Source organism: Pseudomonas sp. NFACC08-1 (genome assembly GCF_900106735.1).
GTDB classification, from domain to species: Bacteria; Pseudomonadota; Gammaproteobacteria; order Pseudomonadales; family Pseudomonadaceae; genus Aquipseudomonas; species Aquipseudomonas fluorescens_Q.
In genome coordinates this window covers 57,672-108,709 of the sequence record NZ_FNNL01000019.1, presented here as the reverse complement: position 1 = coordinate 108,709, position 51,038 = coordinate 57,672, and the positions used below count along the sequence as shown (strand labels likewise).

Genomic DNA, 51,038 nt, shown 5'->3' with positions numbered 1-51,038 from the left:
CAACTTCAACCACTTGCGCTTCCGATCTCTCGTTAGCGGGAGGCGAATTCTACAGCGTTACTCGCTGCTGTCAACACCTCTTTTTCACCGCTTTCGACCGAGAAGATCGAACCGCCGATAGAGCCAAACAACACCGCTCCACCTGCTCCTTCCGGGCTTCGATGAACTGAAGCCCCGCACCCTCGAAACCTACTTAACTCACTGAATCTCAAGGAGTTTTCCGTTTCGACTGCGCCGGAAGTGGGGCGAATTATAGACTTCCAGAATCTGCCGTCAACCCTTAATTACGCTTTTGTTGCAGAAGAGACTTTCCTACCCCGCAAACGCGGGATCCGGCGCATAACCGGCGGGACTCTTAGCATCAACAGTACAGCCCCTATAAAGGCGTATATCGCCCACTCCTTCAGATCTGCACGTACGATCCACAGCATATGCAGCAACCCAAGCCCCAGGATCAGATAAACCAGGCGATGCAATTTCTTCCAACGCATGCCAAGCCGCCGCTGACTGTAGCGATTGGATGTGACCGCCAACGCCAGCAGGCCGAGAAACCCAAGCGCCCCGACGATAATGTAAGGCCGCTTGCTCAACTCGACGCCCAACTGCGACCAGTCGAACCCCAATATGAACGCCGCATACCCACTCAAATGCAGCACCACATAAGCAAAGCACCACAACCCCAACTGCCGCCTGACCGCAATCCACCCCGCCCATCCCGTCAGCTTTTGCAGCGGCGTCATGCTCAAGGTGATCAACAACAGGATCAACGTGCCCAACCCGAGCCGATCCACCAGCACCTTGCCCGGGTCAGGACCCAGCGAGTTCATCAAGGCCTCGTAAAGCCAGAACAAGGGCCAGATCGCCGCCGCGATGAAGACGCCGACTCGCCAGACTGGAAAACGCATCAGTAGTCCTTCCTCAGGTCCATCCCTGCATATAAAGAAGCGACTTCATCCTGATAGCCGTTGAACATCAACGTATCGCGGACATTGGGACTGAATAGCCCGCTCGGTAAACGACGCTCATGCGCCTGGGTCCACCGCGGGTGATCGACCGTCGGATTGACGTTGGCATAAAAACCGTATTCGTCAGACGCAATGCTCTGCCAAGTCGTCTTCGGCTGCTCACTCACCAGACTGATACGCACGATGGACTTCACACTTTTGAAACCGTATTTCCATGGGACCACCAACCGCAGCGGCGCGCCGTTCTGGTTCGGCAACTCCCGCCCGTACATTCCCACCGCCAGAATGGCCAACGGGTTCATGGCCTCATCCAATCGCAAGCCTTCGACATACGGCCAGTCGATCAAGGCGAAACCTGAACGCTGCCCCGGCATGACCTTAGGATCCTGCAGGGTTTCGAAACGGATGTACTTGGCCTTGGAGGTCGGTTCGACCTGCTTGAGCAAGGCAGAGATGGGGAAGCCAATCCACGGAATGACCATCGACCAAGCCTCGACACAGCGCAATCGATAGATGCGCTCTTCCAGTTGATAAGGCTTCATGAAGTCTTCCAACCCGTAGCGTCCCGGCTTGCCCACCTCCCCGTCCACGACCACGCTCCAGGGCTCGGTCTTCAACGATCCTGCATTGGCTGCCGGGTCTCCCTTGTCAGTTCCGAATTCATAGAAGTTGTTGTAGTGGGTTGCGTCCTTGAACGGCGTGATGGGCTCATTCTTGACGGTGACCACGCCCCATTGGACTGAGGGCAGTTTCTCGGCAAACCAGGACGGCGCCTTGCCGGGCTCGACATCGGCATAACGCGCCGCATCGGCAGCACTGGCCCATTGAGGCAAGCCGCTGACGGCGAGACCAGCCAGGGACGCACCGAGCATTTGCCGACGGGATAGATAGAGGGATTCGGGCGTGACGTCCGATTCACGGCAGTCGGACGACTTGGGGATCTTGATCAGCATGACAACTCCGCAGTATTGGAGGGCAGGTGCACCAATAGACTGCGGAGTATGGGGGAAATTACATTAAGGCAACGTTTAGCGTCGGCGAAGACGCAACAAGTATTGCACCGGTCCGGAGGCGGCATAGCCCAGGAACACCAACAACAGGATACGCGGTGGATCACTGAACACCACTGCGAACACCAGCACCACCGCCAGAATCGCCACGAACGGCACACGGCCCTTCAGGTCGAGCTCCTTGAAGCTGTTGTATTTGATGTTGCTGACCATCAACATCCCGGCCGCCGCAACCAGCAACGCCACCAGGAACGACATTTTCGACCCCTGGATGCCGTAGTCGCTGAATGCCCAGACAACACCTGCCACGACACCCGCCGCGGCCGGACTGGCCAGGCCGATGAAGTAACGTTTGTCAGCCTTGCCAACCTGGGTGTTGAAACGCGCCAGGCGCAACGCCGCCCCCGCCACATAGATAAAGGCAACCATCCAGCCGACCTTGCCCATGTCTCCCAGCGCCCAGCCGAACGCCAGCAAGGCGGGAGCCACGCCAAAGGCGACCATGTCGGACAGTGAATCATACTCAGCGCCAAACGCACTCTGGGTATTGGTCATGCGGGCCACGCGCCCGTCCAGACCATCGAGCACCATGGCGACGAAGATCGCAATGGCGGCGAACGCGAAGTAACGGCTCGCCCCTGCGCCATCCCCAGCGCTCAAGGCAGCCTGGGCACTCATGGAGTTGATGATGGAATAGAAACCGGCGAACAGGTTCGCGGTGGTGAACAGGTTCGGCAATAGATAGATGCCACGATGCCGGACCTTACGGCCTTCAGCGTCATGGCCTTCTTCGACGTGTTCATCGATGGGTAGCAGGCTTTCGGCGTCAGGAGCCTGGTTTGGCTCGTCGGGACGTTCGCTCATGGACAATACCTTGCAACGGTGTGAAAAAATTCGACAGATGTCTGGGACGACGGTTCGGCCGCAAACGATGCAGCTTTATACCAGAAGCCACCGCCCAAACGAAAAAACGCGGCCAAGGCCGCGTTTTTCGACTCAAGTTCGCGACTTAGTTCTTGGCTTTGTCGACGATCTTGTTGGCGCTGATCCACGGCATCATCGAACGCAGTTGCTCGCCGATGATTTCGATACCGTGCGCAGCGTTGTTGCGACGCTTGGCGGTCATCGAAGGATAGCCGGTGGCGCCTTCGCTGATGAACATCTTGGCGTATTCGCCGTCCTGGATACGTTTCAGGGCGTTGCGCATGGCCTGACGGGATTCGGCGTTGATCACTTCCGGACCGGTCACGTACTCGCCGTACTCGGCGTTGTTGGAGATCGAGTAGTTCATGTTGGCGATACCGCCTTCGTACATGAGGTCAACGATCAGCTTCAGTTCGTGCAGGCACTCGAAGTAAGCCATTTCTGGCGCGTAGCCCGCTTCGACCAGGGTTTCGAAACCGGCCTTGACCAGTTCGACGGTACCGCCACACAGAACGGCTTGCTCGCCGAACAGGTCGGTTTCGGTCTCGTCCTTGAACGTGGTTTCGATGATGCCGGTACGACCGCCACCCACGCCAGCGGCGTAGGACAGAGCCACGTTCTTGGCATTGCCCGAAGCGTCCTGGTAGATCGCGATCAGGTCAGGGATACCGCCGCCTTTCACGAACTCGGAACGCACGGTGTGGCCCGGAGCCTTCGGCGCGATCATGATCACGTCGAGGTCGGCACGCGGCACGACCTGGTTGTAATGGATCGAGAAACCGTGGGAGAAGGCCAGGGTCGCGCCTTTCTTGATGTTCGGTTCGATTTCGTCGCGATACAGGGCGCCCTGGAACTCGTCCGGCGTCAGGATCATGACCAGGTCGGCAGCGGCAACGGCGGAAGCCACGTCAGCCACTTTCAGGCCATGGGCTTCTGCCTTGGCTACGGTGGCCGAGCCTTTGCGCAGGCCGACAGTCACGTCAACGCCGGAATCTTTCAGGTTGCACGCCTGGGCGTGACCTTGGGAACCGTAGCCGATGATGGCGACTTTCTTGCCCTGGATGATCGACAGGTCGCAGTCTTTATCGTAGAAAACTTTCATGAATTTCCCCTATATCCGGCCGCTCAGGCCATTCGCTAATTTGGTTTAGATGCTCAGTACTTTGTCGCCACGGGCAATCCCGGTGACGCCACTGCGTACGGTTTCCAGAATCGAGGCAGTGCCGATCGATTGAATGAAGCTGTCGAGCTTGTCGCTGGTACCGGTCAACTGAACGGTATAGACGCTGGCGCTGACATCGACGATCTGCCCACGATAAATATCGGTAGTACGCTTGATCTCGGCGCGCTGGGCGCCGGTGGCCTTGACCTTGACCAGCATCAGTTCACGCTCGATGTGAGCGCTTTCCGACAGGTCCACCAGCTTGACCACCTCGATCAGCTTGTTCAGGTTCTTGGTGATCTGCTCGATGATTTCATCGTGCCCCACGGTGGTCAGCGTCAGACGCGACAGGGTCGGGTCTTCGGTTGGCGCCACGGTCAGGCTTTCAATGTTGTAGTTGCGCTGCGAGAACAGGCCTACAACACGAGACAGCGCACCCGGTTCGTTTTCCAGAAGCAAGGAAATAATGTGTCGCATGATTAGGTACGCTCCGTCTTGCTCAGCCACATATCGCGCATGGAGCCGTCTTTGATCTGCATCGGGTAGACGTGCTCGCTGGTGTCGACCGCAATATCGATCACCACCAGGCGATCCTTCATGGCGAACGCTTCCTCCATCTTCGACTTCAAATCCTTCGATTCGGTGATGCGCACGCCAACGTGACCGTAGGCCTCTGCCAGCTTGACGAAATCAGGCAACGATTCCATGTACGAGTGCGAGTGACGGCTGCCGTAGCTCATGTCCTGCCACTGGCGAACCATCCCCAACACGCCGTTGTTCAGGATCACGATCTTCACCGGCAAACCGTATTGCAGGCAGGTGGACAGTTCCTGGATGTTCATCTGGATGCTGCCCTCGCCGGTGACGCAGGCGACATCAGCCTCTGGAAAGCTCAACTTGATGCCCATGGCCGCCGGGAAACCGAAGCCCATGGTGCCCAGGCCGCCGGAGTTGATCCAGCGATTGGGCTTGTCGAACTTGTAGTACTGCGCAGCGAACATCTGGTGCTGGCCCACGTCGGAGGTCACAAAGGCATCGCCCTTGGTCACTTCGCACAGGGTTTCGATCACGGTCTGCGGCTTGATCACACTGCCGTCACCCTTGTCATAAGGGAACAGGCCACGATCGCCGCGCCATTCATCGACCTGCTTCCACCAGCTGGCCACGGACTCCTTGTTTGGAACCTCGCCGATTTCCTTGAGGATGGCGACCATTTCGGTCAGCACGCTCTCTACAGGACCGACAATCGGCACGTCTGCCTTGATGGTCTTGGAGATGGACGCCGGGTCGATGTCGATGTGGATGATCTTGGCGTTCGGGCAGAATTTCGCCGGCCCATTGATAACGCGGTCGTCGAAACGTGCGCCAACCGCCAGGATGACATCGGCGTGGTGCATCGCCAGGTTGGCGGTGTAGCTGCCGTGCATGCCAAGCATACCGATGAACTGACGGTCGGTGCCAGGGAACGCGCCCAGGCCCATCAGCGTATTGGTGACCGGCAGGTTGAGCATTTTTGCCAGTTCAGTCAGCGGCGCGGAGCCACCGCCGAGGATCACGCCACCACCGGAGTACAGCACCGGGCGCTTGGCCGCCAGGAGCATTTCGGCTGCCTTGCGGATTTGTCCGGAGTGGCCGCGTACGGCCGGGCTGTAGGAACGCAGCTTGGCTTTTTTCGGGAAGATGTATTCGAACTTCTCGGCCGGGTTGGTCATGTCTTTCGGGACATCGACCACAACCGGGCCAGGACGACCGGATTCAGCCAGGTAGAAAGCCTTCTTCATGACTTCCGGGATCTCCGATGCGTGCTTGATCATGAAGCTGTGCTTCACGATCGGCCGGGAGATACCGATCATGTCGGTTTCCTGGAATGCATCGGTCCCCACCATGGTGCTGGGCACCTGGCCGGAAATGATCACCATCGGGATGGAGTCCATGTACGCGGTAGCGATACCGGTGATGGCGTTCGTGGCGCCTGGACCGGAAGTCACCAGTACCACGCCGGCCTTGCCGGTGGCACGGGCATAGCCGTCAGCCATATGGGTGGCCGCCTGCTCGTGACGAACCAGGATGTGGGTCACTTCCGGTTCTTTGAACAGGGCATCATAGACATGAAGAAGAGCACCACCGGGGTACCCGTAGATATATTTGACGCCTTCGTCACGCAAAAAGCGGACGAGCATCTCACCGCCAGATAAAAGCTCCACGTTGTTCACCTCTAAAACGCCAGAATACCGACCCACAAGAAAGGGACGGGTCTTAATAGGTTTACTTCTCGGCAGAGCATGAGCGACGGTGGTCGCCGACTACGTCAGCACTGACTGAGCAAGTATTGGGATCGTCCCAAGTGTTGCGGGCCTTTCCCACCCAGCGCGAGGTAACGCGTTGCGGGTGTAACAGGTCGGCGCGGATGTGCGCCTCATGATCTGCTGAGTGGGTCTGCTTCTGGCAGTCCCTCTACAGCGGACTTTGGATTCTTCTGTTTCGCCTCCTTCAAGTCAAGTCGTCTATGTGTTTTATTCGAAGTAAGCGCATGAGAACGCAAGAAAAAACCTTTAAACGGCAACTGTGTTAGCTTCAATTGCGCAACCCATGACAAGGAAACAGCATGCGAATGATCTTCTTGACGGCCAGCCTGCTGGTTGGCCTGAGCCCGATGTGCATGGCCGGCCAGGTCTACAAATGGGTGGACGCCCAGGGCGTTACCCACTTCGGCGCCCAGCCGCCGGAAGGCATGGAGGCCACGACGGTGATCAAGTCCGCCCCGCCGCCCGCCAAACCGGCGGCACCGCCGTCTGGCGGAGTCATTGGCGACCAAAAGGCCATCGACCAACAGGTCAAGAAACAGATTGCCGAGCAGGAAGCCCAACTAAAGGCGTTCTGCGAACAGGCGCGGACCAACCTGGCGCAATTGCAGAACAATCCCAGGGTACGTGAAGACGTGGAGGGGGAAATGCGCCGCCTCACCGATGAGGAGCGGCGCCTGCGGATCGACGAGACCCGCAAGCAAATCGAGGAGAACTGTCAGTAACGCCGGTCAGCCGGCGTTGCTGATCAACTGATCGAACTGCGCCAGCAGCCGCTGCAACTCGATGCCCTGCCCTGGCCGCTGGGCATAGACCATCTCGGCCATGGCAAGGATGCCCGAGGCGTTGGGCAGCGGCAGGTCGTTTTCCAGGATAGTTTTCATCCTGGGCAGGAAGATCCATTGCAGCCATTGCTCGAAGTCCAGGGTGTCGACCGCGAACGGCTCGACGCTGGCCAGCGCCTGCGCCGAAGGCGACACATCGCTCCACCAGCCCTGGACCCGCAGTTCCCGCTCGATCAACAGCAACTGATCGGCGATCCGAGGAAAACGCGTATCCATCAGAGCGAAACCTTGGCCTTCTGACGGGCCAATGCCGCGCCAGCGGAATCGCCCTGTTTCTCACGGGCCTGGGCGATCAATTCCCACAGGCTGGCCTGAAGTGCCGGACGACCACTGGAGAATGTCAGGCCACGACGGGCCAGCTGTTCGGCTTGCGGTGCGTCGCCCTGGGCCATGCGCACCTGGGCCAGGCGATAAAGCACCTGGGGTTCGCGCGGCGCGACACGCTGGGCGCGCTCCAGGCTGGAGGACGCACCGTTGAGGTCACCGCCGGCCTGTTGCTGTTGCGCGGTGGTCAGCAGGGCCAGGACCGGACCGTCGAGCTGCTCATCGGCGGACAGACCACCGGCTCCTGCCGACGGAATGCTGCTCGGCGTCGAAGGCATGCTGTAGCTGCCCTGATCGATCGGCGAGGTTTCGATTGGCCCGGGGGTGATCGGGCCCGGCGTGATCGGCATGCTGCTGATCGGCGCCGAGGTCGTCGCGCCGCCACCTGGCACCATCACGACGACACCGGTGTCGCCCTGCGGGATTGCCTGGACCTGGCCCTGCACCGGCCGCTTCACTGTCGTCTGACGGAAACCGCCGTTGGCCGAGACCCGCTCACTGTTGGAAACAGCGGTGCCGGAGTCAACGACCGGAATCGAACCACGTTGTACGGTAGAACAACCACTGAGCAAAGCCACGGCTGTTACCGCTGGAATCAACCACTTGTTCACTTGAAACCCTCTTTGCTTAATTCATCCAGTCCTTGACCCAATCCATCACCGATTCGGCGGGATTCGTGCCGCCACAGGCAGCACCAGGTGGCGGTTCGCTGCCGCGAATATACGGCATCTGCACAGCGCCCGGGCAATTGGCATCGGAGCCTTGCCCCGTGCGCGAATCGACCCACGCCTGGACGATGTTGTCCGGTTGCGGCATGTCCAGCGGCAGCGGGTCGGCCTTGCGCATGAAACTGGTCCAGACCTGCAGCGCGCCAGTGGCACCGGTGAATGGGGTCTTGCCGTTGTCATCACGTCCGAGCCAGACCACCGCCAGCAGGTCCTGGCTGAAGCCGGCGAACCAACTGTCGCGCGAGTCGTTACTGGTACCGGTCTTGCCCGCCAGGGTCAGGGTCCGGGGCAGCACGTTATAGACCGAACTGCCGGTGCCTTCACGCATGACCCGCTGCATCGCGCTCTGGATCAGGTAAATGGAGGCCGGATCGAAACGCTGCTGAATCTGGAACGGATAACGCTTGAGCGGCTCGCCATCGGCGGTCAGCACACTGCGGATCCCGCGCATCGGCGTATTGAAACCGCCGTTGGCCAGCGTCTGGTACATGGCCGCCACTTCGATCGGCGTAAGGCCACCGGCTCCCAACAACATCGACGGGAACGCCGGGAATTCGCGACTCACCCCCAGGCGCGCCAAGGTCTTGAGTACGTTCGGGACGCCGACCTCAAGTCCGAGGCGAGCCGTCGACAGGTTGTAGGAATGCGCCAGCCCCTGGTACAGGAACACCGTGCCGTGGGAGCGTCGATCATAGTTCTGCGGTTTCCAGACCTGGCCATCGGCCCCCTTGACCGAGAACGTCTCGTCCGACAGCCAACTGGTCAACGTGTATTGGCTCGGCTTTTCCAGGGCGGTGAGGTACACCGCTGGCTTGATCAGCGAGCCAATCGGGCGCACCGCATCCAGCGCCCGGTTGAAACCGGCGAAACTGGCCTGCCGGCTGCCGATCATGGCCTGGACTTCGCCGGTTTCCGGGTTGGTCACCACCATGGCCGCTTCGACTTCGTCGGCGCCCTTGCGCCCACCCAGTCGCTTGAAGGTGTCCTCGACCGAGGCTTCGGCCTTCATCTGCAGGATCGGGTCGAAACTGGTGAAGATACGCAGGCCTTCTTCGGTCAAGTCTTCGTCGCGGTAGTCTTCCCGCAGCTGACGCTTGACCAGGTCCATGAAACCGGGGAACGAACTGTCTGCCAGGCTGCCACGCTTGGTCACGCCTAACGGCATCTTTTTCGCCGCTTCGACTTGCTCGGCCGTCGCCACACCCTGTTGTTGCAGCAGGTCGAGCACCAGGTTGCGCCGCTCGAGGGCGCGTTCCGGATTACGACGCGGGTTATAGGAAGACGGTCCCTTGACCATGCCCACCAACAACGCCACCTGATGCAACTTGAGCTCGGACAGCGGCTGGCTGAAGAAGAACTGGCTGGCGAGGCCGAAACCGTGCACCGCCCGTTGACCGTCCTGGCCGATAAATACCTCGTTGAGGTACGCCTCCAGGATCTCCTGCTTGTCGTAGTGCAGCTCCAGCAACAACGCCATCATGGCTTCGGTGAGCTTGCGGGTCAGGCTGCGTTCGTTGGTCAGGTAGAAGTTCTTGACCAACTGTTGGGTCAGCGTGCTGCCGCCCTGGCGCATGTGGCCCGAGGAGGTATTGACCCAGACGGCCCGGGCAATCGACTTGGGCGAGACGCCGAAGTGATGGTAGAAGTCGCGGTCTTCGACGGCGATCAGCGTATCGAGCAGGAACGGCGGCACCTGGTCGATCTTGATCAGGATCCGATCTTCGAGGTTCTTGGGGTACAGGCCACCAATGAGCAGCGGCTCAAGACGCACCACCGACAGGCTTGCGTTTTTGGCCCCGGTCAGCGCAGCGACATAATCGCCGGAAAAACGCACCCGCACCGGTTGTGCCTGCTCCATGCCCTCATAGAACTGGAAGCCACGGGTATTGAGGTCGATGGTATTGCCATTGACCGAGGCCGCGCCCGGACCATTGGCCACGCTTTCACGGCGATAACCCAAGGCATCGAGCTCGGTCAGGAAATCATCCTTGCTCAGCTTTTGTCCGACGAACAGCTCCAACGGCCGGGCATAGACCTTGGCCGGAATGGTCCAGCGCTTGCCGGAGAACTTCTCCTGGACCACGGCATCGAGATAGACCGCAAAACCGGCGAGCACGACGAGGCCCACCAGGCTGAGTTTAAGGGCCCAGCCCAGCCAGGGCCGCAGGCGGCTGGCGGGTGGTTTCTTGGGGGTACGGGGGGATCGGGTACGAGTCATGGCGGCGGATTATACGCACTTTGTCGGGGTTCAACATGAGCCCTCCACGCGGTTTGCGTTAGCGCGGCTTGCGGCCATAATGACGGCCTGAATTTTTCCAGTCTATGAAGGACCGCCCGTGAGCCAATCCCTGATCGCTGCCCTGCAAAACCCGGCCCTCTACCCGCATCCCGTCGAAGGGTTCCAGGTCATCGAGACCCACATTTCCTGGGTATTGCTCACTGGGCCATACGCCTACAAATTCAAAAAACCGGTCAACTTCGGCTTCCTCGACTTCACCAGCCTCGAGGCGCGCAAGCACTTCTGTGGTGAGGAGTTGCGCCTCAACCAGCGCCTGACCCAGGACCTGTACCTGGACGTCCTGCCAATTACCGGCAGCGCCGAAGCGCCGCAGCTGGGTGGCGACGGCCCGGCCATCGAGTACGCCCTGAAGATGCGTCAGTTCCCGCAGAGCGAGCTGCTCAGCACGCTGCAAGCCAACGGCGAACTGACCACCGCGCACATCGACGAGATGGCCGCGCAGATCGCCCAATTCCACCTCGCCACGCCCAAGGTGCCCGCCGAAAACGATGCCGGCACCCCGCAAAGCGTAATGGCACCGGTGCTGCAGAACTTTGAACAGATCCGCCCGTTCCTCAACGACAAGGCCGACCTGTTGCAACTCGAAGCCCTGCAAGCCTGGGCCGAAAGCAGTTTCGAACGCCTCAAGCCGCTGTTCACCCAACGCAAGGCCGAAGGCTTCATCCGCGAATGCCACGGTGATATCCACCTGGGCAACGCCACCGTGATCGACGGCAAGGTGGTGATTTTCGACTGCATCGAGTTCAACGAGCCGTTCCGCTTCACCGACGTCTATGCCGACACCGCGTTCCTGGCGATGGACCTGGAGGACCGCGGCCTGAAATCGCTGGCACGGCGCTTCGTCAGCCAGTACCTGGAACTGACCGGTGACTACCAGGGCCTGGAGCTGCTGAACTTCTATAAAGCCTATCGTGCCCTGGTCCGGGCCAAAGTCGCGCTGTTCAGCATGCCGGCCGAAGCCGATCCGGTACAGCGCGCCACCACCCTGCGCCAGTACCGCAACTACGCCAACCTGGCCGAAAGCTACAGCACCATTCCTTCGCCTTTCCTGGCCATCACCCACGGTGTTTCGGCCGTCGGCAAAAGCCATGTCGCGATGCGCCTGGTAGAGGCGCTGGGCGCCATTCGCCTGCGCTCGGACGTGGAGCGCAAGCGGCTGTTCGGCCAGCAACAAGTACCCAACGATCCACAGGCCGGCATTTACAGCAGCGACGCCAGCAGCGCTACCTACGCCCGCCTGCATGAAATCGCCGCGGTGATCCTGCGCGCCGGATTCCCGGTGGTAATCGATGCCACTTACCTCAAGCGCGATCAACGCGACGCAGCAGCGAAAATCGCCGAAGCCACCGGTGCTCCGTTCCTGATCCTCGACTGCAATGCGCCGCAAGCGGTCATCGAAAGTCGCCTGGCACAACGTCAGGCCGACCAGAAAGACCCCTCCGATGCGAATCTGGCGGTCATTGCCGCCCAACAGGCCAGCCGTGAAGCCCTGACCCCGGCGGAAATTCTCTGCAGCAAACGGGTCCAAACCAACGAAAGCGGTACGCTCGACGTCGTGGTCGCGCAGATCCGCCAGCGCCTGCCAGGCCTCTAGATCACTATTTCGGCCGTGAAGCGATGTCCGGCTTCACGGCCGCCAAATAGTGGCACTATACTGGCGTCATAAAACCAACAGGTGATATGAAATGAGCCTTCCCAAACTTCTCACTACCCCGCTTTATGCCTTGCTGCGCAAAGATGATATCGCCGGGTTCAACAGCGAACGCCCACAAGGTCCGGTCGACATGCGCGGCGGCGATTTTCGAGGGCTTGATCTGCGGGAACTGAACGCGGACGACATTGACTTCAGCGACGCCTATTTCCGCTCCGCCGATTTGCGCGGCATCGATTTTCGCAAGTCGTCACTGGAAGGCGCGAGCCTGGCCCATGCGCAGATATCCGGCGCCTACTTCCCGCCAGAGCTGTCTGCGGACGAGATCCTGATGTCGATGAACTTCGGCACCCGGTTGCGCTACCGCACTCGCTGAACCTGTTTGAAGCGGGTCGGCCAGCAGGCGGAACTGCCACAGACTGAAACGGACCTCCAGCGCCCCCGCTTGCGCTGGAGCATGTAGTTTGCAGCCTTTTCCCACCCCATCGTGCGTAATGCATTAGAAGCTTTTGCGTCGAATCCAACCAAACAATCACGCTTTTCCTACTGACCGCTACACTGCTCAGAAGCTTGCCCACTGCACCAATCGGCCATTCGCAAGGAGGCTCGATGAATGATGAACTGCAACATCTGAAAAATCTGGGCAAGACATCAGCCCAGTGGCTGCACGCCGTGGGCATTCACAGTGCCTCGGATCTACGCCGGCTTGGCGCGGTGGACGCCTATCGCGCCGTACGCACTCGGGGCTTCCGGGCCTCCAAGGTGTTGCTGTACGCCATCGAGGGCGCGTTGATGGATGTGCATTGGAATGACATCCCCGCCGAGCGCAAAGAAGCCCTGAATAAACAGCTGGACGCCATTTCAATGCGCCATAAGACCTGACGCCCCTTTCGTTTCCAGCGCGAACCCTGGTCGCGCGGTTATTTCGGTGAATCGTAAAACAATGTTTGACATGGTAATGAGAATCGCTATGATTAGCACATCCGGTCGCGAGACTGGTCGATATTTGAACAGCCCTTGGTTCGGACTCTCAGATATCTCCTCATCAGGCTAATCACGGTTATTTGACCCGGCTTTTGCCGGGTCTTTTTTTGCCTGTAGAAAATCACTTCCCGGCGTGTTCGCGCATCTGCGCGCAGTAATCCTGTGGCGGCACGGCCGGCGTGTACCACACGTAATCCGCCATGGCCGACGTCACCTCGCTGCCCTCCTCGGCCAGCATCAAGACGATGGGTGCCTCACTGGCGCCAAGATCCAACGCATGCATCGGCACACCAACATCCTTGCGCGCATGCCAGGCACCGGCGAACAACAGTGCCGGTGTCGGCGCTTGCAACAAGCGTTCGGCCATGCGCCGGTCACGCTGCTGCTGCACGGCCAGCATCGCCGGCATTTGCGACTCGGGCAGCAAACCGCAGTGGGATTCACGGATTTGCCCCAACAACTCGTCCTTCACAGTGGCTGCATTGGAGCGAGTGCCCATCAAGCTGGGGGCTTGTCGATAGAAACGCTGGATCTCGGCGGCGTCCAGATTGGCGGCCAGCAACGGATAACGTTGCGCCAGGGCAAACTCGACGACGGGGCCATACAAGCTCCAATCCCAGCCCGGCGACCAGTCCAGTGCGCCGGGCAGGTCCTTCGGCAAGGTGGGTAACTGGCGGACCGAATCAACGCGTGGTTGCTGGGCGGGGGTGAGCATTTCCAGCAACAGGCTGCCCTGGGCCCGCTGCCCGGCCAGGGCCTGGAGCAGCCAGACCTGCAGTGCGTGGTGATCGCGATTGTCGTGCCGCTCCCCCACCACCACCCGAGGCGCCATTGCCAAGCGTTTGACCAATGCCTGGGGTGTCACGGCCTGGCCATTGTGCAAATCACGGATTCGTCCGCCGAGTGGAGGCGGTGTGATGCTCTGACACGCCGTCAGTACACTCAATGCCAGAATCAGAAGCAGGCGCACGTCCATATCCTCCAGGGCGCCCTCAGCGGGCAATGATCAATGGATGCCCGCGCTCCGGATGGTCTTGCACCAGCACGTCCAGGCCAAACACCGCCTTGAGCGGTTCCGGGCGCAGCACGTGCCGGGGCGTGTCCAGGGCCACTGGCCGACCGGACGCGAGCAGCAACAGGCGATCACAGTAACGCGCCGCCAGGTTCAGGTCATGCAGGATCACCAACACGGCAACGCCGCGACTGGCGAACTCACGTACCGCCTGGAGGATGGTGTGCTGATGCAGCGGATCGAGCATCGAGGTCGGCTCATCCAGCAACAGGGTTTGCCCTGTTTCACCTGGCCACAACTGCACCAACACCCGCGCCAGATGCACCCGCTGACGTTCGCCGCCGGACAACGCCAGGTAACTGCGGCCGTGCAGATGCGCAGCGTCTGCCACTTGCAGCGCCGAGGCGACGATTTGCTCATCGCGCACTCGACCACTCTGGTGCGGCAGGCGCCCCATGCCGACGACTTCCTCGACACGGAAGGCGAAATCCAGGGTCGAGGACTGCGGCAAGACTGCCAGGCGCCGGGCGCGCTCGGCCCCCTGCCACTGGGCCAGTGGCCGATCATCGAGCCAGACCTGCCCTTGGGCCGGGCGCAGTTCGCCGCACAGGCCCGCCAGCAAAGTACTTTTACCTGCGCCGTTGGGCCCAAGCACTCCGAGTACTTCACCAGGGTTGAGCGCGAGATCGACGTCCGCCAGCACCGTCTTGCGGCCACGTTGAATGTGCAGGTTCTGCGCTCGCAGCATCAGGCGCGCCCTCGCACCAATAGATAAAGGAAGAACGGCGCGCCGATGAAGGCCGTGACAATGCCGATCGGCAATTCCGCAGGGGCCAATGCCAGGCGCGCCACCAGATCGGCGAACAGTAGCAGGCTTGCGCCCGCCAACACCGAAGCAGGCAGCAACACCCGGTGATCGGGGCCGGCCACCAGCCGCACCAGATGCGGCACTACCAGCCCGACGAAGCCGATCATGCCCGCAGCCGCCACCGCCGCGCCAACCCCCAAGGCCGTACAAAACACCAGTTCACGCTTGAGGCTTTCGACGTTAACGCCCAGGTGGGCAGCCTCGGACTCCCCTAGCAACAGCGCATTGAGTGCCCTGGCCCGGTGTGGCAGCCAGAGCGCCACTGCGGCACTGACCAGCAACAGCGGCCACAACCGCGCATAGCTGGCGCCGTTGAGACTGCCCAGGTTCCAGAACGTCAGGGTGCGCAGGGTCGCGTCATCCGCCAGGTAGGTGAACAGACCGACGGCCGAACCGGATAGCGCGGTCAGGGCAATACCGGCCAGGAGCATCGTCGCGACATGGGTCTGGCCGTTGCGTCGCCCGAAACGATAGACCAGCGCCGTAACGCCGAGCCCGCCAAGGAATGCACACAACGACAACACGTAGGGACCAAAGGCTTCGGGCAACCCACCCAGCGCCGAGCCACCGACAATGGCGAACGCGGCACCCAGTGCCGCACCGCTGGACACGCCCACCAACCCCGGGTCCGCCAGTGGGTTGCGAAACAGTCCTTGCATCGCCACACCGGACAACGCCAACACCCCGCCCACCGCCAACCCCAGCAAGGTACGTGGCAAACGGATCTGGCCGAGGATCAGTTCGGCCTGCTCCAGGCCATCGGCCGCCACCGGCAAGCCCAACAGGCGCAGGGCGGCGCGCAAGGTGTCGAGCAACGGCAAGCTCACCGGCCCCAGGGCCAGGGACAGCCAGGTTGCCAGCAGACACAGCAGGCCCAGGCCAATGAACAAGGTGCGTGGCTTGACCAACGAGGTCATGGCGCCGTGGCCGACGCAGCCGGATAGAAGCCCGCCGTCAGTATCACCAGGCTTTGTGGCAACCGCGGGCCCAATCCGCCTACCAACAGCGTCGGATCAAGCTCAATGACGCGCCCATCCCTGGCGGCCTGGGTCGAGGAAAGAATCGGGTTTTCCCTGAACAGCGCCACACGCGCTTCTTCACCGCTCAAGGCACGGTCAGCAAAGACCAGCACTTGCGGATTCAGGCTGGCCAGGGTTTCCACGGAAAAAGACTTGTAGCCGCTGTGGGTCGCCAAGTTATGACCGCCGGCCTGCTGTAACAGCCAATCAGCCGAAGTCCCCTTACCGGCGACCAGTGGCTTGCCGCCGGAACTGCCCACCAACAGCAATACACCAGGGGCCTTTTGCTTGCGCTGGGCCTCGGCCACCCGGGCCTGTTGCTGAATGAGTTGCTTTTGATAAAGGTCGAACAACCGCGCCGCCTCGGCCTCAGCCCCCAGCAACTGTCCCAGGTGCCGCAGATTGCCCTGCAGGGCCGGCAAGTCTGGTGTGGCCGAGAACAGTTCGACCTGCACACCGGCGCTGCGAATTTGCGCCAACACGGGCGGTGGCCCCATTTCCTCGGTGCCCACCAGGATCTGCGGACGCAGGCTCAGCACGCCCTCCGCCGACAGCTGTCGCTGATAGCCAACACTGGGCAAGGCTCGCAAGGATTCAGGATGCTGGCTGGTGGTGTCCACACCCACCAGTTTCGACTCGCCCCCCAGCACACTGACCCACTCCGACACGGCGCCGCCGGCGCTGACCCAACGTTGCGGCGATTCAGCCGCGCTGGTCCCCTGGTTGACCAACAGTGCAACACAGAGCGCAACAACGCGGATGTTCAGGCGCATCGGGCAGCTTCCTCAAAGAAGTTTTTCGCAGGACCGGGCCGGGCCAAGTATCCTCAATCACCTGCGAAGGAGGCGCCATTTGATAATTGTTTTCATTTGACCGTCAAGGGCGGATCTTTTGCTACATGAAGCCCATGCGGGAGCGAGCAAGCTCGCTCCCACAGAGTCTCACTCCGTCAGACATATAGAGACACACATGAAGTTTCTTTGTACCGCCGCCGAACTGCCCGACAACGGCAGTCGCGGTTTCGACCTCGATGGGCGCAAAGTACTGGCCGTGCGGCGCTCCGGCCAGGTCTATGCCTATCTCAACCGCTGCCCGCACCGGGGCGTGCCACTGGAATGGCAACCGGACCAGTTCCTCGACCCCAGCGCCAGCCTGATCCAGTGCGCCACCCACGGCGCGCTGTTCCTGATAGAAAGCGGCGAATGCGTGGCGGGCCCCTGCGCCGGTCAGTTCCTCGCTGCCCTAGACAGCCGGGAGGACGAGCAAGGCATCTGGGTCGAGCTCTAGCAGCACCGGCAACCCGCGATCCACCCACATCTGCTCGGGCGTCAGCGTGACCCCGTAGGCCAGCACCTCCACACCTGCCGCCACCGCATCACGCAGCGCAGCGGCGTATACCGGGTCGATTTCCTGTGCCGGGCGCACCGCTTCGATGCCGCTCAGGTTCACACAATACAACTGCACCGCCCGCACACCGTCCCGGGCCAGGCAGGCGAGCTCCCTCAGGTGCTTGGCCCCGCGCAGGGTCACCGCATCGGGAAACGCCGCCACATTCGTGCCATCGAACCCCAGCGTGACACTTTTGACTTCGACCCAGGCCGAGCCGTGGTCGTAGTCCAGGCGAAAATCGATACGGCTGTTTTCCACCCCATAAGCCACTTCACGCTTGAGCCCGGTAAACCCGTTCAGCTCGCTGATGACCCCGGCGCGCAAGGCTTCTTCGATCAACGCGTTGGCCCGCGCGGTATTGATGCAGGCAAGCCGCCCTTGCGGGGTTTCGCCAATTTCCCAGGTGCCGGGCAACTTGCGCTTGGGATCGCTGGAGCGACTGAACCAGACACGCGCGCCTTCAGCCATGCAATTGAGCATCGAGCCGGTGTTAGGGCAGTGAATAGTGAGCAGTTCGCCATGAACGGTCTCGATATCGGCGAGAAAACGCTTGTAACGTCGAATCAGGCGACCTTCTTCCAACGCAGGGGAAAATTGCATCAGCCTTGCCAGCTCCGTAGTCCACGTTCGATTCGTGCCACCGCTTCCTCCAGCCGCGGCAGGCTCTGGGTGTAGGCGAAGCGCACGTGGTGACCGGCCTGATGGCGACCGAAATCCAGGCCCGGCGTGAAGGCCACGTGTTCGGTTTCCAGGAAGTGCTGGCAGAACGCAAAGGCATCGCCGCCGAACGCACTGATGTCGGCATAGAGGTAAAACGCCCCTTCCGGCTCCACCGCAATACCGAAGCCCAATTCACGCAAGGCCGGCAGTAGAAAGTCACGGCGCCGCGCAAACTCGGCCCGCCGCTGCTCGAAGATCTCGATGGTCGCCGGCTCGAAACAGGCCAGGGCGGCGTACTGGGCCATGCTCGGCGCACTGATGTAGAGGTTCTGCGCGAGCTTTTCCAGCTCGCCGACAGCCGCCGAAGGGGCCACCAGCCAGCCAAGTCGCCAGCCGGTCATGCCGAAATACTTGGAGAAACTGTTAAGGACAAAGGCATCGTCATCGACTTCCAGCACGCTGGCGGCGTCGGTGCCGTAGGTCAGGCCATGATAGATCTCGTCCACCACCAGATGGCCGTTATGGCCCTTGATGACCTTGGACAGCCCAGCCAATTCGTCCCGGGTGAGAATCGTCCCGGTCGGGTTGGCCGGTGAGGCCACCAACGCACCGACGCTGTCCTGGTCCCAATGGCGGTTCACCAGGTCTGGCGTCAATTGGTAACGCACCTCGGGCCCCACCGGCACCAATTGCGCCGCCCCTTCGACCAGGCGCAGGAAATGACGGCTGCACGGATAACCGGGGTCGGCCAGCAGCCAATGCTTGCCTGGGTCCACCAGCAAAGCGCTGGCCAGCAGCAACGCGCCGGACCCGCCCGGGGTCACGAGGATGCGCCGGGGGTCAATCTCCACCCCATAACGCTGGCCGTAGAAACCGGCGATGGCCTCGCGCAGTTCTGGAATGCCACGGGCCGCGGTGTAACGGGTCTTGCCCGCCGCCAGCGCGGCCTGGCCAGCCTGGATGATTGGCTCGGCGGTGGTGAAGTCCGGCTCGCCGATCTCCAGGTGGATGACGTCATGCCCGGCGGCCTGCAGTTCGTTGGCACGGGCCAGCAACGCCATCACATGGAAAGGTTCGATGGCGCGGCTGCGCGCACTGTAGGGCTGAGCCATTGGCCTTCCTTCAGGGGAAAAAAGAACCGATTCTACCCAACTCTCCAGCCAAGTCAGAAACAACTGCGGGAACAGGTGCGAACCACAAATGGTCTGAGCCCGTGGATTGCAGGAAATGACTCCCGCGATTGGCCCAGGCTTGACTAGAATCAAGCATTGAGCAGGTTTAAATCCCCACCGAAGCGAACCCGGCCATGTTTTACAAGCCCCGGCCGCCGCAGGCTCGACAACCGGGAGTAGCGCGGCCCGATTTGATCTGGTAAGTTCGCCCGCTTGCAGCCGCAGGGCCGGCAGGTGTCGGTGATGGAGCAATCCTGCGTAGTGGATTACAAGAGTAGAGGCGGTCCATTCATGCCCACCCAAGCAAAGCAAAATCAAAATCAGTCGCTCAGCGGGTTTGAGCCTTACGTCCCGCAAGCTGGCGAAGAGTACATGGGCGCCCCCATGCGCGCGCACTTCACCAAGATCCTGAACAAGTGGAAACAGGATTTGATGCAGGAAGTCGACCGCACCGTGGATCACATGAAAGACGAAGCGGCCAACTTCCCCGACCCGGCCGACCGTGCCAGCCAGGAAGAAGAGTTCAGCCTCGAGCTGCGTGCCCGTGATCGCGAGCGCAAGCTCATCAAGAAAATCGACAAGACCCTGCAGCTGATCGAAGACGAAGAATACGGTTGGTGCGAGTCCTGCGGCATCGAGATCGGCATTCGCCGCCTGGAAGCCCGCCCGACGGCCGATCTGTGCATCGACTGCAAGACCCTGGCGGAAATCAAGGAAAAACAGGTCGGCAAGTAATCGCCGGCGCTGTCACCGAAACGGAGCGTTCATACGCTCCGTTTTTTGTTTCCGATATTTTCTCCAGGTCTGAAAAACCTGCTCGCTCCCACAGGGGATATGCTTTGTTGTCGAGATTGCATGCCCACCGCCCGGACCCAGTAACATTCGCCCTATGACTGCCTACATCGGACGCTTCGCCCCCACCCCCAGCGGCCACTTGCACTTCGGCTCACTGGTCGCCGCACTGGCGTCGTACCTGGATGCCCGCGCCATGGGCGGGCGTTGGTTGCTGCGCATGGAAGACCTCGATCCGCCCCGGGAAGAACCGGGCGCGCAAGCGGCGATTCTCAAGGCACTGGAAAGCTATGGGTTCGAATGGGACGGCGAGATGGTTCGCCAGAGCGAACGCCATGACGCCTATGATCAGGTCATCAACCGATTGTTCAGCCAAGGCCTGGCCTACGCCTGTACCTGTTCGCGCAAACAACTGGAAGCGTACCAGGGCATTTATCCAGGGCTGTGCCGCAATGCCGGGCACGGCACCGAGGACGCCGCCATCCGTCTGCGCGTCCCCGAGCTTGAGTACCATTTCACCGACCGGGTCCAGGGCGAGTTCCGCCAGCACCTGGGCCGTGAGGTCGGCGACTTCGTGATCCGCCGCCGCGACGGGCTCTACGCCTATCAATTGGCCGTGGTCCTGGACGATGCCTGGCAAGGGGTGACCGATATCGTGCGCGGCGCCGACCTCCTGGACTCCACGCCGCGCCAGCTCTATCTGCAAGAACTGCTCGGGTTGCCGCAACCGCGTTACCTGCACGTGCCGCTGATCACCCAACCCGACGGGCACAAGCTCGGTAAATCCTACCGCTCACCGCCCCTGGCGGCCGATCAGGCCACGCCATTGCTGTTACGGGCGTTGCGCGCACTGGGCCAGCAACCGGGCCTCGAACTGGTCGACGCCAGCCCACGGGAACTGCTGGCTTGGGGCATTCGCCACTGGGATGCAGGCAAGATCCCGCGCACACTGAGCCTGCCCGAAGCGCAAATACGTTGACGGCCCTTGCAGCTTGGCGCCCATCCGTTACCATCGCCGCACGTTTTTTGGGCACGCGCATAAATTAGAGAGGCCGGGATGTATATCTATCGCTTGGTCCTGCTCCTGGTAGTGGGGATTTATCTGTTCTCCCCGGCCATCATGGATTGGTGGATCGATGCCACGGGTGCCTGGTATCGGCCGTATCTGCTCTGGCTGATCCTGATTGTCGTGACCTTCATCCTGCAGAGCCAAAAAGATGCCGATGAGCTTTAGCCTGACCCAGATGGTCCTGATCAGCGCCGCCTACCTGGCAGTGCTGTTCGGCGTAGCCTGGATCAGCGAACGAGGCATGATCCCCCGGGCGATCATCCGCCACCCGCTGACCTACACCCTGTCGCTGGGTGTCTATGCCAGCGCATGGGCGTTCTATGGCACGGTCGGGCTGGCCTACCAGTACGGCTATGGTTTCCTCTCCAGTTACCTGGGGGTGTCAGGGGCGTTCCTGCTGGCGCCGGTGTTGCTCTACCCAATCCTGAAAATCACCCGCACCTACCAACTGTCGTCGCTGGCCGACCTGTTCGCCTTTCGTTTTCGCAGCACCTGGGCCGGCGCGCTGACCACGATCTTCATGCTGGTCGGGGTATTGCCGCTGCTGGCCCTGCAGATCCAGGCCGTGGCCGACTCCATCAGCATCCTGACCCGCGAGCCGGTGCAGCACCGGGTGGCGCTGAGCTTCTGCGTACTGATCATCCTGTTCACGATTTTCTTCGGTTCCCGACACATCGCCACGCGGGAGAAACACGAAGGCCTGGTGTTCGCCATCGCTTTCGAATCGGTGATCAAGCTGATCGCCATCGGTGGTGTCGGTCTCTATGCCCTGTATGGCGTGTTCGATGGCCCGCAACAGCTGGAAATTTGGCTGTTGCAGAACCAGACGGCCCTCGCCGCCCTGCACACACCGTTGCAGGAAGGCCCATGGCGCACGCTGTTGCTGGTGTTCTTCGCATCGGCCATCGTGATGCCGCACATGTACCACATGACGTTTACCGAAAACCTCAACCCGCGCTCGCTGGTCAGCGCCAGTTGGGGCCTGCCGCTGTTCCTGCTGCTGATGAGCCTGGCGGTACCGCTGATCCTCTGGGCCGGCTTGAAGCTGGGCGCCAGTACCAATCCGGAATATTTCACCCTGGGCATCGGCATCGCCGCCAACAGCAAGGCCCTGGCGTTGCTGGCGTATGTCGGCGGCCTGTCGGCGGCCAGCGGCTTGATCATCGTCACCACGCTGGCATTGTCGGGCATGGCCCTCAACCACCTGGTGCTGCCGCTCTACCAGCCACCGGCCGAAGGCAATATCTACCGCTGGCTGAAGTGGACACGGCGGGCGCTGATCGTCGCCATCATCATGGCCGGCTACGGCTTCTACCTGATGCTGGGCGAGGGGCAGGACCTGGCCAACCTGGGCATCGTCGCCTTCGTGGCCACCTTGCAGTTCCTGCCCGGGGTACTGTCGGTGCTGTATTGGCCGACTGCCAACCGCCGCGGCTTCATCGCCGGCCTGCTGGCAGGGATCCTGGTGTGGCTGGTCGCGATGCTGTTGCCGCTGATGGGCAACCTGCAGGGCTTCTATATTCCGCTGCTGAACATGATCTACGTGCTCGACGACACCAGTTGGCATATGGCGGCCATCGCCTCCCTGGCGGCGAACGTGCTGATGTTCACCCTGATCTCGCTGTTCACCAACGCCAGCAGCGAAGAGGCCAGCGCCGCCGAAGCTTGCGCGGTGGACAATGTCCGCCGCCCGCAGCGTCGCGAACTGCACGCCGCCTCGCCCCAGGAATTCGCCACGCAACTGGCCAAGCCCTTAGGCGCCAAGGCCGCGCAAAAGGAAGTCGAACAGGCCCTGCGAGACCTCTACCTGCCTTTCGATGAACGTCGCCCGTATGCCCTGCGTCGACTGCGCGACCGGATCGAAGCCAACCTGTCCGGCCTGATGGGCCCCAGCGTGGCCCAGGACATGGTCGAGACGTTCCTGCCCTACAAGGCCGGCGGCGAAAACTACGTCACCGAAGACATCCACTTCATCGAGAGCCGCCTCGAGGATTACCACTCGCGCCTCACGGGCCTGGCCGCCGAACTGGACGCCTTGCGCCGTTACCATCGCCAGACCCTGCAGGAACTACCAATGGGCGTGTGTTCCCTGGCCAAGGACCAGGAAATCCTGATGTGGAACAAAGCCATGGAAGAACTCACCGGGATCGCCGCCCAGCGCGTGGTCGGTTCACGCCTGAGCACCCTGGGCGAGCCGTGGAAAGGCTTATTGCAAGGTTTCATCGACCTGCCGGACGAGCACTTGCACAAACAGCACCTGGCCCTCGACGGCCAGACCCGTTGGCTGAACCTGCACAAGGCCGCGATCGACGAGCCGTTGGCACCCGGTAACAGCGGCCTGGTGCTGCTGGTCGAAGACCTGACCGATACCCAGATGCTCGAAGACAAACTGGTCCACTCCGAACGACTGGCAAGCATCGGCCGGTTGGCCGCCGGGGTGGCCCACGAAATCGGCAACCCGATCACCGGCATCGCTTGCCTGGCGCAGAACCTGCGCGAAGAACGCGAGGACGACGGCGAACTGACGGAAATCAGCGGCCAGATCCTCGAACAGACCAAGCGTGTGTCGCGGATCGTCCAGTCGCTGATGAGCTTCGCCCATGCCGGCGGCCACCAACATAACGATGAGCCCGTCTGTCTGGCCGAAGTCGCCCAGGATGCCATTGGTCTGCTAGCACTCAACCGACGCAACTTCGAAGTGCAGTTTTTCAACCTGTGCGATCCGGATCACTGGGTCGACGGCGACCCCCAGCGGCTCGCCCAGGTGTTGATCAACCTGCTATCCAACGCGCGGGACGCCTCACCGGCCGGCAGCGCGGTGCGGGTCAAGAGTGAAGCCTTCGAACACACGGTCGACCTGATCGTCGAAGACGAAGGCAGCGGTATCCCACAGAACATCATGGACCGATTGTTCGAACCTTTCTTCACCACCAAGGATCCTGGCGAAGGCACCGGTCTGGGCCTCGCACTGGTCTATTCCATCGTTGAAGAGCATTATGGACAAATCACCATCGACAGCCCGGCCGATGTACAAAGCCAACGCGGCACCCGTATCCGGGTGACCTTGCCGCGTCATGTCGAAGCGACGTCCGCTGTGAACTGAGACCGTCGAGAGAATCGAATCAATGCCGCACATTTTGATCGTCGAAGACGAAACAATTATCCGCTCCGCCTTGCGCCGCCTGCTGGAACGCAACCAGTACCAGGTCAGCGAAGCCGGTTCAGTGCAGGAAGCACAAGAACGTTTCAGCATTCCAACATTTGACCTGATCGTCAGCGACCTGCGCCTGCCTGGCGCCCCGGGTACCGAGCTGATCAAGCTCGGCCAGGGCACACCCGTGCTGATCATGACCAGTTACGCCAGCCTGCGCTCGGCGGTCGACTCCATGAAAATGGGTGCGGTGGACTACATCGCCAAACCGTTCGACCACGATGAGATGCTCCAGGCCGTGGCCCGCATCCTGCGCGACCGACAGGCGGCGACCAGCAACCCGGCGGAACCCGCCGGCAAGGCCAGTGCCTCGACGAAAGCCGGCGCCAGTAACAATAATGGCGAAATTGGCATCATCGGTTCCTGCCCGCCCATGCAGGACCTGTACAGCAAGATCCGCAAAGTGGCCCCGACCGACTCCAATGTCCTGATCCAGGGCGAGTCCGGTACCGGCAAGGAGCTGGTAGCCCGGGCCCTGCACAACCTGTCACGCCGGGCCAAGGCACCGATGATTTCGGTGAACTGCGCGGCGATCCCGGAAAGCCTGATCGAGTCCGAACTGTTCGGCCACGAAAAAGGTGCGTTCACCGGCGCCAGCGCCGGGCGCGCAGGCTTGGTGGAAGCGGCGGACGGCGGCACGCTGTTCCTCGATGAAATCGGCGAACTGCCACTGGAAGCCCAGGCGCGGTTGCTGCGGGTGCTTCAGGAAGGCGAAATCCGCCGCGTCGGCTCGGTGCAGTCGCAAAAGGTCGATGTCCGCCTGATCGCGGCCACCCACCGTGACCTCAAGAGCCTGGCGAAGATCGGCCAGTTCCGCGAAGACTTGTATTACCGCTTGCACGTGATCGCCTTGAAGCTGCCCGCCCTGCGCGAACGTGGCGCGGACGTCAATGAAATCGCCCAGGCATTCCTGGCTCGCCAGAGCGCGCGGGTCAACCGCACCGATCTCAAGTTCGCCCCGGACGCCGAACAGGCCATCCGTCATTACGCCTGGCCGGGTAACGTTCGCGAGCTGGAAAACGCGGTCGAGCGGGCGGTGATCCTGTGCGAGAGCCCGGAAATCTCTGCCGACCTGCTGGGCATCGACATCGAACTGAGCGACCTGGACGACGAAGAGTTCATCGGCCTGGCCCCGCAACAGGGCGGCGCTGCCAACAACACCAGCCACGAGCCCACCGAAGACCTGTCCCTGGAGGACTACTTCCAGCACTTCGTCCTGGAGCACCAGGACCACATGACCGAGACCGAACTGGCACGCAAACTGGGCGTAAGCCGCAAGTGCCTGTGGGAACGGCGCCAGCGCCTGGGGATTCCACGGCGCAAGACCGGAGCGACCAGCGAAAGCTGAGGTGTGGGCGGTAACACCGCCGAATGTGAAAAAACTGTTACCTCAGCTTTTTCACGTAACAGAAGCCGGGGTTTACGGTAACGAAACCCCGGCTTTTTTTCGCCTCGGAAAAATGGTTATAACCCTGGAACCCCCGGTTTCGCTGGGCCTCGCAAAAGTTGGCACGCACCCTGCTATAGCTTTGATACAAGAACAATAACAAGCAATGCAAAAGACAATAAAAATAAGACGAATCGACTCACGCACAATAAAAACAAGACGGCGAGAGGCGCAGCTAACTGATTCTTTTGGAGAGGCGTTGTATTTGGGGCTTGCCCCACAACCAGGCCGAGAACAATAAAAACTGTCTCAAGACAGGTGCCTGAACTGGTTGGATCGATTGATCACTGCAACACAGCGACCAAAGCAATCCGTTTGCTCTTGGCTCCCGATTGGGAGGGTCACGAAGGGAAAACCTCGTGGCGCGGGCACTCAACAAAAACAAGAAGCCCAAAACCAATAATAAAAACAGAGCACGTAACTAATTCTGGGGGAGCTTCGGCTCCCCTTGTGGTTTCTGTCGTTCCGCCTCCCCGCAGCCTACAAAGCTTGTCGCTTGCAGCTTGCAGCTCAAAACTGCTGCGTCCTACACCATCCCTCGACTAAATGCTAGAATCTCGGCCCATCATGCGGCCATTCTTCGTTTTTGGCCGAATATTCCTTCAAACAGTGCATCCCATGCTGAAGAAGCTGTTCCAGTCATTCCGTTCTCCCTTGCGTCGTACGCAACACATTCGCAGCACGCCTGAAGTGCTCAACAGCGGCCAGCATTCACTGCAAAAGGCCCAGTTCAGCCGTTATGCGGTGAACATCGTCGAACGTTTGCAGAACGCCGGTTACCAGGCTTACCTGGTCGGTGGCTGCGTGCGCGACATGCTGCTCAACATCACCCCAAAGGATTTCGACGTCGCCACCAGCGCCACGCCGGAACAGATACGGGCCGAATTTCGCAACGCGCGGATCATTGGCCGGCGCTTCAAACTGGTCCACATCCACTTCGGTCGCGAAATCATCGAAGTGGCGACCTTCCGCGCCAATCACCCGCAAAACGATGAAGAAGAAGACAGCAACCAGTCTTCCCGTAACGAAAGCGGGCGCATCCTGCGCGATAACGTCTACGGCACTCTGGAAGAAGACGCGCAACGCCGCGACTTCACCATCAACGCCCTGTATTACGATCCCGTCAGCGAACGCATCCTCGATTACGCCAACGGCGTACACGACATTCGCAATCGCCTGATCCGCCTGATCGGCGACCCCAAGCAGCGCTATCAGGAAGACCCTGTGCGCATGCTGCGGGCCGTGCGTTTCGCCGCCAAGCTGGATTTCGGCATCGAAAAACACAGCGCCTTGCCGATTCGTGAACTGGCGCCGATGCTGCGGGAAATCCCTTCGGCGCGCCTGTTCGAGGAAGTGCTCAAGCTGTTCCTGTCGGGCAACGCCGCAGACACCTTCGAGATGCTGGTGGACCTGCAGTTGTTCGATCCGCTGTTCCCCGCCAGCGCCGAGGCCCTGGAGCACAACCCGACCTACACCCACACCTTGATCAGCGAAGCACTGATCAACACCGACCTGCGCATCAAGCAGAACAAGCCGGTGACGCCTGCGTTCCTGTTCGCCGCCTTGCTCTGGCCTGCCCTGCCGGCTCGGGTGCTGCGCCTGCAAGAGCGTGGCATGCCGCCGATCCCGGCGATGCAGGAAGCCGCCCACGAGCTGATTGCCGAACAGTGCCAGCGCATCGCCATTCCAAAACGCTTCACGATGCCGATCCGCGAGATCTGGGACATGCAGGAACGCCTGCCACGGCGCAGCGGCAAGCGTGCCGACCTGCTGCTGGACAACCCTCGTTTCCGCGCCGGCTACGACTTCCTGCTGCTGCGTGAAAGCGCGGGCGAGCAGACCGATGGCCTGGGTGAATGGTGGACCGATTACCAGGACGCCAACGACAGCGAGCGCCGCGACATGATTCGCGAGCTCAGCGGCAAGGATGACGGCGCCAGCGGCCCGCGCAAGCGCCGCCGCAGCAGCGGTGCCAAGCGCAAGCGTGCCGGTGTACCGAGCGCATCGGGCGAGTAATCGATGGAACGCATCTACATCGGCATGGGCAGCAACCTGGCCGAACCCGCCGAACAATTGCGCAGTGCCATCCAGGCGCTGGCGCAATTGCCCGATACCCAACTGGTGGGGGTCTCGGCGTTTTATCAAAGCGATTCCCTGCTGCCCGGCCAGCCGCGCTACACCAACGCGGTGGCGGTGCTGGACAGCCGCCTGGCACCGCTGGACCTGCTCGATGCGCTGCAAGCCATCGAAACCGGACAAGGTCGCGAACGCCTGGAACGCTGGGGCCCACGCACCCTGGACCTGGATATCCTGCTGTTTGGCGATCGCCTGATCGACGAGTCTCGCCTCAAGGTCCCTCACTACCACATGCAGGCCCGAGCCTTCGTGCTGTACCCACTGGCCGAGTTGGCACCCGCCGACCTGCGCCTGGCCGATGGGCGCTTGCTCAAGGATCTGCTCGCGGCGTGTCCATTCGTTGGCCTGGAACGCCTGCCTCCTATCTGACAAAGCCCCCCTGTGGGAGCGAGCTTGCTCGCGATAGCGTCGGCACATCCAGCATCCAGGGTGACTGACACACCGCCATCGCGAGCAAGCTCGCTCCCACAGGATCAGGGACCCGCCAGTCAGATCCGAGACACGCCTCTACGCTGAAACGCATCAGTAACCCCGGTAACACCCGGCGGTAACACATCCAATTGACTTCCCGAGAGCTCCTCACGACTATAGGCGTCCCGATGCCGCCAACGCGGCGTTTAAAGGGCGCAATCCAGGCCTTACAAGCACCACACATAGAGGGTGCGCCTGTATAGATGACGATTCATGCGCGTTACTCGCAGTAGCTCAAGAGCGCCTAATGAGGACTTTTTCATGCCAGCTATTACCCTGACCACGCTGCAAGGTCTCAAGCAAAAAGGTGAGAAAATCGCCATGCTGACCTGCTATGACGCAACTTTCGCCCACGCCTGCAATGAGGCCGGTGTCGAAGTGTTGCTGGTGGGCGATTCCCTCGGCATGGTGCTGCAAGGTCACGACAGCACGCTGCCGGTGACCACCGCCGAGATGGCCTACCATGTGGCCGCCGTCAAACGCGGTAACACCGATGCACTGATTCTCGCCGACCTGCCATTCATGGCCTATGCCACCCTCGAACAAACCATGACCAACAGCGCCATGCTGATGCAGGCCGGCGCCCACATGGTCAAGGTCGAAGGCGCGTTGTGGCTGGCCGATTCGATTCGGCTGCTGGCCGAGCGGGGCATCCCGGTGTGCGCGCACCTGGGCCTGACCCCACAAGCGGTGAACATCCTCGGTGGCTATAAGGTCCAGGGCCGCAATGAGAACCAGGCGCGGCAGATGCGCGCCGATGCGATTGCACTGGAGCAGGCTGGCGCGGCGATGTTGCTGCTCGAATGCGTGCCCAGCGAGCTGGCGGAAGAAATCACCCAGGCGGTGAAGATCCCGGTGATCGGAATCGGCGCCGGCCACGCCACCGATGGCCAGGTACTGGTGCTGCACGACATGCTCGGGCTGTCGATCACCGGTCGCGCACCCAAGTTCGTGAAAAACTTCATGGCAGGGCAAACGTCTATCCAGGGCGCCCTGAGTGCCTATGTCGCTGAGGTCAAGGCCGTGACCTTCCCGGGCGCCGAACACGGGTTTTCTGCATGAATACCGTCAAAACCGTACGCGAACTGCGGGCCGCCGTGGCCCGTGCCCGCGGCGAAGGCAAACGCATCGCCTTCGTGCCGACCATGGGCAACCTGCACAGTGGTCACGTGGCGCTGGTCACCAAGGCCGCGCAACGGGCCGACTTCGTGGTGGCGAGCATCTTCGTCAACCCACTGCAATTCGGTGCTGGCGAAGACCTGGACAAATACCCCCGCACCCTGGCGGCCGACCAGGAGAAACTGCTCCAGGCCGGCTGCCATCTGTTGTTCGCACCCAGCGTCGAAGAGATGTACCCCGACGGCATGGCCGGGCAGACCCGGGTCAGCGTCCCGCAATTGTCCGAAGGCCTGTGCGGCGCCAGTCGCCCGGGGCATTTCGAGGGCGTGGCGACGGTGGTCAGCAAATTGTTCAACATGGTCCAGCCCGACCTGGCGGTGTTCGGCCAGAAAGACTTCCAGCAACTGGCGGTGATTCGCGCACTGGTCCATGACCTGAACATGCCGATCCAGATCATCGGCGAACCGACCGTGCGCGCCGAGGACGGCCTGGCGCTGTCCTCGCGCAACGGTTTCCTCAGCCCGGACCAACGTGCCGTCGCGCCCGTGGTCTATCGCGTCCTGAGCCAGATCGCCGAGGCCATCAAGCAGGGCCGACGAGATTTCCCGGCGCTGATCGACGAGCAGCTCAAGCAGCTCGAAGCGGCCGGCCTGCGTCCCGATTACCTGGAGATCCGTCACGCCAAGACCTTGCGCCCGGCATTGAGCGAGGACCGTGACCTGGTGATTCTGGTAGCGGCGTTCCTGGGCACTACGCGGTTGATCGACAATCTGCACCTGGATCTCGACACGCCCGCCTAAGCATCACAAAACCCTGTGGGAGCGAGCTTGCTCGCGATAGCAATCCGTCAGCCAGCCTATTGGTCAACTGACCCACCGCTGTCGCGAGCAGGCTCACTCCCACAAGGGTCCTGCGGTGTTATTGCCGCCTCGGCAGCCTTCAGGCAGACTGCCCGCCGTTCGGACCCGACCAAAGGAAAAATTCATGCACGCCATCATGCTCAAGGCCAAGCTGCATCGCGCCGAAGTCACTCACGCGGTGCTCGACTACGAAGGCTCCTGCGCCATCGATGGTGAATGGCTGGACCTGTCGGGGATCCGTGAATACGAACAGATCCAGATCTACAACGTCGACAACGGCGAACGCTTCACCACCTACGCCATCCGTGGCGAGGAAGGTTCGCGGATGATCTCGGTGAACGGCGCCGCAGCGCACAAGGCCAAGGTGGGGGATCGTGTCATCATCTGCGCCTACGCCCACTACAGCGAAGCCGAGCTGGTCAACTTCAAGCCGCGCATGCTGTACATGGCGCCAGGCAATGAACTGAGTCACACCAGCAATGCCATCCCGGTCCAGGTTGCCTGATCGAATCGACCTGCTTCACCATTTCCCCCTGTGGGAGCGAGCTTGCTCGCGATAGCGATAGGTCAGTTGATAGAGATGTCGACGGACACACCGCTATCGCGAGCAAGCTCGCTCCCACAGTAAGCAATCTGCGTTTCCGTTTGTCGGACCTTTCCCGCCCAGTTGTATAAAAAAGTACCGGGAACCGGTCAGACAAAGTCAAGACAGATCGCAACGCGAGGTTTACTGTATTCGCCCTGCGTCCGGCGATCGTGTCGATGCAGTGTCCGGATGCCCACCTCGAGCCGCGCCGGAATTTTTAGTGTACAAAAGGTCGTTCAAGTAAAAAGGAAACCCGCAGCGATGGCGTATTACCGAACCCCTCATGACGTGACCGCTCTGCCAGCCTGGCAAGCGCTGAATGACCACCGCAAAGCCATGCAGGATTTCAGCATGCGCGAAGCGTTCAATGCCGATCCGCAGCGTTTCACTCAATTCACCCTGTCGAGCTGCGGCCTGTTTCTCGACTACTCGAAAAACCTGATCAACGCCCAGACCCGCGATCTGCTGGTGGGCCTGGCCAACGAAGTCGACCTCAAGGGCGCGATCAAGTCGCTGTTCGAAGGCGAAATCGTCAACGCCTCGGAAAACCGCCCTGCCCTGCACACCGCCCTGCGTCGGCCGGTGGGCGACAAGTTGCTGGTCAACGGCGTCAACGTGATGCCGGACGTGCACAAAGTGCTGAACCAGATCACCGACCTGGTGGGCCGCATTCACGACGGCCTGTGGCGCGGCTACACCGAAAAGCCCATCACCGACGTGGTGAACATCGGCATCGGTGGTTCTTTCCTCGGCCCGGAACTGGTGTCCGAAGCGCTGTTGTCCTACGCGCAAAAAGGCGTTCGCTGCCACTACTTGGCAAACATCGACGGCAGCGAGTTCCATGAGCTAACCATGAAGCTGCGCGCCGAGACCACGCTGTTCATCGTCTCGTCGAAATCCTTCAACACCCTCGAAACCCTGAAGAACGCCCAGGCCGCCCGCGCCTGGTACCTGGCCCAGGGTGGCTCCGAAGCGGAGCTGTATCGCCACTTCATCGCCGTGTCGAGCAACAATGCCGCCGCCGTGGCTTTCGGCATCCGTGAAGAGAACATCTTCCCGATGTGGGACTGGGTCGGCGGGCGTTACTCGCTGTGGTCGGCCATCGGCCTGCCAATCGCCCTGGCCATCGGCATGTCGAACTTCAAGGAATTGCTCTCCGGGGCCTATTCCATGGACCAGCATTTCCAGAGCGCCCCGTTCGAGCAGAACATGCCGGTGCTGCTGGCACTGCTGGGTGTGTGGTACGGCAACTTCTGGGGTGCGCAGAGCCATGCGATCCTGCCGTACGACCACTACCTGCGTAACATCACCAAGCATTTGCAGCAATTGGACATGGAATCCAACGGCAAGAGCGTGCGCCAGGACGGTACACCGGTGTCGACCGACACGGGCCCGGTCATCTGGGGCGGCGTCGGCTGCAACGGTCAGCACGCTTACCACCAGTTGCTGCACCAGGGCACCCAGTTGATTCCGGCCGACTTCATCGTGCCGATCGTCAGCTTCAACCCGGTTTCCGATCATCACCAATGGCTGTATGCCAACTGCCTGTCCCAGAGCCAGGCACTGATGCTCGGCAAGACCCGCGCCGAAGCCGAAGCCGAGCTGCGGGACAAGGGCGCCAGCGAAGAAGACGTGCAGAAACTGGCCTCTCACAAGGTGATCCCCGGCAACCGTCCGAGCAACACCCTAGTGGTCGAACGCATCAGCCCACGTCGCCTCGGCGCACTGGTAGCGCTGTATGAACACAAGGTGTTCGTGCAGAGCGTGATCTGGGGCATCAACGCCTTCGACCAATGGGGCGTGGAGCTGGGCAAGGAACTGGGCAAGGGCGTCTACAACCGTCTGGTGGGCAGTGAAGAAAACCCGGCCGAAGATGCCTCGACCCAGGGCTTGATCAACTACTTCCGCGGGCGTCATCGCGGCTGATCGCAGGTCGAACACCAAGCACTTACTTCTGTGGGAGCGAGCAAGCTCACTCCCACAGTTGTTTGTGCATGACTTGAACCCTCCGGCTACTCGGCGCATCTTTATCACTTGTCGCAAAAACAAGAATAAGGAACCGTCATGTTCGATATCAGCCAGTACCCCCAAGCCGATGCCGTCCGCCGGGCTGCGCAACTGAGTCAGGACGAGTACAAGCGGCTCTATAAAGAATCCATCGAACACCCCAGCGCCTTCTGGGCCGAGCAGGCCACACGCTTTCTCGACTGGATGACGCCCTGGCAAACCGTCCAGCGCTATGACCTCAAGAACGGCGACGCGACCTGGTTCGCCGGTGGCAAGCTGAACGTCAGCGCCAATTGCATCGACCGTCACCTGCAAACACGCGGCGACCAGACGGCAATCATCTGGGAAGGCGACGACCCCGCCGAATCGGCAGAAATCACCTACAAAAAACTACACAACCATGTGTGCCGCCTCGCAAACGTGCTGAAAAGCCGTGGTGTGAAGAAAGGCGACCGGGTCTGCATCTACATGCCGATGATCCCCGAAGCCGCCTACGCCATGCTCGCCTGTACCCGCATCGGCGCGGTGCATTCAGTGGTGTTCGGCGGTTTCTCACCGGACTCGCTGCGCGACCGGATTCTCGACGCCGATTGCCGCACCGTGATCACCGCTGACGAAGGCGTGCGCGGCGGGCGCTTCGTACCGCTCAAGCGTAACGTCGACAAGGCCCTGGAAAGTTGCCCGAACGTCAGCACCGTGCTGGTGGTCGAGCGCACCCAGGGCGAGGTGAACTGGGTTGAAGGCCGTGACCTGTGGTACCACCAGGCCATGCACGAGATGAGCGACGACTGCCCACCCGAACCGATGGACGCCGAAGACCCGTTGTTCATCCTCTACACCTCCGGTAGCACTGGCAAACCCAAGGGCGTGCTGCACACCACGGGAGGCTATCTGCTGCAAGCGGCGATGACGTTCAAGTACGTGCTCGATTACCGCGACAACGAAGTGTTCTGGTGCACCGCCGATGTCGGCTGGGTCACCGGTCATAGCTACATCGTCTACGGCCCGCTGGCCAATGGCGCCACCACGCTGATCTTCGAGGGCGTGCCGAGCTACCCGAGCAGTTCGCGCTTCTGGGAGGTGATCGACAAGCATCAGGTCAATATCTTCTACACCGCACCGACCGCCCTGCGCGCGCTGATGCGCGAAGGTGCCGGCCCATTGCAGGAAACGTCCCGCAAAAGCCTGCGATTACTCGGCAGCGTTGGTGAGCCGATCAACCCGGAAGCGTGGGAATGGTATTTCAACACGGTAGGCGAACAGCGTTGCCCGATTGTCGATACCTGGTGGCAGACCGAGACGGGCGGCATCATGCTCAGCCCGTTGGTGAGCGCCCCACGGCTCAAGCCAGGCTGCGCCACCCGGCCGATGTTCGGCGTGCAACCGGTCTTGCTGGATGAAGTGGGCAAGGAAATCAGCGGCGCCGGCAGTGGCGTACTGGCGATCAAATCCAGTTGGCCCGGGCAGATTCGCAGCGTCTACGGCGATCATCAACGCATGGTCGACACCTACTTCAAACCCTACCCCGGCTATTACTTCACCGGCGACGGCGCGCGCCGCGACGAAGATGGCGATTACTGGATCACCGGGCGCATCGACGATGTGATCAACGTTTCCGGGCATCGCATCGGCACCGCCGAGGTGGAAAGCGCCCTGGTGCTGCACGACAACATTGCCGAAGCAGCCGTCGTCGGCTACCCCCACGACCTCAAGGGCCAGGGCATCTATGCCTTTGTCACGCCGATGAACGGTGTGGAGGCCAATGACGAGTTGAAGAAGGAACTGCTGGCCCACGTCAGCAAGGAAATCGGCAGCTTCGCCAAACCGGAGCTGATCCAGTGGGCGCCGGCGTTGCCCAAGACCCGTTCGGGCAAGATCATGCGGCGCATCCTGCGCAAGATCGCCTGCAACGAACTCGACAGCCTCGGTGATACCTCGACCCTGGCCGATCCAAGTGTGGTGGAGGGGCTGATCGACAAACGCCTGAATCGCTGAGCCAGACAACTTGGCTTCCCAGAAGCACCGTGCCTTTGTGGCGAGGGAGCTTGCTCCCGCTGGAGTGCGTAGCGCTCCCAAAAAAGATAGGGCCGCTGCGCAGCCCAGCGGGAGCAAGCTCCCTCGCCACAGATCGGTGCCCGGCTCCAGATCCGTATGCAATCCCCCAACCTGGGTTTGTATAACTGCTAAACTCCCGCGCCTCATTTCTCTAAGGCGCGCCCGGCATGTCTTCCTTGAATCAGGCGCTGCGCGCCGCCCTCGACCAGCGCCACGAGTTGCTCGACCAACTGCACCAGCAAGGCACCGACTGCTATCGCCTGTTCCATGGCAGCCAGGAAGGCGCACCCGGCCTGACCATCGACCGCTACGGCCCGCAACTGCTGGTACAGAGCTTCCATAAAGCGCTGGAGCGCGACGACCTGCTGCAACTGCACGGCATCGTCAACGAACGGCTGGGCCTGGAGACGCTATTGGTCTACAACGACCGCGCCCGGGGCAATTCGCGCGTCGACCGCCAGGACACCGTCTATCAGGCGGACGAGGCCGCCCTGCAAGACCTGGTCGGGCATGAATGGGGCTTGAATTATCGCGTCCGCGGTCGCCATGCCGGGCAGGACCCACTGCTGTTTCTCGACCTGCGCAACGCCCGAGGCTGGGTCAAGGCACACAGCCGCAACAAAAGTGTGCTGAACCTGTTCGCCTACACCTGCGGCGTCGGCCTGAGCGCTGCGGCCGGCGGCGCGCGGGAGGTGTGCAACCTGGACTTCGCCGAAGGCAACCTGGCGGTGGGCCGCGAAAACGGCCTGCTCAACCCCGATTTGCCGCCGATGGCGTTCGTGCAGTCGGATTACTTTCCGGCGATCCGCCAACTGGCCGGCCTGCCCATCAGCCAGCGGCGCGGGCAGAAACTGCCCAACTACGTGCGCCTGGAACAACGCCAGTACGACCTGGTGCTGCTCGATCCGCCGGCCTGGGCCAAAAGTGCGTTCGGCACCGTCGATCTGTTGCGCGACTATCAAAGCCTGCTGAAACCGGCATTGCTCACCACCGCCGACAATGGCGTGCTGATCTGCTGCAACAACCTGGCAAAAGTGCCCATGGACGACTGGCGCGAACAGGTACTGCGTTGTGCGGAAAAAGCCGGTCGCCCGGTGCGCGAGTGGAGCGTGCTGACGCCCGGCAGCGATTTCCCCTCCCTCGACCAGCAACCGCCACTCAAGACCCTGGTCCTCCAGCTCTAAGCCAGGCTCAGAATTCTCACGCAAAAAACGGACAAATCTCATAAATCACAGTGGCTTCGGAACCGTAAACGCATGCCATACTCCAAGGCACTCCGAATTCACACCAAGATGAAGCCGCACATGCCCAAAGGATTGATTCGCGCCATCGGCGCTCTGTTGACCGCACTGGCCCTCTACAGCCTGTTGGGCTTTCTGATTTTGCCGGGCATCGCCTTGCGCATCGCCAACCAGCAACTGGCCACCTTTGCGACGGTGCCGACCCAGATCCAGCGCATCGAACTCAATCCCTTCAGCCTTGAAGTCACCCTCTGGGGCCTGAATATCGGCGAACCAGGCAAGGAACAGGTCGGCTTCGAACGGCTGTATGCCAACCTGCAGCTCGACAGCCTGTGGTCGGGCGCCCTGCACCTGGTCGACATCGAGCTGGACAAGCCCAAGACCGAAGTGATGTTCGCCAAGGACGGTCAATTGAACCTGCTGGGCCTGTTCAAGCTGCCGGCCAGCGAGCCGACGCCCGCCGCCCCCGAGGCCAAGCCGTTCCCCCTGCGGGTCGACCGAATCAAGTTGGCCGGCGGTTATGTGCATTTTCAGGACCTGCGCCCCAGCGAACCCATTGAGTTTCTCTACGACACCCTCGATTTCGAGCTGAAAAACCTCAGCACCCTGCCCGACGACAATGCCGACATGACCTTGGTGGCTGCTGGCCCCGAAGGCGGACAGATCGACTGGACCGGTAATTTCAGCCTCACGCCGATTGCCTCCCAAGGCACTCTCAAAGTCACTGGCGGCCAAATGAAAGCCTGGTGGCCCTATGTGCGCGACGCCGTGCCGCTGGTTCTGGAAAACGGCGTCCTGAACCTCAGCACCGACTACAAGCTCAACCTGGCCAAGGGTACCGAACTGCTGCTCAACAACGCCGCGGTCAGTGTCGCGCCCTTCGCCATCAAGGCACCCGATGGCCGTCCACTGGTGAAGCTCGAACGCCTGGACGTGAGCGAAACCTCGGTGGACCTGGCCAAGCAGCAAGTTATCGTGGGCAAGATCCGTAGCCAGAAGCTGGAAACCTGGGCCGCTCGCGAGGCGGACGGGCAGTTGGACTGGCAGAAACTCTTCGCCAGCCAGCCGGCCAAACCGCAGGTCAAGGCTGAGCCGGCATCCGCCCCGGCAGCGGCAGACTCGCCAAAAGCTGAACCGGCACCGCCCAGCAAACCCTGGCAGGTGATGTTGAAGGATGTGCAACTGCGCGACTATAAGGTGCACTTGGCCGACCGCCAGGCCCAGCCCGCGGTGGCACTGGAGGTCGGCCCGCTGAACCTCGACCTGCAGAACTACGACACCCTCAATGGCTCACCCTTTACCCTCAAGCTGGACACCGGGGTAGGCAAGCAGGGCAAGATCCTGGCCGACGGCGAGGTCAACCTGAACCCGATCACCGCCAAGCTCAAGGTCAAGACCCAGGACGTCGACCTGCGCGTCGCTCAGTCGTACATCAACCCGTTCATTCGCCTGGAGCTGCGCTCCGGGATGCTCGGCAGTGACCTGGCGGTCGACCTCAAAAGTACCGAACCGCTGGCATTTGCCGTCACCGGCCGCGCCCAGGTCGATCAGTTGCACACCCTCGACACGCTCAAGACCCGCGACTTCCTCAAGTGGCAAAGCCTGGTCCTCGAAGGCCTGAATTATCAGCACGGTGACAGCCTTTCCATCAACAAGGTCAACCTGTTCCAACCGTACGCGCGCTTCATGATCAACGACGACCGCACCACCAACGTCGATGACCTGCTGATCCCGCAACCGGCCGACAGCGGCACGAAGAACACCGCGGCAAAACCGGCGCCCCAGGAAAAACCGCTGGGCATCCACATCGGTGGTATCGCCATCAATGACGGTTCGGCCAACTTCGCCGACTTCAGCCTGACCCCCAATTTCGCCACGGCTATCCAACAGCTCAACGGTGCAATCGGCACGATCGACAGCCGCCAGGCCAAACCGGCCAGTGTCGACATCAAGGGCAAGGTCGATCGCTATGCACCGGTCACCATCAAAGGGGCGGTCAACCCCTTCGACCCGATGGCCAGCCTCGACATCGCCACCAGTTTCAAACGGGTCGAGCTGACTACCCTGACGCCCTACTCCGGCAAGTTCGCCGGCTATCGCATCCGCAAGGGTCGGCTCAATCTCGATCTGCATTACCGAATCACCCAGGGCAAGCTCCAGGCGGAGAACAAAGTGGTGGTCGAGCAGTTGCAACTGGGGGAGAAAGTCGACAGCCCGGACGCCGTGAGCCTGCCACTCAAATTGGCCGTCGCATTGCTCAAGGATTCCGACGGCAAGATTTCCATCGAACTACCGGTGTCCGGCGATCTCAACGACCCGCAATTCAGCGTCATGCCAATCATCTGGCAGACCCTGCGCAACCTGGTGGTACGAGCGGCCCAGGCGCCGTTCAAGCTTATCGGTGGGCTGGTGGCCGGCGGCGGCTCGGAAGACCTGGGCAGCGTGGCGTTTGCGCCAGGCTCCAGCGACCTGAGCAAAGACAATGAAGGCGTGCTGCTCAAACTGTCCGAGGCCCTTGGCAAACGTCCGGAGCTGCGCCTGGAGATCGAAGGCACCGCCGCCGAAAGCAGCGACGGCCCACTGCTCGCCGCCCAACGCCTGGAGCGCGAATATCAATACAACTACTACAAGATGCTGCAGCGTCGGGGCGACAAAGTTCCGGCCCAGGCCTCGCTGATACAGGTGCCCGAGGACGAAAAGGCGCCGCTGCTCGAAGGCATCTACCGCACCCGCCTCAAGACCCAACCGCCCGCCGAATGGACACAATTGGATAAAAAGGCGCGTATCGAGAAACTGCGTGAAGGCGTGATCAAGTTCTGGAGCGGCAGTGACGTGCTCTTGCGCCAACTGGGGCAGGAACGGGCCAGTAGCATCAAGGACTTCCTGGTGGACAAAGGCCAGTTGGCCGATGACCGCGTGTACTTCATCGACGCCAACCTCGGCCAGGCCGAGAGCGATGGCCGGGTGATTACCCCCCTGCATCTGGATGCCGAATAGATGAAACCCTGGTTCGGACTCTGCCTGGGTCTATCGCTGGCCACCGGCCAAGCCGCGGCTGCCGACACGCTGCGCTGCGGCAGCCAACTGATCAGCGTCGGCGACCGCTCGAGCGAAGTGCTGCAAAAGTGCGGGGAGCCAGCGGCGCGGGATGACCTGGGCTACAAGCGCAGTGTCAACCGCCGGGAAGAATACCCGGTGGAGGAATGGACCTACGGCCCCAACAGCGGCATGTACCAATACCTGCGCTTCGAGGGGAATCGGCTGGTGCAGATCACCAGCAAGCGGGGGCGCTGAGGTTTGTCCGTACAGAGGCGTTGAATGTACTACCGCCATCGCGAGCAAGCTCGCTCCCACAGGAGGATGGCGATGAGCACTGATTTTGAGATCACCCAGAACAATGTGGGAGCGAGCTTGCTCGCGATGGCGATCCTACAGACTCATCCACAACCGCTGCCCCCCAATTGATCCACCCCACAATAGAACAGGCCCCCGGCACGAATGCCGGGGGCCTGTAATGGCCACGTCCGTGTGGCCTTTCGCATGAACTCCAAAGCGACGGCAAACGTATATCCTGGCCCGCTTGCCGCGCCTTCTCCCAGTCCAGGCGAGAAGTCTTAGCCTTATTCGGCTTTCAGGCCATCAGCCGATACGGCCTTGACGCCTTTGATTTTCTTGGCGATCGCCACAGCGGTGTCTTTTTGTGCCTCAGTGACTTTGGTCATCGAAGATAGGGACACAACACCTTTGTTGGTTTCGACTTTGATATCAGTGCCTGGAATGCCTTTTTCGGTGACCAGGTCAGCTTTGACCTTGGTGGTGATCCAGGTATCGGAAACGTCTTCCTTGGCCTCTGTCACTTCGCCCGCAGCCAGCATCATTGGCGCCTGAGTTGCTTGAGTGGTCTCGGCGAATGCGCTAGCCATGGTCAGGGTCAGAGCGGTAGCAGCGGCGGCAGTGATAGCGAACTTCTTCATACGAGTAACTCCTGTTTTTCTCAGAAACTGCCGGGGTGATGCATTCCGGCAGGGTTAACAGGAGTAGTGCGAAGGCTGTGCCACTTTTGAAACGTTCATTAATTACTTATAAATCAGCAAGTTAAGCGAAACGGTAATTTTCACAATCATGCAAAATGCATGAACTGCCGATTCTGGACATGCAAGTTGCGGGTTTTGGGTTCCAACTAACCATATGAATTTCTGAGCTTTTCTCTTTGCTTCCAAGTACGGGAGTCAGATCGATTTCGAAGATCAAGCCCCGCTCATCAGAGCGGGGCGCCTGCTGTCATCAACTCGCTGGAGTGGCGGCAGCGGCAGCGCCGCCAGTACAGCCGGCCGGAAGGAATTCCTGGGCCGCCGTAGAGCCGCACGTCCAGACACCCGCGGCTGAACGACTTAGAGTAATTGTTTGACCTGCCACGGGGGCAGGTGCATTGCGAAGAACACAAGCGATGGTACCCGTTCCTGCGGAAGCCGTGCCTGAAGCGGTCATCGTGCAGTTACTGGTGGATGCAGTTCCCCCTATAAGGTCCAACGTTGGATTGGTCCCTTGATTCATGACGTCCTCAAATGGCACTTTCAACGCGGATACCTCTGCCAGACCGGCCGTAGCCTTCGCCCTGGCCTGGTACTTGGAATACTGCGGCAACGCAAACGTCGCCAGAATGCCGATGATCGCCACAACGATCAGCAGCTCGATCAGGGTAAAACCACTCTGCTTATTCATAGACATCTCCAATGCATGAGGCGAAATCTCATGACCTGAAACGGCCGTTGCACGGCACATGCCAACCCTACGCGCCCTGCCAGCAAGGGGTTCGACCGGCCAGGCTCCTGCGTCCTACCCCAACAACCGCACTATCTGACGTTTTTTGTCACCCTGCTCCGCTGGTTTGGCGTCGATGCTTGACTAGGCTATAAGTCATGAACTGTCCGCCGTCGGTATTCCCATGAATGACATTCCCCTCAGCGGTCTGGCCAAGCAACTGGTGCTGGCCGAACTGATCACCGAGCAAAATGCTCAGCAGGCGTACCAACAGGCCCAGCGCAGTCGCATGCCCTTGGTCAGTTATCTGGTGCAAAACAAACTGGTCCAGAGCCGTCAGGTGGCGGAAATCGCCTCGGAACATTTCGGCGTGGCCCTGCTGGACCTCAGCAGCCTGGAGAAAGACACCCAACCCACGGGGCTGGTCAGTGAAAAACTGGTGCGCCAACATCATGCCCTGCCACTGTGGCGACGCGGCAACAAGCTGTTCGTGGGCATTTCCGACCCGACCAATCACCAGGCCATCAATGACATCCAGTTCAGTACCGGCCTGACCACCGAAGCCATCCTGGTGGAGGACAACAAGCTCAGTGACGCCATCGAAAAGTTTTTCGAATCCAGCAGTACAGGCCTGGAAGGCATGGGCGATGTCGATCTCGATGGCCTGGACATCGAGTCGATCGACGATTCCAAGCAGGACTCCATCGGCGGTCAAGACACCGACGACGCGCCGGTGGTGCGCTTCGTCAACAAGATGCTGCTGGACGCGATCAAGGGCGGCTCTTCCGACTTGCACTTTGAACCCTATGAAAAAATCTACCGGGTGCGGGTGCGCACCGACGGCATACTGCGGGAAGTGGCCAGGCCGCCGATCCAACTGGCCAACCGTATCGCCGCCCGCCTGAAAGTCATGGCCAGCCTGGATATTTCCGAGCGGCGCAAACCCCAGGACGGGCGGCTGAAAATGCGTCTGTCGAAAACCAAGTCCATCGATTTCCGGGTCAACACCCTGCCCACGCTCTGGGGCGAAAAAGTGGTGATCCGGATCCTCGACCCCTCCAGTGCGCAAATGGGCATCGATGCCCTGGGCTACGAACCGGACCAGAAAGACCTGTACATGGCCGCCCTCAAGCAACCGCAAGGGCTGATCCTGGTGACCGGTCCGACCGGCTCGGGCAAGACCGTGTCGCTCTACACCGGGCTGAATATCCTCAACACCGTGGACATCAACATTTCCACCGCCGAAGACCCGGTGGAAATCAACATGGAAGGCATCAACCAGGTCAACGTGAATCCGCGCCAGGGGCTGGACTTCGCCCAGGCCCTGCGCTCGTTCCTGCGCCAGGACCCGGACGTGATCATGGTCGGCGAGATCCGCGACCTGGAAACCGCCGAGATCGCCATCAAGGCCGCCCAGACCGGGCACCTGGTGCTCTCCACCCTGCACACCAACAGCGCTGCCGAAACCCTGATCCGCCTGCAGAACATGGGCATTCCGGGGTTCAACATCGCCACCGCCGTGCACCTGATCATTGCCCAGCGGCTGGCGCGCAAGCTGTGCAGTCACTGCAAGAAAGCCATCGAGATTCCCGAGGAAACCTTGCTCAAGGAAGGTTTCCCTCGGGAACACCTCGGCACATTCACGATCTATGAGCCGGTCGGTTGCGAACAGTGCAACAACGGTTACAAAGGGCGCGTGGGAGTTTACGAAGTGGTCAAGAACACGCCCGAGCTGCAACGGTTGATCATGGCCGAGGGCAACTCGCTGGAGATCGATCTGCAAATGCGCAAGGACGGCTTCAATGACCTGCGCACGTCGGGGCTGCTCAAAGTGATGCAGGGCGTCACCAGCCTCGAAGAAATCAACCGGGTCACCAAGGATTGAACATGGCGGTCAAGGCAGTCAAAACCGATGTTTACACTTGGGAAGGCAAGGACCGCAAAGGCACAAAAATGAGTGGCGAGCTGACGGGCCAGAGCCCGGCGCTGGTCAAGGCACAGCTGCGCAAACAAGGCATCAACCCGCAGAAGGTGCGCAAGAAATCCACTTCGATATTCAGCAAGGGCAAGCGTATCAAGCCACTGGATATCGCCCTCTTCACCCGCCAGATGGCCACGATGCTCAAGGCTGGCGTGCCACTGCTGCAGGCGTTCGACATCATTGGCGAAGGCTTCGACAACCCCAGCATGCGCAAGCTGGTGGACGAGGTGAAGCAGGAAGTCGCCGCCGGCAACAGCTTCGCCGCGGCGCTGCGCAAGTGCCCACAATATTTCGACGAGCTGTACTGCAACCTGGTGGATGCCGGCGAACAGGCCGGTGCCCTGGACACCCTGCTGGACCGAGTCGCGACCTACAAGGAAAAGAGCGAAGCGCTCAAGGCCAAGATCAAGAAAGCCATGACCTACCCGGCGGCCGTGGTCCTCGTTGCCGCAGTGGTCACGGGGATCCTCCTGGTCAAGGTCGTGCCGCAATTCGAGTCGGTATTCTCCGGGTTCGGCGCGCAACTGCCAGCCTTCACGGTGATGGTCATCGGCCTGTCGGAAATCATGCAGCAATGGTGGTGGGTAATGCTGGGCGGGTTGATGGGGGCGTTTTTTGGCGTGAAGTACGCGCTCAGGCGTTCGGAGCGCTTTCGCGACTGGCGCGACAAATGGCTGCTCAAGCTGCCGCTGATAGGCACCTTGCTGTACAAATCCGCCGTGGCCCGCTACGCCCGCACGCTTTCCACCACCTTCGCCGCCGGCGTGCCGCTGGTGGAGGCCCTGGACTCGGTGTCTGGCGCCACCGGCAACGTGGTGTTCAAACATGCCGTGCAGCGCATCAAGCAGGAGGTCTCGACCGGCATGCAGTTGAATTTTTCCATGCGTGCCTCAGGGATCTTTCCGAACCTGGCGGTCCAGATGACCGCCATCGGCGAGGAATCCGGTGCGCTGGACGACATGCTCGACAAGGTGGCGAGCTTTTATGAGGCCGAGGTGGACAATTTGGTGGACAACCTCACCAGCCTGATGGAACCCTTCATCATGGTGGTCCTGGGGGTGGTCGTCGGTGGCCTGGTGGTTGCCATGTACCTGCCCATCTTTCAACTCGGCTCTGCGATCTGACATGCCCCTGAGCGAATTCTTCGTGCTGTATCCCCTGGCTTTCGTGCTCGTTGCAGCACTGCTCGGCCTGATCATCGGCAGCTTCCTCAACGTGCTGGTGTGGCGCCTGCCGAAGATGCTCAACCGCGAATGGCGCCTGCAGGCTCACGACCTGCTGGGCCTGCCGGCCGAAACCCCGGGCCCGGTCTACAATCTGATGCTGCCCCACTCCCAGTGCCCGCACTGCGGCCATCGCATCCGCGCCTGGGAAAACATTCCACTGCTCAGCTACCTGATGCTGCGCGGCCGCTGTTCGAGCTGCGCCGCGCCCATCGGCAAGCGTTACCCCCTGACCGAACTGGCTTGCGGCGCGTTATCGGCGTTCGTCGCCTGGCATTTCGGCTTTGGCTGGCACGCCGTGATGGTGATGGTCTTGACCTGGGGCCTGCTGGGCATGAGTCTGATCGACGCCGAGCATCAATTGCTGCCCGATTCCCTGGTGCTGCCACTGTTGTGGCTGGGCTTGATCATCAACAGCTTCGGACTCTTCGTGCCCTTGAACCAGGCGATGTGGGGCGCGGTGGCCGGCTATCTGGCGCTGTGGTCACTGTTCTGGGTGTTCAAGCTGGTCACCGGCAAGGAAGGCATGGGCTACGGGGATTTCAAGCTGCTGGCGATGCTCGGCGCCTGGGGTGGCTGGCAGATCCTGCCGCTGACACTGCTGCTGTCGTCGCTGGTGGGCGCCATTGTCGGGGTGATTGTGCTGCGCTTGCGTGATGCTCCCGAGTCGACGCAGATTCCCTTTGGACCTTATCTGGCCATTGCCGGCTGGATTGCCTTGCTCTGGGGTGGTCAAATAACCGACTTCTATTGGCAGTCTGTCGGTTTTTAATGAATACCTCAGTGAAAAAGCCCTGGATTCTCGGCCTGACCGGTGGCATCGGCAGCGGCAAGAGCGCGGCGGCGCAGCATTTCATCGACCTGGGCGTGCACGTCATCGACGCCGATCATGCGGCGCGCTGGGTGGTCGAACCCGGACGCCCGGCGCTGGCGAAAATCGCCGAACACTTCGGTCCCGGCGTATTGCAGGCCGACGGCGCCCTGGACCGGGCGGCGCTGCGCAAGCTGATCTTCGAGAATGCCGATGAGCGCCGCTGGCTCGAGGCGCTGCTGCATCCGCTGATCGCCGAGGAAATCGCCCATCATCTGGCCCAGGCACAATCGCCCTATGCGATCCTGGTATCGCCGCTGCTGATCGAGTCGGGGCAGTACGCCATGACCCAGCGGATCCTGGTGATCGATGCGCCGGAACAATTGCAGATTGAACGTACGTTGCAGCGCGACCAGACCAGCCAACAGCAGGTCCAGGCGATTCTCAAGGCCCAGTCCAGCCGCCAGGATCGCCTGAGCCATGCCGACGACGTGGTGGTCAATGATCGCGACCTCGCCTGGCTGCACAGCGAGGTCGAGCGCCTGCATCACTTTTACCTTACTTTGCGTGGAGGCCAATCATGAGCCAGACCCCAACCGTTGATTGCCCAACCTGTGGCGCCCCTGTGGAATGGACCCCGGAGAGCAAATTCCGGCCGTTCTGCTCTGACCGCTGCAAACTGATCGACCTCGGCGCCTGGGCCTCGGAAGAACACAAGATTCCGGTCAGCCCCGACGCCGAGGACGAGCTGTTCAGCGAAGACTTCGAGCCCCGGCATTAAGGCAGTGTCGCTCACTCAGGAAAAATCTGAGTCATTGTGGCGAGGGGATTTATCCCCTCGCCACAGAGTCATCGTTTTCTTGGGTGTACGGCATTCGCCATTAAGGCCGCATGAAACCGTAGTCCTGTTCATCGTCGAGGTTTTCCGCCAGGAAACTCAACTCATCGGCCAGGTCTTCAGGGCTGCGCACTGTCTTGCTCTGTTGCACGATCGCACTGAGCAAGGCGCGCAGGCTCAAGCCTGGGTCAAAACCGATCTCCATTGCGGCATCGTGGCTACGCCTGATCTCTTGTCTGGCCCACTCATAAACACTCATGGTTGTGCTCCTGGAAATTTTCCAAAGCATGAATGGCGTGTGGTGGTACAGCCTTGACGTGAATCAAGGCTTGTCCTCATCGTTCCACGGAGCCGACAGGTAACGCGTGCGGTTGAAGGTCTCCAGCCATTCGGGACTGAACACCACCAATGCGCTGATCACCATACCGTTGATAAAGGCCTCGGGAAAAATGATCAACCAGAGGTAGCCGACAAAATCTTCCAGCCAGTAAGGCATGGCGAATATTCCGTCGTACCACAGCAGGCCAAGCCCCAGCAGCAGGCACGCCAGCGCCGAAAGCGCGGCCGCGAGAAACCCCGGACAGAAGATATACACAAACAGATTGCGCGGCTGGGCGCGCTCCACCAGGATCGCGCAGCACTCGGTGACCAGCACCGGCAAAAGGATCAGCAGCGCACCGTTGACCCCTACCGCTGCCATGTCCTGGCGGCCCAGCAGCACCAGCGCGAGCTGCGCGCACAGGCCACCGAGGATCGCCAATGGCCAGTCCAGCAATAGCGTCACTGCAGTCATGCCGATGAAATGATACGAGACACCCGTATCGAAATCCCGGCGCACCAGCCACAGCATGAACAACGCCAGCACTGTGCCGAACAGCAGATGCTGGCGACGGCTGTCGGTGAACAACTCGACCCACGGTGCCCGAAACACCGCCCAAGCCAAGGCAGGCAGAAAAATCAGCCAGCCGCCCGCCAGCGTCTGCGGGGAGAGCAGTTCGGCACCGATCATGGGACTACTCCTTTCGCTTGCCCTTGCCTCAAACAGGCTGTTGTGGCGAGGGAGCTTGCTCCCGCTCGAGCGCGAAGCGCTCGCAAATGCTTCGAGTCTGCTTCGCAGCCCAACGGGAGCAAGCTCCCTCGCCACGTTTTTTTCAAACCAGCAGTCTACACCCCGCCCACAACGCCCATTAATCCACGCAACGCTTTCAGCTTGTCGCAATTGAACGCTAAGCTTGGGCTCATGGATGACTCCGATTACTTACGCCTGCTGACCATCGCGGCCGAGCAAGCCAACGCCTTTCTCTCCAATGCCCGCAAATGGGAGCGTGAGCGTTGGGTTTGCCAGCGTCTGCTGCAAGGGCTGAACGTACCTTATCGCGCCGACGAGTTCGCGCCGGCCGGCGAGCCGCCGGACGTGTTGTTTCGCGATGCCAATTTCGAAGTGTTTTTCGTGCTCGACGAAGGTCGACGCCTCAATGACGAATGGCGCGATGAACTGCAACGCCGCCGCAGCGCCTTCTCCCTGAGCCAGCTGGTACGTCGCGAGGCCAAGCCGCGGCGGATTCCGGCCAATGAGTTCCTGATGCGGCTGGCCCCGACCCTGCGCAAGAAAGCTCACAACTACACCGAGCGCGGCATGGACCTGGGGGACCTGGACATCATCGCCTTCGCCAGCCTCAAGCGCGAAGTGCTGGACCTCAACAGTCACTTCCCACCGCCGACCGAATACCTGCGCCAGGGCTGGCGCTCGCTGTCACTGGTGGGGCCGACGTTTGCCCGGGTGCTGTTCGCACACCCCGACGCGCCGGACTTCCTGCGCAGCAACCTGGGTCGCAGCATTGTGTTCGATGTCGGGATCAGCCTGTGAGCCCACTGCAGGAATTGATTGCCGCTGTGCCCCAGCAGGGCCGCGTACGCTGGATTGGCGTACGACCTCAGGGCCACGCGCCCATGATCGAACTGGATGCCGTGGAGGCCCGCCTGGAGGCTGGGCTGACCGGCGATCACGCTCGCCCCGGCGTGCGCAATGCGCGGCAAGTGACGCTGATCCAATGGGAGCACCTGGCCGTGATCGGCTCGCTGATGGGCCGTCCCGAGGACCGGCCCGTGCTGCCACAGGAGCTGCGACGCAATATTGTGGTCAGCGGCATCAATCTGTTCAGCCTCAAGGGCCGGCGCTTTCGCGTTGGCCAAGCCATTTTTGAAACCACCGGCTGGTGCCAGCCTTGTGCCCGATTGGAGCGAAACCTCGGCGAAGGTACATTCCAGGCCGTACGCGGCCATGGCGGAATCACCGCCCGGGTGTTAAAAAGTGGAATCATTCGCCTGGACGACAGCCTGATCGTCGAACCCGTTCCGGCGAGCGGCTACGCTGCTTTCAATGCTGGCTAGCCGGACGCTGTAACGTCTTCACATTCCGCAACGTCTACCTGACGAGGCCTTTATGACCAGCCGCCTGAACCCAGAAGACCAGAAGCATGTCGAAGAGTACCTGCAACTGTCCCAGCACCGAGTCGAGCGCCGGCCTTTCCGGCCGTGGATGCTCCTGGTGGTAGTACTGGCCGTGACCATCGGCCTGGGCCTGTTGAGCCGACTGATCAGTTACCTGACGCTATGAGCCGCCCAGTCACACTGCCGCTCGCTCGGGTAACGGCACCGATTTCCTTTAGCCTTGCGAGATATCCCCATGACTCATCGTATTGTCATCGTTGGCGGCGGCGCCGGCGGTCTGGAGTTGGCTACCCGTCTGGGTAAGACTCTGGGCAAGCGCGGCACGGCCAGTGTGATGCTGGTCGACGCGAACCTGACCCACATCTGGAAACCGCTGCTGCACGAAGTGGCCGCAGGCTCCTTGAACTCCTCCGAAGACGAACTCAACTATGTCGCCCAGGCAAAATGGAACCACTTCGAGTTCCAGCTCGGGCGCATGAGTGGCCTGGATCGCGAGCGCAAGAGAATCCAACTGGCCGCCACCTACGATGAGGCGGGCGTCGAGCTATTGCCGGCCCGGGAACTGGGCTACGACACGCTGGTGATTGCCGTCGGCAGCACCACCAATGACTTCGGCACCGAAGGCGCAGCGCAGCATTGCCTGTTCCTCGACACCCGCAAACAGGCCGAGCGCTTCCATCAGCAACTGCTTCATCACTATCTGCGCGCCCACGCCGGGCAAACCGATATCGTCGAGCGCATCAGCGTCGCCATTGTCGGAGCCGGTGCGACCGGGGTCGAACTGGCGGCCGAGTTGCATAATGCCGCCCACGAACTGCACGCCTACGGCCTGGACCGGATCAAACCGGAAAACATGCACATCACTCTGATCGAAGCGGGCCCACGCGTCTTGCCAGCCCTGCCGGAACGTATCGGCGGACCGGTGCACAAGACCCTGGAGAAACTCGGCGTCAACGTCATGACCAACGCCGCCGTCAGCCAAGTGACCGCCGACAGCCTGATTACGGCAGATGGCAAAGTGATCGACGCGAGCCTGAAAGTCTGGGCCGCCGGGATTCGCGCCCCGGACTTCCTCAAGGACATCGACGGGCTGGAGACCAACCGGATCAATCAGCTGCAAGTGCTGCCTACGTTGCAGACCAGCCGCGACGAGAACATCTTTGCCTTCGGCGACTGCGCCGCCTGCCCGCAACCCGGCAGCGAGCGCAACGTCCCACCCCGCGCCCAGGCCGCGCACCAGCAGGCCTCGCTGCTGGCCAAGTCCTTGAAGCTGAGGATCGAGGGCAAGGCCCTGCCCGAATACAAATACACCGACTACGGCTCGCTGATCTCGTTGTCGCGGTTCTCGGCAGTGGGCAACCTGATGGGCAACCTGACCGGCAGCGTGATGCTCGAAGGGTGGCTGGCGCGGATGTTCTACGTTTCGCTCTACCGCATGCACCAGATGGCTCTGTACGGCATGTTCCGCACGGCCATGCTGATGCTGGGCAGCAAGATCGGGCGCGGGACTGAGCCACGGCTGAAGTTGCACTGAGACCTTACTGACGATCGTGTTCCCACGCTCTGCGTGGGAATGCAGCCCGGGACGCTCCGCATCCTTTGTGACGCAGAGCGTCACTGGATTCACTCCCACGCAGGGCGTGGGAGCGATCATCCCTTCATGTCCCTTCAGTAATCAAACCTGAAACCGCTGCACCATCGTGCGCAATGAATTGGCCAGTTGCGACAACTCATGGCTGGACGCACTGGTCTGGTCCGCGCCGGAAGCCGAACGCACCGACAAATCACGAATGTTCACCAGGTTGCGATCCACCTCGCGGGCCACTTGTGCCTGCTCTTCGGCGGCGCTGGCAATCACCAGGTTGCGTTCATGGATTTCATTGACCGACGCCGTGATGGTCTGCAACGCGTCCCCCGCCCGCTCCGCCATGGCCAGGGTACTGGCGGCGCGACTGGAGCTGGCCTGCATGGAGTCGAGTGCCTGGGTGGCGCCGCTGCGCATGCCTTGGACCATTTGCTCGATTTCCTGGGTCGATTGCTGCGTGCGATAAGCCAGCGCCCGCACCTCATCGGCCACCACTGCAAACCCACGTCCACTCTCACCCGCCCGGGCCGCTTCGATGGCCGCGTTGAGGGCCAGCAGGTTGGTCTGCTCGGCGATGGCGCGGATCACGTCCAGCACCTTGCCGATATCCTGCGATTGGTTGGCCAGGGATTGCACCAGGCCGCCAGTCACTTGCACGTCGCTGGCGAGGGCGCCGATGGCGTCGACCGTGTCGCTGACCCGCTGTTGCCCAAGGGACGCCGACTCACTGGACTGACGCGTGGCATCGGAGGTGGAAACCGCATTGCGCGCGACTTCTTCCACGGCGGTGGTCATTTCGGTGACGGCCGTGGCAGCCTGTTCAATTTCGTTGTTCTGTTGTTGCAGGCTTTGGGTGCTGTCGAGCGTGACGGCGTTCAGTTCATCGGCTGCGGTGGCCAGTTGCGCGGCCGAACCGCTGATGCCCTGCAACGTCTCACGCAGATTCTGCTGCATGGCCGCCAACGCCTTGAGCAAGCGACTCACTTCGTCGTTGCCATGGGTCTCGATTGGCCGGGTCAGGTCACCCCGGGCGACGTTCTCCGCAGCATTGAGCGCCTCACCCAAGGGTTTGACGATGC

At 61.1% G+C, this 51,038-nt stretch carries 49 protein-coding genes and 1 pseudogene (1 of these 50 only partly in view); 29 read left to right on the top strand and 21 right to left on the bottom strand.

Annotation, left to right across the window (positions count from 1 at the left end):
* Positions 1-284 precede the first annotated feature (284 nt).
* From msrQ to BLU76_RS27885, 6 genes are all read right to left on the bottom strand, one after another.
* Positions 285-905, bottom strand: coding sequence for a protein-methionine-sulfoxide reductase heme-binding subunit MsrQ (msrQ, locus tag BLU76_RS27910; RefSeq protein ID WP_072346055.1), 621 nt, complete (start codon positions 903-905; stop codon positions 285-287).
* On the bottom strand, positions 905-1,918 hold the full coding sequence (msrP, locus tag BLU76_RS27905) for a protein-methionine-sulfoxide reductase catalytic subunit MsrP (protein ID WP_063324360.1): 1,014 nt from the start codon (positions 1,916-1,918) through the stop codon (positions 905-907). Before msrP ends, msrQ begins: the two co-directional genes overlap by 1 nt.
* A 75-nt stretch (positions 1,919-1,993) precedes the next feature.
* The gene (gene pssA, locus BLU76_RS27900) at positions 1,994-2,839 is read right to left on the bottom strand and encodes a CDP-diacylglycerol--serine O-phosphatidyltransferase (protein WP_063324359.1); all 846 of its coding nucleotides are present in this window, start codon (positions 2,837-2,839) and stop codon (positions 1,994-1,996) included.
* Between the two features lie 145 nt (positions 2,840-2,984).
* A complete protein-coding gene (gene ilvC / locus BLU76_RS27895; RefSeq protein WP_024779611.1) occupies positions 2,985-4,001 on the bottom strand; it encodes a ketol-acid reductoisomerase in 1,017 nt (338 codons plus the stop codon).
* A gap of 45 nt (positions 4,002-4,046) precedes the next feature.
* The gene (gene ilvN, locus BLU76_RS27890; RefSeq protein WP_003205610.1) at positions 4,047-4,538 is read right to left on the bottom strand and encodes an acetolactate synthase small subunit; all 492 of its coding nucleotides are present in this window, start codon (positions 4,536-4,538) and stop codon (positions 4,047-4,049) included.
* 2 nt (positions 4,539-4,540) lie between these two features.
* On the bottom strand, positions 4,541-6,265 hold the full coding sequence (locus BLU76_RS27885) for an acetolactate synthase 3 large subunit (RefSeq protein ID WP_003205612.1): 1,725 nt from the start codon (positions 6,263-6,265) through the stop codon (positions 4,541-4,543).
* A 401-nt stretch (positions 6,266-6,666) separates the two neighbouring features.
* Here BLU76_RS27885 and BLU76_RS27880 point away from each other — a divergent pair, with 401 nt between their 5' ends.
* Positions 6,667-7,089, top strand: coding sequence for a DUF4124 domain-containing protein (locus BLU76_RS27880; RefSeq protein ID WP_170867328.1), 423 nt, complete (start codon positions 6,667-6,669; stop codon positions 7,087-7,089).
* Between the two features lie 6 nt (positions 7,090-7,095).
* On the opposite strand, the gene BLU76_RS27875 is transcribed toward BLU76_RS27880, so the two are convergent.
* Genes BLU76_RS27875 through mrcB form a run of 3 tightly spaced genes read right to left on the bottom strand, consistent with a single transcriptional unit; the run spans position 7,096 to position 10,479 of the window.
* Positions 7,096-7,425, bottom strand: a complete 330-nt coding sequence (locus BLU76_RS27875) for a YqcC family protein (protein WP_072346057.1) — start codon at positions 7,423-7,425, stop codon at positions 7,096-7,098.
* Positions 7,425-8,144 (bottom strand): tetratricopeptide repeat protein, encoded by a 720-nt coding sequence (locus tag BLU76_RS27870; protein ID WP_092225329.1) that lies wholly within the window; start codon positions 8,142-8,144, stop codon positions 7,425-7,427. Before BLU76_RS27870 ends, BLU76_RS27875 begins: the two co-directional genes overlap by 1 nt.
* A gap of 16 nt (positions 8,145-8,160) precedes the next feature.
* A complete protein-coding gene (gene mrcB / locus BLU76_RS27865; protein WP_092225323.1) occupies positions 8,161-10,479 on the bottom strand; it encodes a penicillin-binding protein 1B in 2,319 nt (772 codons plus the stop codon).
* A 118-nt stretch (positions 10,480-10,597) separates the two neighbouring features.
* On the opposite strand from mrcB, the gene BLU76_RS27860 reads away from it, so the two are divergent.
* The 3 genes from BLU76_RS27860 to BLU76_RS27850 all read left to right on the top strand — a co-directional run bounded on the left by BLU76_RS27860 (position 10,598) and on the right by BLU76_RS27850 (position 13,093).
* Positions 10,598-12,154 (top strand): bifunctional aminoglycoside phosphotransferase/ATP-binding protein, encoded by a 1,557-nt coding sequence (locus BLU76_RS27860; protein ID WP_092225321.1) that lies wholly within the window; start codon positions 10,598-10,600, stop codon positions 12,152-12,154.
* A gap of 91 nt (positions 12,155-12,245) precedes the next feature.
* A complete protein-coding gene (locus tag BLU76_RS27855) occupies positions 12,246-12,587 on the top strand; it encodes a pentapeptide repeat-containing protein (protein ID WP_092150467.1) in 342 nt (113 codons plus the stop codon).
* Between the two features lie 233 nt (positions 12,588-12,820).
* Entirely contained in the window at positions 12,821-13,093 is a 273-nt protein-coding gene (locus BLU76_RS27850) for a TfoX/Sxy family protein (RefSeq protein WP_063324352.1), read from the top strand.
* 223 nt (positions 13,094-13,316) lie between these two features.
* On the opposite strand, the gene BLU76_RS27845 is transcribed toward BLU76_RS27850, so the two are convergent.
* Genes BLU76_RS27845 through BLU76_RS27830 form a run of 4 tightly spaced genes read right to left on the bottom strand, consistent with a single transcriptional unit; the run spans position 13,317 to position 16,867 of the window.
* Positions 13,317-14,171, bottom strand: a complete 855-nt coding sequence (locus BLU76_RS27845) for a ChaN family lipoprotein (RefSeq protein WP_092225319.1) — start codon at positions 14,169-14,171, stop codon at positions 13,317-13,319.
* A 16-nt stretch (positions 14,172-14,187) separates the two neighbouring features.
* Positions 14,188-14,955 (bottom strand): heme ABC transporter ATP-binding protein, encoded by a 768-nt coding sequence (locus BLU76_RS27840; protein ID WP_092150461.1) that lies wholly within the window; start codon positions 14,953-14,955, stop codon positions 14,188-14,190.
* Positions 14,955-15,938, bottom strand: a complete 984-nt coding sequence (locus BLU76_RS27835; RefSeq protein ID WP_170867329.1) for a FecCD family ABC transporter permease — start codon at positions 15,936-15,938, stop codon at positions 14,955-14,957. Before BLU76_RS27835 ends, BLU76_RS27840 begins: the two co-directional genes overlap by 1 nt.
* 50 nt (positions 15,939-15,988) lie before the next feature.
* Positions 15,989-16,867, bottom strand: a complete 879-nt coding sequence (locus BLU76_RS27830; RefSeq protein WP_092150455.1) for a heme/hemin ABC transporter substrate-binding protein — start codon at positions 16,865-16,867, stop codon at positions 15,989-15,991.
* A 196-nt stretch (positions 16,868-17,063) separates the two neighbouring features.
* Between BLU76_RS27830 and BLU76_RS27825 the strand changes: the two genes are divergently transcribed.
* Complete coding sequence (locus BLU76_RS27825; protein ID WP_092225311.1) at positions 17,064-17,381, top strand: Rieske (2Fe-2S) protein; 318 nt, start codon at positions 17,064-17,066, stop codon at positions 17,379-17,381.
* On the opposite strand, the gene sfsA is transcribed toward BLU76_RS27825, so the two are convergent.
* Positions 17,337-18,083: a DNA/RNA nuclease SfsA gene (gene sfsA, locus BLU76_RS27820; RefSeq protein WP_063324346.1), complete on the bottom strand. Its 747-nt coding sequence runs from the start codon at positions 18,081-18,083 to the stop codon at positions 17,337-17,339. The genes BLU76_RS27825 and sfsA overlap by 45 nt on opposite strands.
* Complete coding sequence (locus BLU76_RS27815; RefSeq protein WP_092225309.1) at positions 18,083-19,255, bottom strand: pyridoxal phosphate-dependent aminotransferase; 1,173 nt, start codon at positions 19,253-19,255, stop codon at positions 18,083-18,085. The genes sfsA and BLU76_RS27815 overlap by 1 nt, the downstream gene beginning before the upstream one ends.
* Before the next feature lie 351 nt (positions 19,256-19,606).
* On the opposite strand from BLU76_RS27815, the gene dksA reads away from it, so the two are divergent.
* The 15 genes from dksA to BLU76_RS27740 all read left to right on the top strand — a co-directional run bounded on the left by dksA (position 19,607) and on the right by BLU76_RS27740 (position 39,603).
* On the top strand, positions 19,607-20,050 hold the full coding sequence (gene dksA, locus BLU76_RS27810) for an RNA polymerase-binding protein DksA (protein ID WP_003205639.1): 444 nt from the start codon (positions 19,607-19,609) through the stop codon (positions 20,048-20,050).
* A 154-nt stretch (positions 20,051-20,204) separates the two neighbouring features.
* Positions 20,205-21,086 (top strand): tRNA glutamyl-Q(34) synthetase GluQRS, encoded by an 882-nt coding sequence (gluQRS, locus tag BLU76_RS27805; protein ID WP_063324344.1) that lies wholly within the window; start codon positions 20,205-20,207, stop codon positions 21,084-21,086.
* Positions 21,087-21,164: 78 nt separating this feature from the next.
* Complete coding sequence (locus BLU76_RS27800; protein ID WP_003176118.1) at positions 21,165-21,341, top strand: hypothetical protein; 177 nt, start codon at positions 21,165-21,167, stop codon at positions 21,339-21,341.
* Positions 21,325-24,279, top strand: a complete 2,955-nt coding sequence (locus BLU76_RS27795; protein WP_161951744.1) for a sensor histidine kinase — start codon at positions 21,325-21,327, stop codon at positions 24,277-24,279. Before BLU76_RS27800 ends, BLU76_RS27795 begins: the two co-directional genes overlap by 17 nt.
* A 22-nt stretch (positions 24,280-24,301) precedes the next feature.
* Positions 24,302-25,735: a sigma-54-dependent transcriptional regulator gene (locus BLU76_RS27790; RefSeq protein ID WP_063324342.1), complete on the top strand. Its 1,434-nt coding sequence runs from the start codon at positions 24,302-24,304 to the stop codon at positions 25,733-25,735.
* 717 nt (positions 25,736-26,452) lie between these two features.
* On the top strand, positions 26,453-27,850 hold the full coding sequence (locus BLU76_RS27785; RefSeq protein WP_057450877.1) for a polynucleotide adenylyltransferase PcnB: 1,398 nt from the start codon (positions 26,453-26,455) through the stop codon (positions 27,848-27,850).
* 3 nt (positions 27,851-27,853) lie between these two features.
* Positions 27,854-28,339: a 2-amino-4-hydroxy-6-hydroxymethyldihydropteridine diphosphokinase gene (gene folK, locus BLU76_RS27780; RefSeq protein ID WP_092150449.1), complete on the top strand. Its 486-nt coding sequence runs from the start codon at positions 27,854-27,856 to the stop codon at positions 28,337-28,339.
* Positions 28,340-28,702: 363 nt separating this feature from the next.
* Positions 28,703-29,503, top strand: coding sequence for a 3-methyl-2-oxobutanoate hydroxymethyltransferase (gene panB / locus BLU76_RS27775; protein ID WP_063324340.1), 801 nt, complete (start codon positions 28,703-28,705; stop codon positions 29,501-29,503).
* The gene (gene panC, locus BLU76_RS27770; protein WP_092225307.1) at positions 29,500-30,360 is read left to right on the top strand and encodes a pantoate--beta-alanine ligase; all 861 of its coding nucleotides are present in this window, start codon (positions 29,500-29,502) and stop codon (positions 30,358-30,360) included. Before panB ends, panC begins: the two co-directional genes overlap by 4 nt.
* A gap of 184 nt (positions 30,361-30,544) precedes the next feature.
* Positions 30,545-30,925: an aspartate 1-decarboxylase gene (panD, locus tag BLU76_RS27765; protein ID WP_007963888.1), complete on the top strand. Its 381-nt coding sequence runs from the start codon at positions 30,545-30,547 to the stop codon at positions 30,923-30,925.
* Between the two features lie 342 nt (positions 30,926-31,267).
* A complete protein-coding gene (gene pgi / locus BLU76_RS27760; protein ID WP_092150443.1) occupies positions 31,268-32,932 on the top strand; it encodes a glucose-6-phosphate isomerase in 1,665 nt (554 codons plus the stop codon).
* Positions 32,933-33,070: 138 nt separating this feature from the next.
* Positions 33,071-35,008, top strand: a complete 1,938-nt coding sequence (acs, locus tag BLU76_RS27755; protein WP_092150440.1) for an acetate--CoA ligase — start codon at positions 33,071-33,073, stop codon at positions 35,006-35,008.
* Positions 35,009-35,235: 227 nt separating this feature from the next.
* Positions 35,236-36,252 carry a class I SAM-dependent rRNA methyltransferase gene (locus BLU76_RS27750; RefSeq protein ID WP_092150437.1) on the top strand — a complete coding sequence of 339 codons (1,017 nt, stop codon included), beginning with the start codon at positions 35,236-35,238 and terminating at the stop codon, positions 36,250-36,252.
* A gap of 120 nt (positions 36,253-36,372) precedes the next feature.
* The gene (locus tag BLU76_RS27745; protein ID WP_170867327.1) at positions 36,373-39,306 is read left to right on the top strand and encodes a DUF748 domain-containing protein; all 2,934 of its coding nucleotides are present in this window, start codon (positions 36,373-36,375) and stop codon (positions 39,304-39,306) included.
* Positions 39,307-39,603: a DUF2845 domain-containing protein gene (locus BLU76_RS27740; protein ID WP_092150432.1), complete on the top strand. Its 297-nt coding sequence runs from the start codon at positions 39,307-39,309 to the stop codon at positions 39,601-39,603.
* 326 nt (positions 39,604-39,929) lie between these two features.
* On the opposite strand, the gene BLU76_RS27735 is transcribed toward BLU76_RS27740, so the two are convergent.
* Both BLU76_RS27735 and BLU76_RS27730 read right to left on the bottom strand, forming a co-directional pair.
* Positions 39,930-40,283, bottom strand: a complete 354-nt coding sequence (locus BLU76_RS27735) for a BON domain-containing protein (RefSeq protein ID WP_063324333.1) — start codon at positions 40,281-40,283, stop codon at positions 39,930-39,932.
* 310 nt (positions 40,284-40,593) lie between these two features.
* Positions 40,594-41,031: a pilin gene (locus tag BLU76_RS27730; RefSeq protein ID WP_092225303.1), complete on the bottom strand. Its 438-nt coding sequence runs from the start codon at positions 41,029-41,031 to the stop codon at positions 40,594-40,596.
* A gap of 223 nt (positions 41,032-41,254) precedes the next feature.
* Between BLU76_RS27730 and pilB the strand changes: the two genes are divergently transcribed.
* The 5 genes from pilB to yacG are packed head-to-tail and all read left to right on the top strand — an operon-like array spanning position 41,255 to position 45,866.
* A complete protein-coding gene (gene pilB / locus BLU76_RS27725) occupies positions 41,255-42,955 on the top strand; it encodes a type IV-A pilus assembly ATPase PilB (RefSeq protein WP_092150429.1) in 1,701 nt (566 codons plus the stop codon).
* Positions 42,956-42,957: 2 nt separating this feature from the next.
* Positions 42,958-44,175 (top strand): type II secretion system F family protein, encoded by a 1,218-nt coding sequence (locus BLU76_RS27720; RefSeq protein WP_063324331.1) that lies wholly within the window; start codon positions 42,958-42,960, stop codon positions 44,173-44,175.
* 1 nt (position 44,176) lies between these two features.
* A complete protein-coding gene (locus BLU76_RS27715) occupies positions 44,177-45,046 on the top strand; it encodes a prepilin peptidase (RefSeq protein WP_092225301.1) in 870 nt (289 codons plus the stop codon).
* Complete coding sequence (gene coaE / locus BLU76_RS27710; protein ID WP_092225299.1) at positions 45,046-45,669, top strand: dephospho-CoA kinase; 624 nt, start codon at positions 45,046-45,048, stop codon at positions 45,667-45,669. Before BLU76_RS27715 ends, coaE begins: the two co-directional genes overlap by 1 nt.
* Entirely contained in the window at positions 45,666-45,866 is a 201-nt protein-coding gene (gene yacG / locus BLU76_RS27705) for a DNA gyrase inhibitor YacG (protein WP_072346097.1), read from the top strand. The genes coaE and yacG overlap by 4 nt, the downstream gene beginning before the upstream one ends.
* Before the next feature lie 100 nt (positions 45,867-45,966).
* Here the strand turns inward: yacG and BLU76_RS27700 are convergent, their stop codons facing one another.
* Both BLU76_RS27700 and BLU76_RS27695 read right to left on the bottom strand, forming a co-directional pair.
* The gene (locus tag BLU76_RS27700) at positions 45,967-46,182 is read right to left on the bottom strand and encodes a hypothetical protein (protein ID WP_013694234.1); all 216 of its coding nucleotides are present in this window, start codon (positions 46,180-46,182) and stop codon (positions 45,967-45,969) included.
* A gap of 63 nt (positions 46,183-46,245) precedes the next feature.
* Positions 46,246-46,932: an energy-coupling factor ABC transporter permease gene (locus BLU76_RS27695; RefSeq protein ID WP_092225297.1), complete on the bottom strand. Its 687-nt coding sequence runs from the start codon at positions 46,930-46,932 to the stop codon at positions 46,246-46,248.
* Positions 46,933-47,163: 231 nt separating this feature from the next.
* Between BLU76_RS27695 and BLU76_RS27690 the strand changes: the two genes are divergently transcribed.
* From BLU76_RS27690 to BLU76_RS27675, 4 genes are all read left to right on the top strand, one after another.
* Positions 47,164-47,790 carry a DUF1780 domain-containing protein gene (locus BLU76_RS27690; RefSeq protein WP_003205682.1) on the top strand — a complete coding sequence of 209 codons (627 nt, stop codon included), beginning with the start codon at positions 47,164-47,166 and terminating at the stop codon, positions 47,788-47,790.
* Positions 47,787-48,314, top strand: coding sequence for an MOSC domain-containing protein (locus BLU76_RS27685; RefSeq protein WP_092150415.1), 528 nt, complete (start codon positions 47,787-47,789; stop codon positions 48,312-48,314). The genes BLU76_RS27690 and BLU76_RS27685 overlap by 4 nt, the downstream gene beginning before the upstream one ends.
* 52 nt (positions 48,315-48,366) lie before the next feature.
* Positions 48,367-48,540: a DUF3094 domain-containing protein gene (locus BLU76_RS27680; RefSeq protein WP_003205686.1), complete on the top strand. Its 174-nt coding sequence runs from the start codon at positions 48,367-48,369 to the stop codon at positions 48,538-48,540.
* A 69-nt stretch (positions 48,541-48,609) separates the two neighbouring features.
* Complete coding sequence (locus BLU76_RS27675) at positions 48,610-49,908, top strand: NAD(P)/FAD-dependent oxidoreductase (RefSeq protein ID WP_063324325.1); 1,299 nt, start codon at positions 48,610-48,612, stop codon at positions 49,906-49,908.
* Between the two features lie 141 nt (positions 49,909-50,049).
* Here the strand turns inward: BLU76_RS27675 and BLU76_RS32435 are convergent, their stop codons facing one another.
* Together BLU76_RS32435 and BLU76_RS32430 are read right to left on the bottom strand one after the other, a co-directional pair.
* The gene (locus BLU76_RS32435) at positions 50,050-50,913 is read right to left on the bottom strand and encodes a methyl-accepting chemotaxis protein (protein WP_371856982.1); all 864 of its coding nucleotides are present in this window, start codon (positions 50,911-50,913) and stop codon (positions 50,050-50,052) included.
* A pseudogene (locus BLU76_RS32430) lies at positions 50,905-51,038 on the bottom strand (MCP four helix bundle domain-containing protein) (its annotated part continues 637 nt past the right edge of the window); the annotation flags it as partial. The gene BLU76_RS32435 and the pseudogene BLU76_RS32430, both read right to left, overlap by 9 nt.

Excerpts from the sequence above, each read along its gene's own strand:
- BLU76_RS27700 (WP_013694234.1), bottom strand. The coding sequence starts at position 46,182 with ATGAGTGTTTATGAGTGGGCCAGACAAGAGATCAGGCGTAGCCACGAT.
- panB (WP_063324340.1), top strand. The coding sequence starts at position 28,703 with ATGCCAGCTATTACCCTGACCACGCTGCAAGGTCTCAAGCAAAAAGGT.
- BLU76_RS27880 (WP_170867328.1), top strand. The coding sequence starts at position 6,667 with ATGCGAATGATCTTCTTGACGGCCAGCCTGCTGGTTGGCCTGAGCCCG.
- BLU76_RS32435 (WP_371856982.1), bottom strand. The coding sequence starts at position 50,913 with ATGCAGCAGAATCTGCGTGAGACGTTGCAGGGCATCAGCGGTTCGGCC.
- BLU76_RS27815 (WP_092225309.1), bottom strand. The coding sequence starts at position 19,255 with ATGGCTCAGCCCTACAGTGCGCGCAGCCGCGCCATCGAACCTTTCCAT.
- gluQRS (WP_063324344.1), top strand. The coding sequence starts at position 20,205 with ATGACTGCCTACATCGGACGCTTCGCCCCCACCCCCAGCGGCCACTTG.
- ilvC (WP_024779611.1), bottom strand. The coding sequence starts at position 4,001 with ATGAAAGTTTTCTACGATAAAGACTGCGACCTGTCGATCATCCAGGGC.
- BLU76_RS27875 (WP_072346057.1), bottom strand. The coding sequence starts at position 7,425 with ATGGATACGCGTTTTCCTCGGATCGCCGATCAGTTGCTGTTGATCGAG.
- BLU76_RS27720 (WP_063324331.1), top strand. The coding sequence starts at position 42,958 with ATGGCGGTCAAGGCAGTCAAAACCGATGTTTACACTTGGGAAGGCAAG.
- pgi (WP_092150443.1), top strand. The coding sequence starts at position 31,268 with ATGGCGTATTACCGAACCCCTCATGACGTGACCGCTCTGCCAGCCTGG.
- BLU76_RS27830 (WP_092150455.1), bottom strand. The coding sequence starts at position 16,867 with ATGCGCCTGAACATCCGCGTTGTTGCGCTCTGTGTTGCACTGTTGGTC.
- pssA (WP_063324359.1), bottom strand. The coding sequence starts at position 2,839 with ATGAGCGAACGTCCCGACGAGCCAAACCAGGCTCCTGACGCCGAAAGC.
- sfsA (WP_063324346.1), bottom strand. The coding sequence starts at position 18,083 with ATGCAATTTTCCCCTGCGTTGGAAGAAGGTCGCCTGATTCGACGTTAC.
- BLU76_RS27800 (WP_003176118.1), top strand. The coding sequence starts at position 21,165 with ATGTATATCTATCGCTTGGTCCTGCTCCTGGTAGTGGGGATTTATCTG.
- BLU76_RS27690 (WP_003205682.1), top strand. The coding sequence starts at position 47,164 with ATGGATGACTCCGATTACTTACGCCTGCTGACCATCGCGGCCGAGCAA.
- BLU76_RS27730 (WP_092225303.1), bottom strand. The coding sequence starts at position 41,031 with ATGAATAAGCAGAGTGGTTTTACCCTGATCGAGCTGCTGATCGTTGTG.
- BLU76_RS27825 (WP_092225311.1), top strand. The coding sequence starts at position 17,064 with ATGAAGTTTCTTTGTACCGCCGCCGAACTGCCCGACAACGGCAGTCGC.
- BLU76_RS27840 (WP_092150461.1), bottom strand. The coding sequence starts at position 14,955 with ATGCTGCGAGCGCAGAACCTGCACATTCAACGTGGCCGCAAGACGGTG.
- mrcB (WP_092225323.1), bottom strand. The coding sequence starts at position 10,479 with ATGACTCGTACCCGATCCCCCCGTACCCCCAAGAAACCACCCGCCAGC.
- pilB (WP_092150429.1), top strand. The coding sequence starts at position 41,255 with ATGAATGACATTCCCCTCAGCGGTCTGGCCAAGCAACTGGTGCTGGCC.
- BLU76_RS27745 (WP_170867327.1), top strand. The coding sequence starts at position 36,373 with ATGCCCAAAGGATTGATTCGCGCCATCGGCGCTCTGTTGACCGCACTG.
- BLU76_RS27675 (WP_063324325.1), top strand. The coding sequence starts at position 48,610 with ATGACTCATCGTATTGTCATCGTTGGCGGCGGCGCCGGCGGTCTGGAG.
- BLU76_RS27735 (WP_063324333.1), bottom strand. The coding sequence starts at position 40,283 with ATGAAGAAGTTCGCTATCACTGCCGCCGCTGCTACCGCTCTGACCCTG.
- BLU76_RS27845 (WP_092225319.1), bottom strand. The coding sequence starts at position 14,171 with ATGGACGTGCGCCTGCTTCTGATTCTGGCATTGAGTGTACTGACGGCG.
- BLU76_RS27855 (WP_092150467.1), top strand. The coding sequence starts at position 12,246 with ATGAGCCTTCCCAAACTTCTCACTACCCCGCTTTATGCCTTGCTGCGC.
- BLU76_RS27795 (WP_161951744.1), top strand. The coding sequence starts at position 21,325 with ATGCCGATGAGCTTTAGCCTGACCCAGATGGTCCTGATCAGCGCCGCC.
- BLU76_RS27695 (WP_092225297.1), bottom strand. The coding sequence starts at position 46,932 with ATGATCGGTGCCGAACTGCTCTCCCCGCAGACGCTGGCGGGCGGCTGG.
- BLU76_RS27740 (WP_092150432.1), top strand. The coding sequence starts at position 39,307 with ATGAAACCCTGGTTCGGACTCTGCCTGGGTCTATCGCTGGCCACCGGC.
- BLU76_RS27680 (WP_003205686.1), top strand. The coding sequence starts at position 48,367 with ATGACCAGCCGCCTGAACCCAGAAGACCAGAAGCATGTCGAAGAGTAC.
- dksA (WP_003205639.1), top strand. The coding sequence starts at position 19,607 with ATGCCCACCCAAGCAAAGCAAAATCAAAATCAGTCGCTCAGCGGGTTT.
- BLU76_RS27750 (WP_092150437.1), top strand. The coding sequence starts at position 35,236 with ATGTCTTCCTTGAATCAGGCGCTGCGCGCCGCCCTCGACCAGCGCCAC.
- panC (WP_092225307.1), top strand. The coding sequence starts at position 29,500 with ATGAATACCGTCAAAACCGTACGCGAACTGCGGGCCGCCGTGGCCCGT.
- folK (WP_092150449.1), top strand. The coding sequence starts at position 27,854 with ATGGAACGCATCTACATCGGCATGGGCAGCAACCTGGCCGAACCCGCC.
- BLU76_RS27850 (WP_063324352.1), top strand. The coding sequence starts at position 12,821 with ATGAATGATGAACTGCAACATCTGAAAAATCTGGGCAAGACATCAGCC.
- msrQ (WP_072346055.1), bottom strand. The coding sequence starts at position 905 with ATGCGTTTTCCAGTCTGGCGAGTCGGCGTCTTCATCGCGGCGGCGATC.
- ilvN (WP_003205610.1), bottom strand. The coding sequence starts at position 4,538 with ATGCGACACATTATTTCCTTGCTTCTGGAAAACGAACCGGGTGCGCTG.
- acs (WP_092150440.1), top strand. The coding sequence starts at position 33,071 with ATGTTCGATATCAGCCAGTACCCCCAAGCCGATGCCGTCCGCCGGGCT.
- BLU76_RS27715 (WP_092225301.1), top strand. The coding sequence starts at position 44,177 with ATGCCCCTGAGCGAATTCTTCGTGCTGTATCCCCTGGCTTTCGTGCTC.
- coaE (WP_092225299.1), top strand. The coding sequence starts at position 45,046 with ATGAATACCTCAGTGAAAAAGCCCTGGATTCTCGGCCTGACCGGTGGC.
- yacG (WP_072346097.1), top strand. The coding sequence starts at position 45,666 with ATGAGCCAGACCCCAACCGTTGATTGCCCAACCTGTGGCGCCCCTGTG.
- BLU76_RS27790 (WP_063324342.1), top strand. The coding sequence starts at position 24,302 with ATGCCGCACATTTTGATCGTCGAAGACGAAACAATTATCCGCTCCGCC.
- msrP (WP_063324360.1), bottom strand. The coding sequence starts at position 1,918 with ATGCTGATCAAGATCCCCAAGTCGTCCGACTGCCGTGAATCGGACGTC.
- BLU76_RS27785 (WP_057450877.1), top strand. The coding sequence starts at position 26,453 with ATGCTGAAGAAGCTGTTCCAGTCATTCCGTTCTCCCTTGCGTCGTACG.
- panD (WP_007963888.1), top strand. The coding sequence starts at position 30,545 with ATGCACGCCATCATGCTCAAGGCCAAGCTGCATCGCGCCGAAGTCACT.